General features: G+C 64.5%; 51 protein-coding genes and 1 pseudogene. 27 read left to right on the forward strand and 25 right to left on the reverse strand.

The window, feature by feature from the left end:
• Positions 1–383 precede the first annotated feature (383 nt).
• The 4 genes from C449_RS04060 to C449_RS04075 all read left to right on the forward strand — a co-directional run bounded on the left by C449_RS04060 (position 384) and on the right by C449_RS04075 (position 3,656).
• Positions 384–869 carry a COX15/CtaA family protein gene (locus C449_RS04060; protein ID WP_049913878.1) on the forward strand — a complete coding sequence of 162 codons (486 nt, stop codon included), beginning with the start codon at positions 384–386 and terminating at the stop codon, positions 867–869.
• Positions 870–1,043: 174 nt separating this feature from the next.
• Positions 1,044–2,042: a transporter substrate-binding domain-containing protein gene (locus C449_RS04065; RefSeq protein WP_006076681.1), complete on the forward strand. Its 999-nt coding sequence runs from the start codon at positions 1,044–1,046 to the stop codon at positions 2,040–2,042.
• A gap of 40 nt (positions 2,043–2,082) precedes the next feature.
• The gene (locus C449_RS04070) at positions 2,083–2,913 is read left to right on the forward strand and encodes an amino acid ABC transporter permease (RefSeq protein ID WP_006076682.1); all 831 of its coding nucleotides are present in this window, start codon (positions 2,083–2,085) and stop codon (positions 2,911–2,913) included.
• Positions 2,910–3,656 carry an amino acid ABC transporter ATP-binding protein gene (locus C449_RS04075; RefSeq protein WP_006076683.1) on the forward strand — a complete coding sequence of 249 codons (747 nt, stop codon included), beginning with the start codon at positions 2,910–2,912 and terminating at the stop codon, positions 3,654–3,656. The genes C449_RS04070 and C449_RS04075 overlap by 4 nt, the downstream gene beginning before the upstream one ends.
• Before the next feature lies 1 nt (position 3,657).
• On the opposite strand, the gene C449_RS04080 is transcribed toward C449_RS04075, so the two are convergent.
• The 4 genes from C449_RS04080 to mutS all read right to left on the reverse strand — a co-directional run bounded on the left by C449_RS04080 (position 3,658) and on the right by mutS (position 10,730).
• Positions 3,658–4,719: a zinc-dependent alcohol dehydrogenase family protein gene (locus C449_RS04080; protein WP_006076684.1), complete on the reverse strand. Its 1,062-nt coding sequence runs from the start codon at positions 4,717–4,719 to the stop codon at positions 3,658–3,660.
• 53 nt (positions 4,720–4,772) lie between these two features.
• A complete protein-coding gene (locus tag C449_RS04085; RefSeq protein ID WP_006076685.1) occupies positions 4,773–6,239 on the reverse strand; it encodes a replication factor C large subunit in 1,467 nt (488 codons plus the stop codon).
• Between the two features lie 74 nt (positions 6,240–6,313).
• Entirely contained in the window at positions 6,314–7,978 is a 1,665-nt protein-coding gene (mutL, locus tag C449_RS04090) for a DNA mismatch repair endonuclease MutL (protein ID WP_006076686.1), read from the reverse strand.
• Positions 7,962–10,730, reverse strand: a complete 2,769-nt coding sequence (gene mutS, locus C449_RS04095; RefSeq protein WP_049913879.1) for a DNA mismatch repair protein MutS — start codon at positions 10,728–10,730, stop codon at positions 7,962–7,964. The genes mutL and mutS overlap by 17 nt, the downstream gene beginning before the upstream one ends.
• Before the next feature lie 82 nt (positions 10,731–10,812).
• Between mutS and C449_RS04100 the strand changes: the two genes are divergently transcribed.
• Positions 10,813–11,514, forward strand: coding sequence for a GNAT family N-acetyltransferase (locus C449_RS04100; RefSeq protein WP_006076688.1), 702 nt, complete (start codon positions 10,813–10,815; stop codon positions 11,512–11,514).
• A gap of 9 nt (positions 11,515–11,523) precedes the next feature.
• On the opposite strand, the gene C449_RS04105 is transcribed toward C449_RS04100, so the two are convergent.
• The 5 genes from C449_RS04105 to C449_RS04125 form a co-directional block, all read right to left on the reverse strand.
• Positions 11,524–12,018: a GNAT family N-acetyltransferase gene (locus C449_RS04105; RefSeq protein WP_006076689.1), complete on the reverse strand. Its 495-nt coding sequence runs from the start codon at positions 12,016–12,018 to the stop codon at positions 11,524–11,526.
• 91 nt (positions 12,019–12,109) lie between these two features.
• Positions 12,110–13,183: an NAD(P)-dependent oxidoreductase gene (locus tag C449_RS04110; protein WP_006076690.1), complete on the reverse strand. Its 1,074-nt coding sequence runs from the start codon at positions 13,181–13,183 to the stop codon at positions 12,110–12,112.
• A 94-nt stretch (positions 13,184–13,277) separates the two neighbouring features.
• On the reverse strand, positions 13,278–13,904 hold the full coding sequence (locus C449_RS04115) for a metal-dependent hydrolase (protein ID WP_006076691.1): 627 nt from the start codon (positions 13,902–13,904) through the stop codon (positions 13,278–13,280).
• Positions 13,905–14,549: 645 nt separating this feature from the next.
• A complete protein-coding gene (locus C449_RS04120) occupies positions 14,550–14,906 on the reverse strand; it encodes a PqqD family protein (RefSeq protein WP_006076692.1) in 357 nt (118 codons plus the stop codon).
• A 5-nt stretch (positions 14,907–14,911) separates the two neighbouring features.
• On the reverse strand, positions 14,912–16,852 hold the full coding sequence (locus C449_RS04125; RefSeq protein WP_006076693.1) for an OPT family oligopeptide transporter: 1,941 nt from the start codon (positions 16,850–16,852) through the stop codon (positions 14,912–14,914).
• Positions 16,853–16,993: 141 nt separating this feature from the next.
• On the opposite strand from C449_RS04125, the gene C449_RS04130 reads away from it, so the two are divergent.
• Positions 16,994–17,704, forward strand: a complete 711-nt coding sequence (locus C449_RS04130) for a helix-turn-helix domain-containing protein (protein WP_006076694.1) — start codon at positions 16,994–16,996, stop codon at positions 17,702–17,704.
• A gap of 153 nt (positions 17,705–17,857) precedes the next feature.
• On the opposite strand, the gene C449_RS04135 is transcribed toward C449_RS04130, so the two are convergent.
• On the reverse strand, positions 17,858–18,334 hold the full coding sequence (locus tag C449_RS04135; RefSeq protein ID WP_006076695.1) for an acyltransferase: 477 nt from the start codon (positions 18,332–18,334) through the stop codon (positions 17,858–17,860).
• Between the two features lie 32 nt (positions 18,335–18,366).
• Here C449_RS04135 and C449_RS04140 point away from each other — a divergent pair, with 32 nt between their 5' ends.
• Positions 18,367–19,116 (forward strand): hypothetical protein, encoded by a 750-nt coding sequence (locus tag C449_RS04140; protein WP_006076696.1) that lies wholly within the window; start codon positions 18,367–18,369, stop codon positions 19,114–19,116.
• Between the two features lie 215 nt (positions 19,117–19,331).
• Here C449_RS04140 and C449_RS04145 read toward each other — a convergent pair whose 3' ends face one another.
• Complete coding sequence (locus tag C449_RS04145; RefSeq protein WP_049913881.1) at positions 19,332–20,627, reverse strand: TIGR00341 family protein; 1,296 nt, start codon at positions 20,625–20,627, stop codon at positions 19,332–19,334.
• 371 nt (positions 20,628–20,998) lie between these two features.
• Here C449_RS04145 and C449_RS04150 point away from each other — a divergent pair, with 371 nt between their 5' ends.
• Entirely contained in the window at positions 20,999–21,556 is a 558-nt protein-coding gene (locus tag C449_RS04150; RefSeq protein ID WP_006076698.1) for a sugar O-acetyltransferase, read from the forward strand.
• 42 nt (positions 21,557–21,598) lie between these two features.
• Here C449_RS04150 and hmgB read toward each other — a convergent pair whose 3' ends face one another.
• The 4 genes from hmgB to C449_RS04170 form a co-directional block, all read right to left on the reverse strand.
• Positions 21,599–22,933, reverse strand: coding sequence for a hydroxymethylglutaryl-CoA synthase (gene hmgB, locus C449_RS04155; RefSeq protein ID WP_006076699.1), 1,335 nt, complete (start codon positions 22,931–22,933; stop codon positions 21,599–21,601).
• Between the two features lie 93 nt (positions 22,934–23,026).
• Entirely contained in the window at positions 23,027–23,803 is a 777-nt protein-coding gene (locus C449_RS04160) for a TrmB family transcriptional regulator (RefSeq protein ID WP_006076700.1), read from the reverse strand.
• Positions 23,800–26,247: an efflux RND transporter permease subunit gene (locus C449_RS04165; RefSeq protein ID WP_006076701.1), complete on the reverse strand. Its 2,448-nt coding sequence runs from the start codon at positions 26,245–26,247 to the stop codon at positions 23,800–23,802. The genes C449_RS04160 and C449_RS04165 overlap by 4 nt, the downstream gene beginning before the upstream one ends.
• Before the next feature lie 10 nt (positions 26,248–26,257).
• The gene (locus C449_RS04170; RefSeq protein ID WP_006076702.1) at positions 26,258–29,293 is read right to left on the reverse strand and encodes a COG1361 S-layer family protein; all 3,036 of its coding nucleotides are present in this window, start codon (positions 29,291–29,293) and stop codon (positions 26,258–26,260) included.
• A 210-nt stretch (positions 29,294–29,503) separates the two neighbouring features.
• On the opposite strand from C449_RS04170, the gene C449_RS04175 reads away from it, so the two are divergent.
• Positions 29,504–30,556 carry a hypothetical protein gene (locus tag C449_RS04175; protein ID WP_006076703.1) on the forward strand — a complete coding sequence of 351 codons (1,053 nt, stop codon included), beginning with the start codon at positions 29,504–29,506 and terminating at the stop codon, positions 30,554–30,556.
• 63 nt (positions 30,557–30,619) lie between these two features.
• Complete coding sequence (locus C449_RS04180) at positions 30,620–31,399, forward strand: NAD-dependent epimerase/dehydratase family protein (RefSeq protein ID WP_006076704.1); 780 nt, start codon at positions 30,620–30,622, stop codon at positions 31,397–31,399.
• Between the two features lie 104 nt (positions 31,400–31,503).
• Here the strand turns inward: C449_RS04180 and C449_RS04185 are convergent, their stop codons facing one another.
• On the reverse strand, positions 31,504–31,926 hold the full coding sequence (locus tag C449_RS04185; RefSeq protein ID WP_006076705.1) for a universal stress protein: 423 nt from the start codon (positions 31,924–31,926) through the stop codon (positions 31,504–31,506).
• 155 nt (positions 31,927–32,081) lie between these two features.
• Between C449_RS04185 and C449_RS04190 the strand changes: the two genes are divergently transcribed.
• On the forward strand, positions 32,082–32,507 hold the full coding sequence (locus tag C449_RS04190; protein WP_006076706.1) for a helix-turn-helix domain-containing protein: 426 nt from the start codon (positions 32,082–32,084) through the stop codon (positions 32,505–32,507).
• Positions 32,508–32,686: 179 nt separating this feature from the next.
• The gene (locus C449_RS04195) at positions 32,687–33,100 is read left to right on the forward strand and encodes a hypothetical protein (RefSeq protein ID WP_006076707.1); all 414 of its coding nucleotides are present in this window, start codon (positions 32,687–32,689) and stop codon (positions 33,098–33,100) included.
• A gap of 3 nt (positions 33,101–33,103) precedes the next feature.
• On the opposite strand, the gene gvpO is transcribed toward C449_RS04195, so the two are convergent.
• Both gvpO and gvpA read right to left on the reverse strand, forming a co-directional pair.
• A complete protein-coding gene (gvpO, locus tag C449_RS04200; protein WP_006076708.1) occupies positions 33,104–33,613 on the reverse strand; it encodes a gas vesicle protein GvpO in 510 nt (169 codons plus the stop codon).
• Between the two features lie 125 nt (positions 33,614–33,738).
• On the reverse strand, positions 33,739–34,071 hold the full coding sequence (gene gvpA, locus C449_RS04205; protein ID WP_006076709.1) for a gas vesicle protein GvpA: 333 nt from the start codon (positions 34,069–34,071) through the stop codon (positions 33,739–33,741).
• Positions 34,072–34,226: 155 nt separating this feature from the next.
• Between gvpA and C449_RS04210 the strand changes: the two genes are divergently transcribed.
• From C449_RS04210 to gvpM, 10 genes are read left to right on the forward strand one after another with little or no spacing between them, the layout of a single operon-like run.
• Complete coding sequence (locus C449_RS04210) at positions 34,227–34,856, forward strand: GvpL/GvpF family gas vesicle protein (protein ID WP_006076710.1); 630 nt, start codon at positions 34,227–34,229, stop codon at positions 34,854–34,856.
• 1 nt (position 34,857) lies between these two features.
• Positions 34,858–35,109, forward strand: coding sequence for a gas vesicle protein GvpG (gene gvpG / locus C449_RS04215; protein WP_005043852.1), 252 nt, complete (start codon positions 34,858–34,860; stop codon positions 35,107–35,109).
• The gene (gvpH, locus tag C449_RS04220) at positions 35,106–35,573 is read left to right on the forward strand and encodes a gas vesicle protein GvpH (protein ID WP_006076711.1); all 468 of its coding nucleotides are present in this window, start codon (positions 35,106–35,108) and stop codon (positions 35,571–35,573) included. Before gvpG ends, gvpH begins: the two co-directional genes overlap by 4 nt.
• Positions 35,570–36,187: a hypothetical protein gene (locus C449_RS04225; protein ID WP_006076712.1), complete on the forward strand. Its 618-nt coding sequence runs from the start codon at positions 35,570–35,572 to the stop codon at positions 36,185–36,187. Before gvpH ends, C449_RS04225 begins: the two co-directional genes overlap by 4 nt.
• A 15-nt stretch (positions 36,188–36,202) precedes the next feature.
• Entirely contained in the window at positions 36,203–36,691 is a 489-nt protein-coding gene (locus C449_RS04230) for a hypothetical protein (RefSeq protein ID WP_006076713.1), read from the forward strand.
• A 4-nt stretch (positions 36,692–36,695) separates the two neighbouring features.
• Complete coding sequence (locus tag C449_RS04235; protein ID WP_006076714.1) at positions 36,696–37,664, forward strand: hypothetical protein; 969 nt, start codon at positions 36,696–36,698, stop codon at positions 37,662–37,664.
• Entirely contained in the window at positions 37,657–38,145 is a 489-nt protein-coding gene (gene gvpJ, locus C449_RS18805; RefSeq protein WP_006076715.1) for a gas vesicle protein GvpJ, read from the forward strand. The genes C449_RS04235 and gvpJ overlap by 8 nt, the downstream gene beginning before the upstream one ends.
• Entirely contained in the window at positions 38,132–38,455 is a 324-nt protein-coding gene (locus tag C449_RS04245; RefSeq protein WP_006076716.1) for a gas vesicle protein K, read from the forward strand. The genes gvpJ and C449_RS04245 overlap by 14 nt, the downstream gene beginning before the upstream one ends.
• Positions 38,448–39,275 (forward strand): gas vesicle protein GvpL, encoded by an 828-nt coding sequence (gene gvpL / locus C449_RS04250; RefSeq protein WP_006076717.1) that lies wholly within the window; start codon positions 38,448–38,450, stop codon positions 39,273–39,275. The genes C449_RS04245 and gvpL overlap by 8 nt, the downstream gene beginning before the upstream one ends.
• Positions 39,272–39,589 (forward strand): gas vesicle protein GvpM, encoded by a 318-nt coding sequence (gvpM, locus tag C449_RS04255; RefSeq protein ID WP_006076718.1) that lies wholly within the window; start codon positions 39,272–39,274, stop codon positions 39,587–39,589. Before gvpL ends, gvpM begins: the two co-directional genes overlap by 4 nt.
• A 38-nt stretch (positions 39,590–39,627) precedes the next feature.
• Here gvpM and C449_RS04260 read toward each other — a convergent pair whose 3' ends face one another.
• Entirely contained in the window at positions 39,628–40,032 is a 405-nt protein-coding gene (locus tag C449_RS04260) for a hypothetical protein (RefSeq protein ID WP_006076719.1), read from the reverse strand.
• Positions 40,033–40,138: 106 nt separating this feature from the next.
• Here C449_RS04260 and C449_RS04265 point away from each other — a divergent pair, with 106 nt between their 5' ends.
• From C449_RS04265 to C449_RS04275, 3 genes are all read left to right on the forward strand, one after another.
• The gene (locus tag C449_RS04265) at positions 40,139–40,570 is read left to right on the forward strand and encodes a hypothetical protein (RefSeq protein ID WP_006076720.1); all 432 of its coding nucleotides are present in this window, start codon (positions 40,139–40,141) and stop codon (positions 40,568–40,570) included.
• Between the two features lie 44 nt (positions 40,571–40,614).
• A complete protein-coding gene (locus tag C449_RS04270) occupies positions 40,615–40,872 on the forward strand; it encodes a hypothetical protein (protein ID WP_006076721.1) in 258 nt (85 codons plus the stop codon).
• Between the two features lie 195 nt (positions 40,873–41,067).
• On the forward strand, positions 41,068–41,340 hold the full coding sequence (locus C449_RS04275; protein ID WP_006076722.1) for a hypothetical protein: 273 nt from the start codon (positions 41,068–41,070) through the stop codon (positions 41,338–41,340).
• Between the two features lie 21 nt (positions 41,341–41,361).
• Here the strand turns inward: C449_RS04275 and C449_RS04280 are convergent, their stop codons facing one another.
• The 6 genes from C449_RS04280 to C449_RS04305 all read right to left on the reverse strand — a co-directional run bounded on the left by C449_RS04280 (position 41,362) and on the right by C449_RS04305 (position 48,540).
• Positions 41,362–42,285, reverse strand: a complete 924-nt coding sequence (locus C449_RS04280) for a DMT family transporter (RefSeq protein WP_006076723.1) — start codon at positions 42,283–42,285, stop codon at positions 41,362–41,364.
• Between the two features lie 29 nt (positions 42,286–42,314).
• Complete coding sequence (locus tag C449_RS04285) at positions 42,315–43,469, reverse strand: ABC transporter ATP-binding protein (RefSeq protein ID WP_006076724.1); 1,155 nt, start codon at positions 43,467–43,469, stop codon at positions 42,315–42,317.
• Positions 43,466–44,752 (reverse strand): ABC transporter ATP-binding protein, encoded by a 1,287-nt coding sequence (locus C449_RS04290; RefSeq protein ID WP_006076725.1) that lies wholly within the window; start codon positions 44,750–44,752, stop codon positions 43,466–43,468. Before C449_RS04290 ends, C449_RS04285 begins: the two co-directional genes overlap by 4 nt.
• Positions 44,752–45,768: an ABC transporter permease gene (locus tag C449_RS04295; protein ID WP_006076726.1), complete on the reverse strand. Its 1,017-nt coding sequence runs from the start codon at positions 45,766–45,768 to the stop codon at positions 44,752–44,754. Before C449_RS04295 ends, C449_RS04290 begins: the two co-directional genes overlap by 1 nt.
• Positions 45,765–46,754, reverse strand: a complete 990-nt coding sequence (locus C449_RS04300) for an ABC transporter permease (protein ID WP_006076727.1) — start codon at positions 46,752–46,754, stop codon at positions 45,765–45,767. The genes C449_RS04295 and C449_RS04300 overlap by 4 nt, the downstream gene beginning before the upstream one ends.
• Positions 46,755–46,833: 79 nt before the next feature.
• Positions 46,834–48,540: an ABC transporter substrate-binding protein gene (locus C449_RS04305; protein ID WP_006076728.1), complete on the reverse strand. Its 1,707-nt coding sequence runs from the start codon at positions 48,538–48,540 to the stop codon at positions 46,834–46,836.
• A gap of 317 nt (positions 48,541–48,857) precedes the next feature.
• On the opposite strand from C449_RS04305, the gene C449_RS04310 reads away from it, so the two are divergent.
• Both C449_RS04310 and C449_RS04315 read left to right on the forward strand, forming a co-directional pair.
• The gene (locus tag C449_RS04310; protein ID WP_006076729.1) at positions 48,858–50,081 is read left to right on the forward strand and encodes an endonuclease/exonuclease/phosphatase family protein; all 1,224 of its coding nucleotides are present in this window, start codon (positions 48,858–48,860) and stop codon (positions 50,079–50,081) included.
• Between the two features lie 194 nt (positions 50,082–50,275).
• Positions 50,276–50,605 (forward strand): annotated as a pseudogene (locus C449_RS04315) (ribonuclease H); the annotation flags it as partial.

The following is a 50,605-nucleotide window of genomic DNA, read 5'->3' on the forward strand; positions in this document are numbered from 1 at the left end:
TCGGGATCGGCAGCGATCTCCTCACACGCTGCCGCCACCCCCGGCGAGTACGCCAGCGAGAGGTCCCGTTGGGTGTTCGTGGGTTTGGTGGTCGCGATCTCGATCTTGCCCGGCGGTTCCTGACGGTGGTACTCCAGCGAGTCCTCGTCCAGTCCCATGCCGACCCTCTTCGGGGACGGGGTAAAAAATCTATCCGAAATCGACTTTCGACGATCGACGAACTAACTGATTCGTGTTTCGTAGTGAAGCGACGACGGCACGGTGGCGGTCAGCGAGGATGTGGTTGATCTTCCGACGGGGCAGTCGTCCGGCAAGCCAGTTTCTACGAGGGCTCCGACAAGTGGTTGGACAAGGATAAGTGCGCTCAGGGCGGAGTTCCGTCGATGGGACTCCGATTTCGGCACTTGGCCGCCGTCACCACCGGATTGACGTTCGCGCTCATCCTGCTCGGGGTGTACACCGCCGCAGCGGGCGCGGGACTGTCGTGTGGGGCGCGGTGGCCGCTGTGCAACGGCGCGGTGTTCGGGCTGTTCCCGGCGAACTGGCCGAGCTTCATCGAGTGGTTCCACCGTCTCGTCGCGATGATCACCGGATTCTTCATCCTCGGGACGACCTACGTGGCGTGGCGGGACGGGAAGGACCGCCGGACCCGCATCGCCAGCGCGATCGCGCTCGTCACACTGCCGGTGCAGGTCCTGCTCGGTGGGGCCACCGTGACGATCTACACCGCTCTCGTACAGGTGATTCACCACGCTGCTGCCCTCGTGATTTTCGCCGCGCTGGTCGCCACCACCGTGTGGGCCTACGAAACGCCCGACACCAACCGAACGAGCGCCGGCACTACCACCGGAATGAGCGCCGACGACTGAGACGCTCCCCCGATCCTGTTTCACGCCGTTCGGTCCACGGCACTGAACTGGTATCTCGTTCTACGATCCAGTATCCATGGTCGCTCGTCGATGGGCGTTTTTGGAGACGTTCTCGCCCGGCTCACGGAGTGACGCTGGCGAAAGGTTGAAACGTTCGTTATCCCCACGCAGGGTATGGATCGTAACGATCTGACGACGCGACGCGGGTATCTGAAGGCGACTGGCGCGGGTGTGGCGGCACTATCGCTCGCCGGTTGTGTCGGTGGTGGTGGCGACGGAAACGGCAGCGGGAGTGGAAACGAGAGCGGTGATGGTGGAGGCGGTGCCAACGGTAGTGGCGGCGGTGACGGTGGCAACGGAAGTAGTGACAACGCGAGTGGCGGAAGCGGTGGAAACGACACCGGCGGTAACGAGAGTAGCGGGAACGAGAGCGGTGATTCGGCCGAACAGGAGACCATCGTGATCGGCTCGGACATCCCGTACAAGCCGTTCGAGTACCGCACGAACGACGACGAACTCGTCGGGTTCGACGTCGGGATCGCCGATGCGGTCTTCGGCGAGCAGTTGGGCATGACGCCGAACTTCAAAGCCACCGCGTTCGACACGATCATCCCGTCGCTCAACAACGGCAACTTCCGGGTCATCATGAGCGCGATGACGATCAACGACGAGCGCGCACAGAAGGTCGACTTCTCGGACCCGTACTTCACGGCGTATCAGACAATCGTCGTGCTCCAGAACAGCGATATCTCCGCGAAGGAGGACCTGAAGGGCAAGACCGTCGGCGTCCAGAAGGGGACGACCGGTGAGGGCGCTGCCGAGGCGTTGAAAGAGGAGTTCGACGGCGACCTCACCATCCAGTCGTACGACCAGATCCCCGGCGCGTTCAGCGCACTGAACAACAACCAGGTCGTCGCGGTCATCAACGACAACACCGTCAACGGCCAGTTCGTCGACGAGAACTCGGACATCGCCCGGTTCGTCGAGGGAGAGGGCGAAGCCGCTGCCCAGGGCAAGAACGCCCCGCCGTACCTCACCCTCACCGTCGAGGAGTACGGTATCGCCTTCCGGAAGGACGACGACGACCTCAAAGGGAGGGTGAACGAGGCGCTCGCGACTATCAGGGACAACGGCACCTACGAGGAGATTTACAACGAGTACTTCGACGCCTGAACCACCAACAGCTATCACTGCGTCCTGCCAACTATCATCAATGACCGAGTCATATTCGGACGCGACCACGACGGACGAGACCGGAAACCGGTTGTTCAACGACAGCACGCTGAAGTGGGTCGGTGTCGCCGTCGCCGGCGTGTTCACCCTCGGTGTCGCGGCGTTTCTCGCGTACATCGTGGTCGTGCAGGTCGACTTCGATCTCCTCGTGGAGGTGGTCCATCCACAGTTCACCGACGCGTTCATCACGGTGCTTCGCATCGTCGTCATCAGCAGCGTGCTGTCGGTCATCGCCGGGGTCGCCGTCGGCCTCGGCCGTGTCTCCCAGACGCGTTTCACGCGAACGATCGCGCGCGGATACATCGAGTTCTTCCGCGGGACGCCACTGCTCTTCCAGTTAATGGTCATCTTCCTCGGCGTGCCGACGTTCTGGCCGCCGGGCGCGTTCCCGATCTCGAACTTCGCGGTTCCCGCGGCCATCATCGGGTTGACACTGAACCACGCGGCGTACATCGGCGAGGCGATCCGGGGTGGCATCGAGGCCGTGCCGGACGGTCAGATGGAGGCGGCCCGCTCGCTCGGGCTCTCGTACATCCAGTCGATGCGGGAGGTCGTTCTGCCACAGGCGTGGCGTAACGCCCTGGCGGCCATCGGCAACGATCAAGTCATCCTCGTGAAGGACACCTCGCTTCTGACCGTGATCGCGGTCCCCGAACTCATCAGCGCGTTTCGCAATGTGAACAGCAACAACTTCGATGCGTGGACGCCGATCGTCATCGTCGCGGTCGCGTATCTGCTGATCACCATTCCGCTCGGGAAAGTCGTCAGCTATCTCGAAGCGCGCGCTGACCCCGCGAGTGATCGACGATGAGCCGGACTCACGACGCGCCGCTCGTCGAGTTCGAGGGCGTGGACAAGTACTTCGGTGAAGCACACGTGCTGAAGGACATCGATCTCGCGATCGACGACCGGGAGGTCTGTGTCGTCGTCGGTCCGAGCGGCAGCGGGAAGTCGACGCTGCTGCGGTGTACCAACCGGCTCGAAGAGATCCAGTCGGGCGACATCCGCCTGGCGGGCGAATCGATCTCGGCACCGGGTGCGAACGTCGACCGGCTCCGCCAGCGCATCGGGATGGTGTTCCAGAGCTTCAATCTCTTCCCCCACAAGACCGCACTCGAAAACGTCACGCTCGGGCCGATGAAGGTGCGCGGGCTCTCGAAAGCCGAGGCCACCGACCGCGCCGATCGGCTGCTCGATCGGGTCGGGCTCTCGGGCCAGGACGACTCCTACCCGAACCAGCTTTCGGGGGGCCAACAACAGCGCGTCGCGATCGCCCGTGCGCTCGCGATGGAGCCCGAAGTGATGTTGTTCGACGAGGTGACGAGCGCGCTCGACCCCGAACTCGTCGGCGAGGTGCTCGAAGTGATGCGGGGCCTCGCCGACGAGGGGATGACGATGATGGTCGTGACCCACCAGATGGGGTTCGCCCGCGAGGTCGGTGACCGCGTGGTGTTGATGTCCGAAGGTCGAATCGTCGAAACCAGCGACCCGGAACGGTTCTTCGCCGATCCCGACACCGAACGTGGCCAGCAGTTCCTCTCGCGGCTGCTCTGACCTACAGTTCGGTGACGACCTCGATTCCGTTTGTTTCGTACTCGCTCATCGCGGCGAGGCGCTCGGAAACGTCGTCGAGTCCGACCTCACGCGTGACGAGGCGGCCGGGATCGAGAACGCCGCTCTCGACGAGTCGGAGCACCTCGTCGTAGCCCGTCGGCGACAGCCCTCGCACTCCCAAAAAATCGATCTCTCCTCGGGCGATCGCGTCGGTCGGCAGCGCGATCTCGCCGCGCTCGGCGTCGGTCGTCAGTCCGACCTGGACGTGACGGCCGCGCCGCCGGAGGCTCTCGACCGCATCGTGACATGTCTCCTGCCTGCCGAGCGCGTCCATCGTGACGTGCGCGCCACCGTCGGTGAGCGCCGCGATCGCTCCCGGTACGTCGTCGGTTTCAGCCCCGTTCACCGTCTCAGTCGCACCGACCTTGCTCGCGAGATCGAGGGTTGCGTCGTCGACATCGACCGCGACGACCCGTGCGCCGAGCGCGCTCGCGATCTGCACCGCCGAGAGACCCACCCCGCCACAGCCGAACACCGCGACCCACTCGCCGGCCGCAATGTCGGCGCGGCGGACGAGCGCGTTGAACGCCGTGACGTATCGACAGCCGAGCGCCGCCGCGTCGACTGGCGCGACGCTCTCCCCCAATTTCGTGAGATTGTACGCGGCGTTCGGGACGTGAACCCGCTCGGCGAACGCGCCCGGCGCGTCGGACTCGAATCCGAGCGCGCGGTCGTCGGGGCAAATGTTCCCGTGGCCGGTCACACACTCGTCGCAGACACCACACCCGAGGTTGAACGGGATCGCGACGCGCTCGCTACCCTCGAAGGCGGTGACGTGATCACCGGTCTCGACGATTCGACCGACGGGCTCGTGACCGAGGATCTGCCCACGAGGAACCTTGTCGTCGGCCCACTCGCCGTGGCCCTGCCAGGCGTGCCAGTCGCTCCGGCAGATGCCGCAGGCCTTGACCGAGACCACGACTCCGTGGTTCTCAACGTCGGGCGGTGCGACCGACTCGATCGCGAGCGGTTCGCCGTATTCCTGGAGAACTGCGGCGCGCATGTGTGTCGTTCGCACTGGACTGTGAAAAGCGTCGCCGGCCGCCGCTAGCCGCTTCAGTAGAAATCCCCGAGACCGGACTGGGAGTCGTCAGCCTGGTCGTCTCCAGCATCCGCGCCTTGATCGCCCTCCTCGTCCGTATCGGTCGGATCGTCGCTTGCCTCGTCGTCGTCAGAATCGTCGTTCGTCTCGGGTTCCTCGATCGTTCGCGTCGCGCCCTCGAACGCCCCCTCGGCGTGTGAAACCGCCTCCTTGTCGCGCAATTCGGCGGCGTCGGCGACGATGTCCTGGACCTTGTTGGTGTCCTTCCCGCTACCGGTGATGAAGGCGACGTGTTCTGCGTCGAGATCGTACCGCGCAGCCATCGTCACCGTCAGCTCCCGGTTCTTGCAGTGGTGGGTCATCGCCGACAGGAACGGCATGACGTCGTTACGTGCGCTCGCCATGCTCATCCCACTGCTCTCGGCGATGTGCTGGGCGACGTAGTCGCGTTTCTCGCGGGTGCCCCGCGAGCGGCCGAGTTTCGACCAGTAGCTCGGCGGGCCGTACCGCGTCCAGCCGCCCTTCGGTTCCCGGCGGGCGGCCGCGACGCCAGCAGTCATCGCATCGCCCGCGTAGCGCCAGTAGGAGTAGTCTTGGGTGGCCCGGACCCGCCCGAGCCACCGATCGGCGTTCGCGAGGTTGTCATAGGCGTCGGCGAGTTCCGCTCCGTGGAAATCCTTCGGGACGTTGTCCTCGATCCAGTTGATGAGGTCGTCGGGGGTCTCGTCGACGTCGTAGGAGGACCGGAGCGCGCCTTCGGCGTCCTCCTCTTTGATCAGCGCATCGAGGAAGTCGAAGATCCCAGTGGTTCGGTCGCGGTCACCGGTCACCACGTCCTCGGCGGTGAGTTGCTCGTTCACTTCTGCGAGCGCCTGAAGATCGTTGACAGCTCCCCGGAGATCGCCGCTGTTCGACTCGGCGATCGCCTCCAGGGCTTCGGACTCGTACTCGACCTCCTCCCGTCGACAGATGTCCCGAAGAACGGGGAGGATCGAGCGCGCGGAGACGTCTCGGAACTCGATCGTCTCGCAGGCGTTCCGCAGGGAGTTCGACATGTCGTAGAACTCGTTGGCGATGAGGACCATCGGCTGGCCCGCCTCCTTCACGAGGCTCGTGATCGCCCGCGACCCGCCACGGTCGACGTTACCGTGGAGGTTGTCGGCTTCGTCCAAAACAACGAGCCGCCGGCCCGCGCTCCCGCCGGTAAGCGTGCCGGATTTCGCGGCCTCGCCCGCGACTCGCTCGACGACCGCCTTCGTGCGCTGGTCGGAGGCGTTGAGTTCGATCGTCGGCCAGTCCATGTCGGCCGCGAGCGCGTGGGCCGCCGAGGTCTTGCCGACGCCCGGCGCACCGTGGAGGATCACCGCTTCGCGGTGGTCGTCCCACGTCTCAGCCCACTCGGCGAGCGCGTCCCGGGCTTTGTTGTTGCCACGGACCTCCGAGAGCGTCGACGGACGATACTTCTCCGTCCAATCAACCATTGTCGGCGTTACACGCGAACCGTGGTTAGGTGTTCCGAACGAACTCGAAGCGAGTCGAGAGCGGGATGCGTTCGTCAGTCGAACCGGGTGTTCGGTCGCTCGAACCCACGAGCGAACGTCTCTTCGTCGATCGTCAGCACCGTGGGTCGGCCGTGAGGACACGCAAAGGGCTGTTCACATGTCCCGAGACGTTCGACGAGTCGAGTGGCGTCCTCGCTCGAAAGAGACTCGCCGGCTTTGAGCGAGGGATGACACGCGACATCCTTCAAGAGCTCCTCGCGTGGATTCTCCGGCTCGTCGCCGGCGAGGAACCCATCGAGCACGTCGTGAACGGCCGACGGCTCCGCGACGCGACCGAGCGGCGCGGGCAGGCCTGTCGCTCGATACGCACCCCCGTCGGTTTCGATCCGGAACCCGAGCGCGTCGAGTGCGTCAGCGTTGGCCTCCACGAGCGCCGCCTCGGCGGCCGTCAACGAGAGCGGCGTCGGCTCGATTCCGACCGAGCTGATCCCGTCGTCGAGCGCCTCTCGCAACCGTTCGAAGTTGATCCGTTCGTGGGCGGCGTGCTGATCGACGACGAGGAGGTCGTCGTCGGCCTCGCACAACAGGTAGAGTCCGCGGAACTGACCGATGACCGAGATCGTGTCGAACGCCGACTCGCCCGCGGGTTCGCCGAGTGACGAGTCGAGATCGAGCGCGACCTCCCCTGTCCGCGCGAGGTCCTGGGTCGCGAGCGCGTCGGCGATCGCCTGTTCGACCGCTTCGGCGACTTCATCCGGATCGGCGAACGCGACTTCGTCCTTCGAGGGGTGGACGTTGACGTCGACCCGCTCGGGTGGGAGGGAGACATCGACCACGGCGATGGGGTACCGGTCGTCGGGCAGCAGGGTCCCGTAGCCGTTCGTCACCGCCTTTCTGACGGTCGGATCGTCGAGCGCGCGGCCGTTGATCGCGGTGGTGACGTGTGCCGGCGTCGATCGGGTGATAGAGGGATAAACGACGAGCCCGCTCACGCTGACCCCGTTGGACGGTTGATCGTCGCCGCTCTCCTTCTCGTCTTCCTGGCCGAACTCGGTGCTCTGGCCCGCCACCTCGCGATTGTACACCCCGAGGATCGCGTCGGTGTAGCTCCCCGAGCCTGGCGTCGAGAGCACGGTCCGGCCGTCGTGCGTGAGAGAGAACCGCACGTCTGGATGGGTCAGTGCGTAGTCCGAAACCGTCTCGCTGACCCGGGCGAACTCGCGTTTCGGCGTGGCGAGGGACTTCCGACGCACTGGCGTGTTGGCGAAGAGGTCGGTAACCGAGATTGTGGTGCCGACCGCCCGCCCTGCCGGCCCCGTCGTTTTCTCTCCGCCGTCGACGACGACGCGCGTGCCGGCGGCCCCGCTCTCTGCCGCCTTCGTGGTGAGTTCGAGGCGCGCGACCTGCGCGATGCTCGGCAGCGCCTCGCCACGGAATCCGAGCGTCGCGACGCGTTCGACGTCCTCGACGCCACCGATCTTGCTCGTGGCGTGACGCTCGACGGCGAGGCGAGCGTCGGTTTCGGTCATCCCGTGACCGTCGTCGGCGACCCGGATCAGGTCGAGACCCGCGTTCTCGACGACGACCTCGACACTCGACGTACCGGCGTCGAGGCTGTTCTCGACGAGTTCGGTGACGACGCTCGCGGGGCGCGTGACGACCTCGCCGGCCGCAATGCGTTCGACGGTTTCGGGATCGAGTTCAGTGATTCTCGTCATCGAGTCGGCGTTTGAGCCCGTCGAGCCGGACGAGCGCCTCCACGGGCGTCGTCTCGGCGATCCGCAGGCTCCGTAGTTCGGTTACGATCTCGGCGCGGATAGCGGCTTCGTCCGGGTCGGTCTCGGCTGTCGGATCGATATCGCGGCGATCGTTGCGGTCGGCCGCTTCACCGCTGTGGTCGCCATCATCGTGTCCGCCTTTCCCGTCGTCCTCGCTCAGTGGGTCCTGATCGACGGTCCCCGACACGAGTTCGCGCGAGCGCTCGACGACCGGTTCGGGAACGCCGGCCATCCGTGCGACGTCGACGCCGTAGGAGGCCGAGGCGGCTCCCTCGGCCACCGTGTGGAGGAAAGTCACTTCCCCGTCGGTTCGATCGGCGGCGAACTGTAGGGTCTGGACGCCGTCGCGTTCTTCGGCGAGTTCCGTAAGGTCGTGGTAGTGGGTCGCAAACAGCGTGGTCGCACCGATCTCGTCGTGGATGAACTCCGTCACCGCCCTGGCGATCGCCTCGCCGTCGGTCGTGCTGGTCCCCCGACCTACCTCGTCGAGGAGGACGAGCGATTCGGCGGTCGCGCCGTGGAGAACGTCGGTGACCTCGGCCATCTCGCGCATGAACGTCGATTGGCCGCCCGCGATGTCGTCGCTCGCGCCGACCCGTGTGAACACTCGGTCGACGACCGGGAGGTGTGCCTCTTGGGCCGGCACGAAACTTCCCATCTGGGCGAGGATCGCGATCAACGCGATCTGGCGCATGTACGTCGATTTCCCCGCCATGTTTGGCCCCGTAACGATGGCGAACGGTTCCTCGCACAGATCGGCGTCGTTCGGCACGAACTCGGCGTGGCGTTCGACCACGGGATGACGACCGTCGCGGATCGCGATACCGTCGTTGCCGAATTCGGGCCGGGCGTAGTCGTTCTCGACGGCGACGTGCGCGAGCGTACAGAGCACGTCGAGGCTCGCGAGGTGGTCGGCGAGGCGCTGAACGCGGTCGGTTTCGGCGGCGATCTCGCTTCGGATATCGGTAAAGAGCTGGTGTTCGCGCGAATCGGCGCGTTCGGCCGCGCCGAGGATCTCGTCCTCGTGACGTTCGAGTTCGGGGGTGTAGAACCGCTCGGAGTTTTTGAGTGTTTGCCGACGGGTGTATTCGTCAGGCACCGCATCGAGGTTCGCGTTCGTGACCTCGATGTAGTAGCCGTGGACCTCGGTGTGACCTACCGAGAGTGAGTCGATTCCGGTCCGTTCGCGCTCGCGTTCTTCGAGATTTGCCACCCACTCCCGTCCTTCGCGCGCGGTTGCCCGGAGGTCGTCGAGGTCGTCGTCGAACCCCTGCACGATGACGCCGCCCTCGGTGATCTCGGCGGGAGGTTCGGCCTGAATCGCCCGCCCGATCAGCCCCCGGACATCGTCGAGTCCGTCGAGTCCGTCGCGACACTCCGCGAGCAGATCGGATTCGGCGTCCGATAGCTCCTCTCGAAGCCGGGGAACGACGTCGAGCGTCGTCTTCAGCGCACGGAGGTCGCGGGCGTTCGCCCGATTGCGCGAGACGCGCGCCACGAGCCGCTCGATGTCGTAGACCCCCCGCAGGAGTTCGCGGACCTCCTCGCGGACGAGCGATTCGCGCGTCAACTCCTCGACGGCGTCGAGGCGTGCCTCGATCGTCGCCTGATCGAGCAGCGGACGACGGAGCCACCGGTCGAGTTCCCGCCGCCCGAGTGCACACGCAGTCTCGTCGAGCACCGCCACGAGCGTGTGGTCGTCGTCGCCCGCTCGATTCTCGAAAACGTCGAGGCTCCGGAGCGCGGTCGCGTCGAGACCCATTCGTTCGCGGGGGTCGTATCGGGTGAGTCTGGTGACGTGACCGAGTTCACCGTTGGCGGCCTGGGTGTGCTCCGCGTAGGCGAGCAGCGCGCCTGCGGCCCTGATCTCGCTCTCACACTCGAACACCGCTTCCGGCTGCGGTGCGTACGACGCGACGCGCTCGCGAGCGGTCTCAGTATCGAACGCCGTCTCGTCGTACGGCGTCACCATGCAATCGATATCGAAGTCTCCGCACGAAACCTCCGGCGCAAGTACGACCTCCGCTGGACCGAGCCTGTCGAGTTCGTCCCGAATCGTCCCCCGAGAATCGTCGCTCGTGGCGCGGAACTCACCGGTCGAGACGTCGACGAACGCGACGGCGTAGGTCGTTCCCGACGGTTCCACACCCCCACTCCCGCCCGCTTTCGCGCTGATCCCGCCGTCCGTCTCAGTGGTGGCCGCTTCATCCGTAGTTGCTCCCGGACCAGTGCCGTGTTCCTCACTCGTCTCGATCATCTCCCCTGCGAGACAGGCGACGTAGTTGTTGCCGGGCGCGAGCAGTTCGTCCTCGACGACCGTGCCGGGAGTGACGACCCGAGTGACCGCCCGATCGACGACACCGGTAGCCTCGTCGGCATCCTCGACCTGCTCGGCGATCGCGATCCGGTAGTCCGCATCGAGGAGCGTTTCGACGTACGTCACTGCGTTGTCGATCGGGATTCCCGCCATCGGGTAGGTTCCCGTGCTGTCCTCGCGCTGGGTGAGGGTGATCTCGAGTTCGCGCGCGATCGTCTCCGCCGCCCCGCAGAACGCTTCGTAGAAATCCCCCATCTGAAAGAGGAGCAGTGCGTCGTCGTACGCTTCGCACAGCTCGACGTACTGCGTCATCATCGGCGTGAGGTCCTCGCGACTCGCCGTCATCCCCTCCGGCGGTCCGAGCGCGGCGTCCATACCCGCCCGCGGAACGCCATTGTACAAAGACTTGCGGGTGACCTCGGTGAACGCTTTTGTTCCGGGGTTCACAGTTCGAACCATGTTCCCCGAACGTATCGAAACTGATCGATTGATCCTCGAACGTCTCTGTCACGAGAACATCGACCTTCAGGAGTTCTATCGCGTCTGTTCGGACACCGACGGTAGCGAGGAGCGACGCTCCGCGGACCATTCGAGCGGGCAGCGAGGCGGTTCCACCGCCTCGAAGGAGACGGCGAAGCCGTCTCCCAGCCCGCGAGAAAACAGCGAAGGGATGGACGAGGTCACGCGATACATGCCGTGGGACCCCCACGCGACGATCAACGAATCGAAGGAGTTCATCGACGGGGCGGAAAAGCGGTGGAAAGAGGCCGAAGGTGCGGATTACGCCATCCGCCCCGCTGAGGACGAGGGCGGAGCGGGTGCGTTCGCCGGTGTCGGCTCACTGCATCTCGATTGGGACCGACAAACCGGCAGTCTTGGTATGTGGCTCCGCAAGCGATTCTGGGGCCGTGGGTACTCGGGCGAGCGCGCGGCGGCGCTGATGGAGCTCGCCTTCGAGCGCCTCGATCTCGAAGTGGTCGCCGTCACCCACCACGCCGACAACGAGAAATCCAAACGGGCGATCGAGAAGTACGTCGAGGCCCACGGCGGCCAGTGTGAGGGCTACCTCCGAAACTGGGCTCCGTACGGTGATGAGGTGGCCGACGAGTACCGATATACCGTCACGCAAGCGGAGTACCGCGACGCGACCGGGGACTGAGACCGCGGGCTAATCGAGGTCGCGCGCGACGAGATTGCCCCACGGCTCGAACCCCTCGCGTCGATAGACGCTCGCGGCGCGGCCGTTTTTCGTTCCGACGTCGAGTGCGATCCGGTCGACGGGGAGATCCTGAGCACGGGCACACTCGTACGCCGCTGCGAGGAGGTCGTCGGCGAGCCCCGTTCCCCGGGCTGACTCGTGGACGTAGAGCTCGTTCAACACCGCGGCGTCCCATATCATCGCGAATTTTTCGGGGAGAACGAACACGTAGCCCGCGAGTCCGTCTCCGTCGCTCGATTCGGCGATGGTCACGCAGTCGGCGTCGCGTTCGACGCACCGTTCGACCCACGCGAGGTAGCGCTCGCGGTAGTCCTCGGTGAGCTTTCCGTCGTACGTGTCGGCTTTCTCGCCCTCGCCAAGTTGGCCGAGTTCGTGCTCGAACGCCGCCTTGCACTCCCAGAGTTCCGCTGCATCCCGTTCGGGATCGTACGGCCTGTGGTCCATGCGCGGCGTTCGTCGGTCGAGGAGATACGGGTTCCGGCAGCCCGGTCGCCACAGTCGGTACGGAATTCGGTGTCTGTGTTGGATGGATCAGTCAGTCGCTTTCCTCGTCACCACCTCGCCGACTGAGTCGGTCCCACTCTTCCTGCGGACGATTGAACGCGCGGTAGACCGACGTGATTCGGGAGGGATGGTGCCAGTCCGGATCGTTGAATTCGAGGTTACGATCCAGCACGGCGGCCCCGTAGTTCTCGGCGGCCAGCTGTGTCTGGTGGGCCGCAGTCAGCAGCGGCACGTAGGTGTTCGAGGCGTGGGCGATGGCGAGCGCGTAGCTCGGGTCCTTCGCCCAGTCTGAGCTTCGCATCCTGGTGTGGATTCCCTGTTGGTCGACCCGAAATCCTCGGTCTCCGGTATCGTGTTCGTCGGCGTTGGTGGTGTGCTCGAATCCTTCGGCCGACCGGTACTCGGTACCGAAATACGCCCCAGGGATATTCCATTCGAGCAGGCCGACGACGCGCTCGGGATCGACACCGTTCTGCGTGAGGAACTCGGTCACCTCGGCGGCGATGGCCGCTAGACACGTCGCGCGCAGCACGTTGGCCGCCTTGACGACGTGACCGTTGCCGATCCCCTCGAAGAACTCGTGACGGTGGGACAGAATCTCGATGACGGGGCGCACCTGCTCGTAGTCCTCGGGCGTCCCACCGGCGAACATCGTGTATGCGGGACCGCGATCATCGTCGTACTCGCCCGGTCCTTGATGGGTGATCCCGCAGTCCACGTAACCAGCGCCGCGCTCGTGACAGATCGATTGATAGCGAACGTCCAGACTCGGCGGTGTCGTCCCCGTATCGAGCACGATCTGGTCCGAACCGAGCGTTTCGAGAACGCCGTCTTCCCCTTCCATCGTGATTTCGACGGTCTCTCGACCCGGGAGGGAGAGAACGACGACTTTTGCCCGGTCGGCCACGTCTGCGGGACTTTCCGCAGCGACCGTACCAGACTCGACGGCCGCTGCGACCGCCTCCGGGTCCACGTCGAAGACGACGGGTTCGTAGTCCGCGTCAGCGAGGTTAGTCACGAACCACTGGCCGACACGACCGGCCCCGATCAGCCCGACACTATCGACTCGCGGTTCGTCACGACTGCTGTCGGGATCTGCTGTCATATCCGTGAACGAACGCTCAGATAGCGTGGGCAAAAGTCTGTTGACGACTTCGGCGGAACGATGGACAGTACCGCCCGACGACGATCTCGCTTGCTCACTGCCGCTCCCACAGCCGGGTCGTGAGGACGAACACGCTCGTGACGATCAACAGGAGCTGCCAGCCCGACTGGGCGACCGGGAAGACTCGCTCGACGTTTTCCGGCTCGGCTCCTCGCGTGGGATCGACCCCGGAGTTGATGTGGACCTGCTCGGTCGAGCCACGTGCAGCCTCACTTCCCGGCCCGAACTCTACGAACGTCTGGACGAGCCCGCGGTTGTTCGAGAAAAGCAACTCGCCGGAGAGCGCGTAGAACTGGTCGTGGATCGGATAGAAGAGGTTCACGCCACCACCGACGAGATCGAGACCGATGGCCGCAAACGCGACCGCAGCGACGCTCACCCACGCGATCCGCGCGCCGCGAGCCTGCCACCGCGCTCGGACGAACGACACCTCACGAATGCGGGTGTCGTAGTAGAGCAGCGCCGTCGCCCCGAGGGGGAGCAGGAGAGTGTGGAGCACGGAGCGGTGGCCGCCCGGGATCACGAATCCGGTGAAGGCATCGAGATCGGGAACGATCGTTACCGCGAGCACGATCGCGACCGCGCGAGCGTCGAAGTGATCGGCGAGCAACCCGGCGGCGAGCAGTCCCGCGAGCGCGCAGTGGACGACCGTCGATGGCACGATCGGGGTTCGGCGCACCGGCGAATAGTCCTTCCGCCGGGCTCGTGGGTAGTGTTCAGATAAGTCGGAAGAATCGAGACAGCGACAGCAATCACAACGAACTCGAAAGCCCCGACCGGCTCAGGTCCCGGGACTCGCTGCGATCCTCAGTCGCGTTGCTCCTTGCGGTTCTTACTTCGGCCGGGTTCCCTGAGCCGGTCGCCCCTTTCAGTCCCACCCGACGTGGTTTCCGCGGTCAGCGTCGCTTATCTGAACAGCGTCAAACTGACAGGGAAAGAAAACAAATATCGGCGAATGCAAGCGACACTGTGAGCCGAAATTGGGTACGGGAATCCGATGAGAGAACACGGAGTCAGCATGCTCTCGTAATGGCGGGTGCTTTCCTTGCTTTCTGGACATTCATATGGTTCGTCCTCGGAGATGGGTCGCTGGGAACTGTAAGTCTTGGAGTGATCGCGGCTCTCGGTTTTGGTGGTGTGCACTACATGCTGGATTCTCGTTAGCTGCAATCGACGTGCTCCGGCGCTCGCTCCCGCACCGCAGGGGACCCTCACGGCTCCGAGGGGGCCGGAGGATGGCAGGATGAGGATGAAAGAGCAGACTCCTTTTCATCTAGATCTCTGAATAACAAAACTGTATTGCCAACTACTGATTGTCGTCCGCGTACCGAATCAGATTGAGCTCGGCCAGCTGTGCCAGGAAGTACGACAGGGTATCACCGACGGGTTCGATGCGCTCTTCGGGGACGGTCGCGGCGAGTTCGTCGGCGAGCTCCGCCATCGTGGTGTCCCCGTCGCAGTGACACCAGACGACGCTGCCGACCGCATCGAGTTCGAGTTCGCGCTCGGTCGGCGTATCGAACAGGTCGAAGAGGAACTCGTCGAGCCGGTTCCGTGGTTGGCGCGGCCGCTGGATCGTCACTTTTCGACTGCCGTCGACGCGCTCGCAGTCCCAGTCCTCGGTCGTGCGGATCGGCGTCGCGGTCGAGGGACGCTCGGACACGGTGCTCAGTAGAGCTCCTCGACGTCGCCCGTGTCCTTCGCCCCGCGGAGCGTGCTCGCGGCGATGAACGCGAGCAGTCCGCCGATGGCGACGATCCCGAACCACAGCGAAAGCTGATCGCCGACACCCACGGGGAACGGGATCGTTCCACCACTGCCGACACCGAGGATACGGATCGCGCCCACGACGATCCCCATGATCGCCTCGCCGGCGATCAGGCCTGCGGCCACGATCCGGCCGTTGAGAGTGGCGCGCTCGGTCGCCTCCTCGTCACCCGTCCGTTCGACGTAGCGGGTGACGAGCGCCTTCAGCACGCCGCCGAGGAAGATCGGCGTCGCCAGGCTGATCGGGAGGTACATCCCGACCGCGAACGGCAGCACTGGAATATCCATCATGATGAGGACGATGCCGAAGGTCACGCCGATCAGCACCATCCCCCAGTTCGCGGTCCCGCCGAGGACGCTCTCGGCGATCAGCGCCATCAGCCCGGCCTGTGGTGCGGGCAGGGTCTGACTCCCGAGACCGTAGGCCTGGTTGAAGAACACGAGAATCGCGCCGGCGAACAGCGCCGACAGCCCGATCCCGATGAGCTGGGCGATCTGCTGTTTCCGTGGCGTCGCGCCGAGCAGATAGCCGGTTTTGAGGTCCTGTGAGGTGTCGCCAGCGACCGCGGCGGCGATGGCGACGACCGAGCCGGTGGTCAACACGATGACGGGGTCCGAGACGCCGGTCGAGCGCAGCACGACCGCGGCGACCAGGATCGTCGCGACGGTCATCCCCGAGACCGGGTTCGACGAGCTCCCGACGACGCCGACGAGATACGACGAGACGGCGACGAACAGGAACGCCGCGATCACCGCGATGGCTGCGCCGAGCAGCCCGACCTGGACCTGTGGCACAACGACGAGCAAGATTGCGACGATAGCTGCACCGACGACGACGATCGCCATCGGGAGGTCGCGGGCGGTGCGTTTGCGGTCCGTGTCGCCGTTGAGGCCCTCGCTGAACTCCGCGCCCGCGAGCCGGACGGCGTCGAGGATCGTCGAGCGCATCGACGCGATCGCATACAGTCCGCCGACGATCATCGCGCCCGCCCCGACGTAGCGGACGTAGCTGCTCCAGACCGCGTTCGCCTGCTCGAACAGCGTCCCGCCGGCCGCGTCCGGCGGCACCATCCCGCCGGTGACGAGCAGCGGGATCAGCATCATCCACGACACCAGCCCGCCGCCGAGGATGTACGCCGCGATCCGCGGCCCGATGATGTAGCCGACGCCGACGAGTGCGGGCGTGAAATCCCCGCCGAGTGCGAACCCCCGAGTGTTTGTGACCGCGAACGCGCCCTCGATCGTCGTCCGGATCACACCCCAGATGTCCGCGAGCGCCATGTAGACCGCGCCCACGATGAACCCCAGCGAGACGAACCGGACGCCGCGTCCGCCCTGCTCGCCCGCTTGGAGGACATCAGCGCAGGCGGTCCCCTCGGGGTAGGGAAGCTCCTGATGCTGGTCGACGATGAGGTAGCGCCGCATCGGGATCATGAACAGGACACCGAGAATCCCGCCGAGCAGCGAGACCGTTGCCGTCGTCACGATGTCGATCGACTCGCCGAGGAAGGCGACGCCGGCGAGCGAGAAGATCACTCCCGCAGTCAGCGACGAGCCCGCCGACGTCATCGTTTGGACGATGTTGTTCTCCAGGATCGTCCCCTGGATACCGATGCGCGAGAGGCCGTAAAACAGCCCCATACTGATGACCGCCGCCGGGATGGAGGCGCTGATCGTCAGCCCGGCGCGCAGTCCGAGATACGCGTTCGCCGCCATCAGGAGGACGTTGAGAACGAGCCCGAGTACGACCGCTTTCACCGTGAGTTCGGTCGTGCTGCTGTCGGCCGGAACGTACGGATCGACGTCTGTCGTCTCCGTCGATGTGCCACTCTCCGTTGCCATATAAAACTACGATCGACTATCTTCCGGGATCGGGAAAAGATTACGTAATCCCGCCGCTTGCGGGCGATTACCGTGTTCCAAAACAACGTTCAGCTACCACGGGTTCGATAGATTTTTTTAACTGAACAGACGGTGGACTGTATGACCGAGCCCGGACCGCGCCGCGAGCTCGCCGGAAAGATCGCGGGCGACGTGGTGTTGAGCGACGACCCCGGGGCGACGATCCGCAAGTGGCGGACGGATTTCGACGTCTCTCAGACCGCGCTTGCCGACCAGCTCGACGTCTCGGCGTCGGTGGTCTCCGACTACGAGAGCGGCCGGCGGCAGAGTCCGGGCATCAACATCGTCCGTCGGCTCATCGAGGCGCTGCTCGACATCGACGAGGCCCGCGGTGGCGAGCACCTCCGCCAGTACGCCCGCGTGCTCTCGGCGGGGTTCGAGGGCGACATCGTGCGCGATCTCCGGGAGTACCCCACCGCGGTCGGGCTCGATCGGTTCTACCGCACGATCGACGCGACCGAGGTGGTGGCGGGCACCCACGACACCGTCGCGGGCCACACCGTCATCGACTCGATCGAGGCGATCACCCGACTCTCCTCCGAGGAGTTCTACCGTCTCTACGGCCAGAGCACGAATCGCGCGCTGGTGTTCACCGGCGTCACGCGGGGCGAGTCGCCGCTGGTCGCGCTCCGGGTCGTGACTCCGACCCCGAACGCGGTCGTCCTCCACGGACTTGAGAGGGAGGACCTCTGGGAACACGCCCCCGCGCTCGCCCGTGCCGACGGGTTCTCGCTCGCGGTGTGTGACGGCGATCTCGACGGCATGCTCGATACGCTCGCGGAGTTTCCGTAGCTATCGGGAGAGCGGTGGAGGTCTTCGGTGTTCACACATCGCGGTTTGGCGATTTGTTGGCGTCGGCGTGCAATATCTACGTGCGTACTTTGTACTTATGAATCTGGCAGGTCTAATTTTCTGCCACATTCGGTGGGAGGGCAGGACTGTCAGTTAAACCCAATCCGAGAGATCGATAACCTGCTGAGTCGGTGGTGAGCCGATGACGAGTTTCCGCTCGCCAAGGTCCTCAGTAACGACCGCCCCTGCTGAAACTACGGTATCCCTACCGATTTCGACACCAGGGACAACAACCGCTCCAGCACCGACAAACGCTCCAGTGCGTAAAATCACACGAGCAAACACATCGTTGTGGAGCTCCATCCCCGATTCATCGAGATTATGTGTGACTCCGACGATGCTGCTGTTCGGACCAATCTGGACTTCATCCCCGATTTCAACGTTCTCGATGTAATTTCCTGCATTGATGACGACATCATCGCCAATCCGGCACTTTTTGACGGATGACCGTTCATAAATCTCGCAATCATCGCCGATCGTCGAATCGTGAACGGTAACGAACTCACGAACCATCGACTGACCGACGTTAGAGTCTATGATCTTCGCCGAATCGTCAATTTCATCACTCATACAACAGTCTCAATGTAACTGTACTTCAATCAATGCGTTTTCAAATCATTCAGATAGTCGCTCTTTTCGAGATAATGGTGTTTTTTGAGGGTAAGACCAAGGAAATACGATTGTGGATACGCTCTCTATCCAGCACGCCACTCCTGCCAGAAATTCGGAAGTTCGTACAAACCCTGCTGAATAGAGGGCGCGTATCTTGCATCAACCCTCTTGCTATTACTGACAGAGGGGGTTCGATAGCCAAAACAACAGAGATATTATCTGAAGGAGAGAACCGCCCGTCACTCGATATGACAAGTCGGTCATGGTACTTCCCCATCCTCTACGTGATAAGCTACCTCTACTACCTCATTGGAACGTTAGTCATCCCCTCGCTCCAGATGCCGGTGATATTGGTAACGAAAGTGCTTGCCGCCATCACCGGTTTCATCCTCTTGTTTTCCTTCCCACTGCTCGCTATCTTTCTGTATCGAGACGCGAAAGCGATAAAGACCGCTGATCGAGAGTGGGAACCAAAGCCAATTCACTACGGAATTCTCGGCCTCGCCCCGATTCTGGCGATGATTCCTGCCATCACCTTCTCGAACATCCCACAGGTCGCCACCACTGATTTCTATGCAGTAGCCGTTCCAGCGACGACCATGCCAGTGAACACGCAGGGCATCATAGCGTTTTGCCTCACGCTGGTTCCCTTGGCTGTCTGTATGTGGTATCTTTACCGACGCTGGCAACGAGTAGGACTTACGTCGGCTCTTGCACCCACCGTCGAGTTACAACCGTAAGGACCGCCGAACACCTACGAGAGCTTTAGCTCATGTCATATAAATTTGATAATCTCATGGTGAGAGATAGCGACAGAGACCGGATGCGAGATAGATCCTCTAAGTCTTGTACGGCGATTCTAACAGAACTTTGACAAATAAGATACGACTATGCGAGATACTGGAGAGCACTGCCTCATCGACCACGATTGCCAGGCTGTTCGCAGCAAATGAGTTTAATCGGAGACCTGCTCGTCAAGGAATACAATGCGAACGGTAAGGTTTTCGGCACCCGTTGCCTCGCTCAATCGGTCATCCAACTGCTGTGCGAGATCGGGTGGGACTGTCGCACCCTCCTCGACACCGACGAGAATCTCCATTTCGTAGTTCTCGTTCGTGACGTACCGCACAAAGTCGAATTCGGTGGTCGTCCCCTCGAAATTCAACCCTTCGTACCCCGGTTCATCGAGCATCGCCTGTGCTTCGTTCTGGAGTTCGAGGTCCACGTTACTGGTGAGGAACTCGCCGACGGTGACTGCGCCGAGGACGGCCGAGAGGAGTAGCATACCAGCGATGATGCCGCCCAGTCGTTTGAGAACGTTGCGGCGAATTGACTGTTGATCGTACGTAGGATCCTCGACAGGCCGATAGCCAGCGAGGTAGAACAGCACGAGGGCAGAGAGGTTGATGGCGAGCAGGTTGACCAAGACGAGTGTCCCGGCTGCGATGGCGACCGTTTCGTATCCCCAGGCAAGGCCGAGGCCCGCTGTCGCGGCGGGCGGGATGAGCGCAACGGCGATGGCGACACCGACGAGAGCAGATCCAGCGTTGCGCATCACGCTGATCGCACCGGCGATGCCAGAGCCGAGCGCGAGGAACAACGAGAGGAACGTTGGACTGGTTCGCTCGGCGACCTGCGGGATGGTTCGGATATCGAGTTCTGGCGGGAGCAAGAACGTATCCTTGAGCAGCCAGCCCATGACGGCACCGACGGCGACGGCCAGTGCCAACCCGAATATCTGGAACGCCACGCCTCGGGAGACCAGTCGTTCGTCACCAAGAACGGTCCCGACACTTGCAGTGATAGCTGGTCCCATGAGTGGTGCGACCACCATCGCTCCGATGATAGTTGCCGCTGAGTCTTGGAGGAGGCCTGCGGTGGCGATAATGGTACTCAGTACGAGGAAGGCTATATAGGTCGACCGGGCGGGCGCGAGATCCTCAGCCCGAGCGACCAGCTCCTCACGCGAGATACGGAGGCCATCGTAGCGCTTTTGCAGTTTCGTGAGACGTTCGGAGACGACGGTTTCGGTTGCCAAGACGATGGTGTAGGCGTCCTCACGGATACCTACGGTTTCGAGTTTCTCTAAGACTGGTTCGACACCACTCTCGGGGATAGGAAACGAGAGGAGCGCTTCGAAGTCGCCGCGTCCGGTCTCCTCCCAGACAGCGTAGTCAATGCCTTCCTCGTCAAGGGCAGTAAGCACCGACTCTCGAGTTCCGTTCGGTATCAGGACTTGAACAAGCCTCATGACCGACGTACTCTTCCCGAGAACTTATCTATTTCTTTAAATTTATAGGACGGAAGCTCCGGCTTCGATGGTTCCACGCGCTTAAGGCAGCCAAATCGGACGACTTCGATATCTAGATTGAGAGGGAGCCGACGGCCAGGTAGTGGGGCCGCCAAGTCGGCTCGTCATCCAAATGGGAACCACTTAATGCATGTTCATTGTTAGTTTTTTGCTGAATACACCCTCTCAATCTTGCACGTCGCTTCTGATGGCCGTCGGAGGATACACGAGATAGAGTACGGGTTCTATCGTACTCTCTGTAGCGATCCCGGCGACGGTCGTGGACAGTTCGCCCATCTATTTCCGTGATCGGTGGGAACGAACGACGATCGATGTCCACCGAGAAAGCGAAGATGCTGAACGGGGAACCCTACGACGCGAGCGACCCCGAACTCGTGGCCGAACGGGAACGCGCGCGAGAACTCACCAGGCAGTACAACGTGACCGACGAGACAGCCCACGAACGGCGAGACGAACTCCTCGACGAACTCCTCGGCTCGACGGACAAGAATTGCCACGTCGAACCACCTTTCCGGTGTGATTATGGCTACAACATCCACGTCGGCAAGAACTTCTACGCGAACGTCGACTGTGTGGTGCTCGACGTCTGCCGGGTCGAGATCGGCTGCAACTGCCTCATCGGGCCGGGCGTCCACATCTACACCGCGACCCACCCGATCGACGCGACCGAGCGAGCCGAGGGACTGGAGTCCGGCGAGTCGGTCACGATCGGTGACGACGCTTGGATCGGTGGGCGGGCAGTGATCGATCCCGGTGTCACGGTCGGCGACGGTGCGGTGGTCGGTTCCGGTGCGGTCGTCACCCAGGACGTTCCCGAAAACGTCGTGGTCAAAGGCAACCCGGCAGCAGTCGTGAAAGAGCTCGACTGAATCTACGGCAGTTCGACGGCCGGTCGGCGCGAGACGGGATCGCTATTCGACGTATCGGTAGGTCCGCTCGTTCATCGGCCCTTGGCCGTCGCGGACGAACTCGCCGCTTGGTGTCGTGAGCGCGTCGTACGTACTCTCTTTCGCGTGGTTGTGGACATCGTGGATCTCCTCGTATTCCTCGAAAGAGATGTCGCGCCGGTCGTCGAGCTGGTCTTCGATCGAGAGCGCGGCGAGCTCTGTCTCCCACTCTTCCTGGACGGTTTCGGTGTGGATCTCGGCCTGCGCGCCGCTGCCGTACGATCCCACCAGGAGGCGTTCGCCCGTGGCGTCGAGTCCGTCCTCACGGGCGCGTCGGAGCGCGCTCACGCGGGCGACGTGAACCGAGCCGGTGTACCAGTTGCCGACGTGGCGCGCGATGTCGAGCGTCGGCTCGATGGCGCGATCGTACCACTCACCGTACTGATCGGTCTCCTTGAGCGCGTCCATGTACTCGCGGACGGCGTCGCGATAGCCCGACTCGTCGTCGAACTCGTCGGGAAGGGGCTGTCGGCCGATCGCGGGTTCGAGGTCGTCCTCGATCGCGGTGCCGCGGGTCATGTGGCGGTAGCCGAGCAGCGCGGCCTTCCGGACCATCCCCGGGAACGGGGTGTGGAAGGGGACGTACCGGAAGTCCTCTGAATGGACCCGGCCCGCGACCGACTCGTAGTCCTCCAAAGCCTCGCGCATCCGCGCGAGGTAAACCTGCACCGAGCGCTTGCCGTCCACACTGGGGAACTGCTGGTTCGGCTTGAGGAAGTCGGTCTCGTCGGCGCTGCCGAACCCCTGCTCCTGACTGAGCGCCACGAGATCCGGGTTCTCGTCGATCAGCATCGCGATCGCGCCAGCTCCCTGGGTCGCCTCGCCGGCGTCGCCACGAGCGTAGAGCGCGGTGTCGGTGGCGATCACCAGCGCCGCCCGACCCCGATTCCGGCCGGCGCGGATCCAGTTGTACGCGTCGTCGAGGCTCTGGGTGCCCGAGATACAGGCAAACTTCCGCTCGCCCTTGTTTGCGTGGTGGAAATCTCCATCGAACACCTTTTCGAGACAGCCCGCGACGTACGTCGAGACGGGTTTGGAGTTGTCGAACGCGCTCTCCGTCGCGACGTCGATCCGGCCGATGTCTGCGGGTTCGAGTCCCTTGCGCTCCATCAATCGATGGGCGGCGTTCGCGCCCATCGTGACGATATCCTCGTGGACGTCGGGGAACGAACTCGCGTGGAGCCCGAGGCCTTTGGTGTACTTTCCGGGGTCTTCGTCCATCGCTGGCGCGAACGTCTCCGCGAGGTCGAGTCGGAGCTTGCCCGCGTGGATCTCTACGGCGTCGATACCGACGGTCATGTCCTCCGACTGTGAGGGGTGACTATATGGATTTGTCGACTCTGTTATCGACGACCGTCGATATCTCCAAGTGCTGAGAACGGCCGACGAGGATTATCGATCCGCACCGTCCTCGAGATGCATGTCGAGCCAGACATCGAGCATGCTCACGAGCACTGCGGCGAAGCCGGTTTCGGCGCTCCAGATCGCGGCCTCATGATCTTCGAGATCCCGACCACCGTGGACGCTGAGCAAGAGCGTATCCGCGTCCACGACGAGAACACGCCCGCTGCGCTGGTCCTCGGGGGCGTCGGGTGCTGCACGCACCACCACGTCCCCGGTGTCGGCGATTCGGTCGCGCACGGTTTGGTTCGCGCTCAGTACCGTCACGTCGACGCCGCGATCGGCTGCCGCGAGGAGAGCGTCGAGAACGCCGTTGTCGAGCATCGAGGGGGCACGGATGCCGTGCACCACGCGGTCGTCGGCCCCCGCGACGAGCTGTTTCACTCGATCGGCGATGGTGTCCCGACCGCGCACCGTCCAGATGTCTTCCTGGGTTTCGGCCTCGGCGGTGCGTTCGTTCCGGGCGGTCTCGATGTACTCGAACGCCCGCTCCTCCTCGCGTTCGAGGCGCTCCCTGAGCCGAGTGCGTGCCTCCTCGATCCCGACCGCGCGGTACTGGATCGGGTTCGACTGCTGGATGTCGATGAGACCGCGTTCGGCGAGGTCCTCGGCCGCCCCGTAGACCTGCGAGCGCGGCACCTCGGTGAGCTGGGCGACGTCGCGGACGGTTCCAGAGTCGACCCGCTGGAGTGCGATGAACACCTGAGCCTCGTAGCTCGACAGGCCGAGGCGTTGAAGCGCCGCAACCGCGTCGTCGTGGTCGGTCACGCGTATCGCCCCCAGACCACGATCACCGACGGCGTGACGAGGATCGACGCGATGTACGCGAAGAAGATGGTCAGCGCGAGCACGAGCCCGAACTGGCCGAGGATCGGTGTGATCGCCAGCGCGAGCACTCCAATACCAGTGGTGGTCGTGAGCATGCTCCCCGTGAGCGCGCCGCCAGTCCCCCTGACCGTCTCTTCGAGCGCGGGAAGGACCTCTTCGTCGTACTCGTGGTACTCGTCGGCGAAGCGGTGGACGAAGTGTGCGGAGTAGTCGATCCCGAGTCCGATCGCGATCGAGAGGATCGTCGCGGTCAGCGCGTTGAAGGGGATACCGAAGAGGCGCATCGATCCCGCGAGCAGCGCGACCGAGACCACGATCGGCGCGAGATTGACGAGCCCGAGCGACGGTCGGCCCTCGATGACGTAGTAGATGAGGATCAGGAAGATCGCCGTGACGACGAACGCTGCGATGAGGCTCTGGATCGCCGACGTGAGGATCGTCCCGGAGACTGCCTGGAGCACGATGGTCTGACCGGTCGCGGTCGCACTAAAGCGATACCGATCGGCGAGCGACCGCGCGTCGCTCGCGATCTCGTCCTGGGTGGCGCTCGATTCGGTCGAGTAGACTACCTGTGTGCTCCGGTAGTCCTCGGTGATGTACTGGAGCGCCTGGGCGCGGTACGGCGAGTCGAGCAGTTCGTCGTAGATCGTTTCGAGGTTGTCGTCGGGCACGCCGTCGTCGTCGACGTCGTTCCGGTCGACCAACTGTGCGAACTCGGGTGACTGCTCCGCGTACGTGTCGATCACACCGATGATGCTCTCGGCGTCGGCCTCGCGGTTGCTCGACACGATCGCGTCGGGTGGGTCCTCGTTGGCGCGCTGGATCGCTTCCAAACTGTAATCCTCGCGTAACGGCCCTTCGGCATACACCGTCACCGAACTCCCCTGGGTAGTGCTAAATCGCTCTTCGAGGAAGTTCGTCGTATCGGTCACCGTGTACTCGCCGGGGGCGAACGGTTCGGGCAGTCCCTCGACGTAGTCGGGGATCTCTTCCGGCGGGAGGAAGTCGTCCTGGGAGAAGGAGGTGTCGACGCCGGTGGCGTAGAAGCCCGAGGCCACCGAGATGAGCAGTGTCACGACCAACAGGGCGTAGGGCGCGCGCTTTGCGGCCCCGACACCGACCAGCAGCACGCGTCCCAGCACCGATCCCTCTGACCCGAGCGGCGAGAGGCCGAACTCCGGGATGCCGTACTTCGCTCGGAGCTGGTCGGCCCACACCTTCGCTGCCGGCAGGAAGATACCGAAGATCAGGAAGGTGAACACGATCCCGATCGCGGCGACCAGCCCGAACTGCCGGATCGGCTGGAGATCGCTGATCCCGTTCGCGGCGAAGCCCACCACAGTGGTGCCGGTGACGATGAAGAAGGCCACCAGCAACTGGTCGGTCGCGGTCCGCATCGACGGTTTGATGTCGATCCCCTGGACCCGTTCCTCGCGATACCGGTTGATGGCGTGGATGCCGAAGTCGATCCCGACCGCGAGCAACAACGGCGGCACCGCGATCAGCATCTGGGAGAACGGCAGCCCGGCGAGGCCGGTGAACCCGAACGTCCAGATGACTGCCATCACGAGCGAAAGTACGCCCAACAGCAGATCGATCGGGTCGCGGTAGGCGAACACCAAAAAGATCAGAATGAGAAGGGCGGCAGCGGGTACCACGATGATCAACGAGTCGAAGATGATGTTGGTGAACTCGTCGGCGACGAGCCCGCTGCCGAACACCCGGATGTCACTATCGACGCTCCCGACGACCTCCTGGGAGCGCGTCTGAATCGGCGTCAGCGGACTCTCGCCGCCTGTGCCTGCTGCCGACGACGAGACGCCGCCGAGAACGTCGTGCTGGACGGTCCCGATCGTCGCCGAAGCCGACGCCGACTCCCGATTGAAGTCGTTGCTCACGAGGCCGGTAAATCCGGGGCCTTCGGCGGCAGTTTGAATCGCGTCCTCGATCTCTCCAGTGGTCGCGCCCTCGATCGCGTCGATCTGTGCGCTCGGTGTCGTCGCGGTCGGGTCGATGGTCTGGGCGACGACGCTCGCTGCGCTCGATGACCCGACGACTCGTAACTCCTCGTGCTCGGTGAGGCGCTGCTGGGCTTCGAGCATCGCCAGTAGTTCGTCTTTGGCGAGCACGTTCGATCCCGATTGGATGAGCTGTGTGCTGCCGTTGCTCTCCTCGAACGACGCCGAGAACTCCTGATCGATCTGATCGAGTGCGGTCTGTGCGGGGCTGTCCTCGGTGAACTGGCTGGTACCGGCGTCAGTCGAGATGTTGGCGAGCCCGGCCCCGAAGACGACCGTGAGGAGCACGAACGCGATGATCACCGTGCGCGGCCGCTCGGTGATCCACTCGTCGACCCGGTCGATGTAGCGCTGGTAGTCCACCATCAGTCCCGGCTCACCGTCGTGACCAGACCCAGCCGACCCCGATCACGACGAGCAGCGCAACGAGGCCGATCGTCAGCCCGAGCGACGAGAAGAGCCCGCCACCCTCCGATGCGGTGGTCTCGACCGGCACCTCGTAGGTCTGTGAGAGCTTGGACTCGCCGTCCGCCGTGTCGTACTGGAAGTCGACCGACAGCGGGTACTGACCCTCGCTCGCGTCGCCGCCCGCGCTCACGTCGAAGGCGATCTGTTTCGTCTCACCCGGGCCGAGTCGCGAGATGTACGCCTCGTCGCTGCTGATCGACAGCGGGGCGTCGACGAACGCCTTGGCGTTGACGTTGCGGACCACGCTATCGCGGTTGTTGGTCACGTTGAGCGTCATCGTCTCCGAGGAGCCCGCACCGACGCTCGCGTTCGCGGGCTCGATCGTGAACTCGTCGCGCTGTGGCTCGATCGGGACCTGTGTGTCGAGCGTCCCGCTCCGGCGTGGATCGCCGTTCTGGTTGTCGTACTCCACGACAAAGGAGAACTGGCGTTGGCCCGCCTCGGCGCTGTCAGTCACCTCGACCGGGAACGAGACGTTCGCCGTCTCGCCCGCCGGCAGATTGCCGACCGCGAACTCGGTCTCTTGCGGATTGATGTTCTCGCCCTGCGTGACGAGCTGTACGACCGCGTTCTGCACGTCCTGTGGTCCCTCGTTCGTGATCTGTGCGGTGACGTTGCCCTCGTCACCGACTCGGAGCGTGCTCGCGGCGTTGTCGAGATCGAACGCCTGTTCGGGCTGTGGCGTGACGCCGATCGTGAACGGCCCACCGCGGGCCGTATCGCCATCACCGTCGCTGTAGGACACCGACGCCTGGAACGGGTAGCTCTGTACGTCGGTCGTGTTGCTCGCGGTGGCGTTGAACGTGATCGTCCGCTGTGCGCCCGCCGGCCAGTCGCCGACGAACTGGGTCGCGTTCGCGGTTCTGCCGAAGGTGATGTCGCCGGTGAGCGACTGGAGCGAGACGGTCGCCTCCGAGGCGTTCGCGCCCGTGTTTTCGAGCGTCACCGAGATCGGTCCCTCGTCGCCGACCTGTACATTTGAGGTCGTCTCGACCACGCTGAAGTCATCGACGGACTCGCCGGGCGTGACGCCGAACGCCAGCGGACCGGCTTGTCCTTGATCACCGTCACTATCGTCGTACGAGATCGAGGTCTGGAGCGGATAGGTCGCGCCGGTCGCACCTTCGGCGGCGCGCACGTCGTACTCGAAGGTCCGGGTGTCGCCCGCGTCCCAGTCCTCGACGAACCGGGTGGCGTTCGCCGATTGGCCGAACAGGATGCCGCCCGAAAGCGACTGGGTCGAAACCGTGGCGTCGGTGACGTTCCCGCCGGTGTTGGTGAGTGTGACCGAGAGCGTTCCTTCCTCACCTGCTTCCACCGCGGGTTCGACCGATTCGATCGCGAAATCGTCGCGCTCCTCGTCGATCTCGACTCGTGCGTTGAGAGTTGAACTCTGCATCGGGTTCCCGTCATCGTCGTAGTACTGCACCGTGAGCGGGAGCTGGCGCAGTCCCGGTTCGGCCTCACTGTCGACGATTACTGGGAGTTCGAACCCTTCTGACTCGTCGGGGTCGAGGGTCCCGAGCACGACCTGGGTCTGTCGGGGGATCACGTCGCGGCTGGCGTTCGGACCGACCGTGAGCACCGCGTCGGTCGCGGTCTCGGGTCCCTCGTTCGTGATCGTGCCCGTGATCGTGCCGCTGTCGCCGACCGAGAGATCACCGTCGACGCTGCCAAGCGAGAACGACTGCTCGCCCCCGGGCGTGACGCCAAACGTCAGCGGCGCGGACTGGGCCGCGTTGCCGTCGTCGTCCTCGTAGGAGACCGTCGCCCGCACCGGGTACTCCGCGGTATCGGCCGACGGCGTGGCCTGCATCGTCACCTCGATGGTTCTGGTCTCGCCCTCGTCCCACTCGCCGACGTACCGGCTCGTGGTCGGCGACTGGCCGAACAGGAGATCGCCGCTCGGCGACTGGAAGTCGACGACCGCATCGGTCGCGTCCTCGCCGGTGTTCTCGATGGTGACCGCGACGGTGCCGCTGCCGCCGACCGCCACGCTGTCGTCGACGCCGGTGACGTTGAACTCGGCGTCCGGCGAGGCGGTCTGTGCGCCGTTACCGCCGGCTTGTGCTCCGCCAGCCTGTGTGCCGCCCGCCTGTGCACCTGCGCCAGCCTGCGATCCACCGGTCTGTGCGCCTGTTCCAGCCTGTCCACCGGCCCCGGACGGTGCTGCACCACTCGGTGCTCCTCCAGTCTGTGCACCGCCGGCTTGTGCGCCACCCGCCTGTGCGCTACCGGCCTGTCCGCCGCTGGAACGTTCCGCACCCGCTTGGGCTGCGCTCCCTCCTTGGCTGCCGGCTGTCGACGCCGTTTGGGCGGACGTGCTGTCCGCTCCGGCGGCCGCCTGTCCGGTGGGCTGGCTCTGGGCTCCTCCTGCCTCAGGTGACTGCGATTCCGACTGCCCGGACGGCTGAGTGGCTGCGCCATTGCCTCCCGACTGCCCGTCAGTCGTTGTCGTCGAGGTTTCACCGCCGGTCGTCGACGACTCGCTCTCAGAATCCTCCGTTTGGCGTGTCGAATCCGACGACTCCGTCTCGGTCGGTGTCGTCGTGGTTGTTTCCGTCGTTGTTTCGGACTGTGTCGTGGATTCCGTAGTCGTCTCGGTTGGTGTCGTCGTGGTTGCAGTCTCCGTGGTCGTCGATTCCTCCTCCGTCGTTGTGGTTTCGGAGGCCGTCGTGGTTTCGCTCGTTCCGTTGGAGCTGTTGTCACTCTCGCTTCGTGGCTCCGACGAGTTGTTCGTCGCCGAATTCATGATGGCCTCCATGTCGACCGACCCGTTGTCCTCGGTCGGATGTTCGGTGACCGACGACTCCTCGGTCGTCGCGTTGGTCCCGTTGGCCGAGGCGTTCGCGTCGTTGCCGACGACACCGGCAACGCTCCCTTGGATCACGAGCAATCCGATGAGGAGGGTGAATACTGTCGAACGATTCATCGGTGTCTCCATTGCTGGTCGCACGGAGACGCGGTGTTTACTGGCATCTGTGGTCTGGTGAGGTCGAAATCGCGTATCGGCTGATCTCTACGGAAAGCTTGTACTACTTTGCTACTAACAGGGCGGAGTGATAACGACTTCGGTGTCGGAACGGAGCTCTCGACCGCATCGCTGCCGTTCGAGGGGGTGTACGCTTTTCCCGTCGCGCGATCGATGCGGTGTATGGCGCTGTACGACCGTCTCGGCGACCTCGACGTGACGATCGACGACTGGGACTTCGATCGACGAGTGCGCGACACGTCGAGCGGGTTCGAACGGGTGACGACGGTGCTCTCACTCCACGGCGACGGCGAGGTCGGCCGCGGCGAGGACGTCACCTACGAGACCGACGAACAGGACGCGCTGATCGATACGGCTCCCGATCTCGTACCGACTGGGACGATGCCCCACCGCGAGTTCGCCGCGCGGGTTGGCGAGACCGACCTCTTCTTCGGCCGCGACCTCGACCGCGACGCGTTCCGCGACTACCGCCGCTGGGGGTTCGAGAGCGCGGCACTCGATCTCGCGCTCCGACAGGCCGACACGGACCTCGCCACCGCGCTCGATCGGACGTACGATCCAGTTGAATTCGTCGCGAGCACCCGCCTCGGCGATCCCCCGACGTTCGACCGGATCGACGATTTCCTCGATCACAATCCGGAACTCGAGTTCAAACTCGACCCGGTTTCGGGATGGTCCGCGGATCTGATCGATCGCCTCGCCGACACCGGCCGGGTTCGCGTGCTCGATCTGAAGGGACAGTACCGTGGAACGGAGGTCGATCAGTCGGCTGACCCTGTCCTCTACGAACGGGTGATCGAGGGGTTCCCCGAGGCGACGATCGAGGACCCCGCGCTCACCGAGGACACCCGTCCGCTGTTCGAGGGCCATGAGGATCGTGTCTCGTGGGACGCCCCGATCCACGGCGTCGAGAGCGTTGAATCCCTCCCCTGGGAGCCGAGCGTACTCAACATCAAGCCCTCGCGGTTTGGCTCGGTCGCATCGCTACTCGACACCATCGAGCACTGTCGCGAACACGGGATCACGTGCTACGGCGGCGGTCAGTTCGAACTCGACGTCGGTCGCGAGCATCTCCACGCGCTCGCGTCCTTGTTCTACCCCGACGGCTCCAACGACGTCGCGCCGCGGGCGTACAACGATCCCGATCTCGCGGACGAACTGCCGACGAGCCCGCTCGCCCCGCCGGCCGAACCGTCGGGACTCGGGTGGCGCTGACCGCTATCCGGCCGCAGCGACAGCCGGCCGAACGGTTATGGCCGGCCCGTTCACACGGCGCGCATGGTGAACATCGCGGTGACCGGCGCGGCCGGCAACGTCGGCCGGACGATCACTGATGCGTTCGACGACCACGACGTGACGCCACTGACGTACGAGGACGAGGACGACATCGACGGGATCGTCTGTGACGTCACCGATCGCGAGGCGTTCGTCGACGCCCTTGCGGGCCAAGACGTGCTGATTCACCTCGCGGGCAACCCCTCACCGTACGCCGACTGGGACGCCCTCAGCGAACCGAACATCGAAGGGGCCTACAACGCCTACGAGGCGGCGCTCGCGAACGATCTCGATCGCGTGGTCTACGCCAGCTCGAACCACGCGGTCAACATGGACGACGTTGACGAGCCCGACGAACCCGAGACGATGACCGCTGACGCACCGACGGTCCATCCCGACTCCCCGCCACGGCCGGATTCGTACTACGGGGTCACGAAAGTCGCTGCCGAGGCGCTCGGCAACTACTACGCCGACCGCCACGGGATCGAAGTCGTCAACGTCCGAATCGGCTGGCTCATGACTCCAGACGAACTCGCCGACACCCAGACCGATCCCGACGGTTCGCCACCCGAAGATGCCGCCCGGTTCGCCCGCGCGATGTGGCTCAGCCCACACGACTGCCGGGACGTTCTTCACCGAGCGGCCACAACCGATCTCCCCGAAACGCCCCTCACCGTCCACGCTGTCTCGCGGAACGACGATCGGTATCTCTCGCTGACCCACACCCAGCGGGTGCTCGGCTATCAGCCACGCGACAACGCGACCGAGGCGCTGGATCGCTGACCAACGGTCGTTCGCCACTCCGGCCGCGACTCGGCCAGGTTGCGGTTCGGCCGGGTCGCAGTTCAGGCCGATCGCGGCTCGGCCCCGAGTTACGATTCAGCCACTCAGCCGATGATCGTGACCGGAATCGAGACGCTGCGCGCGACGGTTTCGGCGACGCTCCCGAGGAGGAGCCGTTTCGGTCCCGAGCGGCCGTGACTCCCGATGGCGACGTGATCGACGTCGTGTTCGGCGACGTACTCGGCGATCGTCTCACCCGGTGTGCCGTCCGCGGTGGTCGTCGATACCGTCGCCCCGTGCTCTTCGGCCAGTGCTGTCGCTTCTGCACGCACCTCTTCGCTCTCCTCACGGGCTTCCTCGTACCACCGCTTGCCGAGACCGCTGCCAGTGGAGTTGTAGCCCCATTCCGCCGGGTTCAGGACGTGAATCGCCGTGATCGCTGCCTCGGGGTACTCGGTGAGCGTGTACTCCAGTGCGCGTCGCGACCGTTCCGATCCGTCGAACGGCACCAACATCTCCTTTGCCATGTTGTGGCGTATGAGAGGGAAACGCAAGAAGGTGCTGCCGCGGTCGAAGAACACTCATTTGCATAGGCATCTCGGCCCGCACGACTGTCGAGACGCCGTCCGCAGCCAACGACAAAAGTATATAGAGTTATGTCCGCGTCGGTCGACGCCACCGCATGAACAAACTCGACGGGGTTGACGCCGAGGCGCTGCGTCGCACCCTCGACGAGGTCACGGACGCCAAGGCGGCGAAGCGGCTGATGGTGGCGCTGGCGTACAAGAACGACACCCGCGTCGACACGCTGGCCGAGTGGTATGGAATCCCACGCTCGACGCTGTACTCGTGGCTCGACCGGTTCGAGACCCGCCCGATCGACGAAGCGATCCGGGACGAACACCGACCCGGACGACCCCCGAAGCTCGCCGCCGGTCAGCGTGCAGACCTCGAACGAACCCTCCGGCGCGCACCAGGTGCGTTCGGGTTCGAGGAGTCGTCCTGGACACCCGATCTCCTGCGTCGATACGTCGAGCAGCGATTCGGGGTAGCGTACTCGCTCGGCCACTCGCGACGACTGCTCCGTGAGATCAGGGGTGAAGCCTGATTCCGTCGATCGCAGCGTGGTGAGTCGCGCTGATGGGTCGCTCGACTGTTCGTTGTCCTCTCGTGACCACTGTCCAACTACTTCGATAGCACGACTGAGACGGTTTCGTTGCGGGGTCTGCCGTAGTGGCGTACTATGTCGCCGCCGGGTTTATGCGCTGTCGCTGTGCACGAACTACTATGAGTGATCGAGAGGCAAGCAGCGAGGCGCTCGGGCGACAGGCCGGCGCAGCGATCGGACAGCATTTCGGCGGTCTCGCGGGACGGGCCGTCGGCGAACTGCTCGCGACCGGACTCGCCGGTGTCGGTGTAGCGACCGGCTCCACCGGTGGCGCTGCGGCCGACACGACGACCGACGATCGCGACGACACCACCCAGGGTGATGTGGACGAGGAAGGAAGCGAGACGACCGAAGAGCGCAACGAGGGCGATGAGAGCGACGCGGAGTCTGGACGACCATCCTCGCGTGAGGACCTCGATGCGATGTCCTATCGGGAGCTCCAGCAGCTCGCGAAGGAGGTCGACGTGACCGCGAATCTCGCGCGCGAAGAGATGGAAAACCGACTCGTCGAAACGCTGGATCTCGACGAGTAAGCGCTATTCGAGCGTTTCGTCGTTGGTGTCTCCACGTCGGTACCGTCGGAGCCGGCGGTATCCTCTCACGTTGCCGTCGGCGTCGAGGTCGATCTCGTACCGCCCGAGGATGTCTTGGGTGTCCGGGATCGAGTTCCGTTCGATCACCTCGACTGTGGAGTACCAGCCGTCGTCGTCGGCCCGGACTTCGGTGATCCCGTCGAGCGGGCGGCCGATCAGGTCCGCGGCCACATCTCGGACCTGGTTGCGGATGTCGATAATGCCGAGCCCGTTCCCGCTCGTTCCATCGTCGCTCGATCCGGCGTCCGTGTCGTTTCCGCTCTCGTCACTGCTATCTGCACCGTCGTCCGTGACGCTGTTGAGCCGCTCGTCGATCGCATCGAGGGCTCCGGTGCGGTCCTCGCCGTCGGTTTCGGCATCGCGGATCTCCTGGAGTGTCTCCGGGTCGTCGATCTCGTCGAGCTGGGCTTCGAGTTCGTCGATGGTGTGATCGCTGGGGTCGAGGTCGGCCATTGCTGTATGTGTCTCAGGGGTCGGTAATCAATCCCCGGCCCAGCACCGGCCGGCAGGACGGATCTCGATCCGGAGTGGTGCGGGAGGGATGACGGTCAGTTGGGAAGGCTGGCGGTCGGCGAGCGTTACTGCTCGGCCTCTTGTTCTTGCTCTTCGCCCGTCTCCTCGATCCGGACTTCGGGTTCGTCGGGTTCGGGCTGGACCATCGGGGACGTGCCGAGCTCGAGGTCTTTCAGGTCCTCGAGCTCGCCGGACTGGCTCGCCATTTCGAGCTTTGATATCTCCTTGCTGTAGTGGAGGAAGGTGTCCACCGACGCGACGACCACCCGTGCCTCGACGGTCAGGATCTCGATCCCGACGACCGACACCCGTGCCCAGATGTCGATGACGATCCCCTTATCGAGGATGCGGTCGACTACTTCTGCGAGGCTCGCCGTACTCGGTCGTTCACTTGCCATGCCTCGACCCTTTGCCGGCTCCCCTTATGGGTGTTGGGGCTGCACCTGCCGTTGTCCCTCGGTTCTAGCCGCGAACTGCCTTCCAGCGCAGGCACCCATCTTTTAACGACTGGCGAACCAACCCTTTTGTACGGACGAACGCGTCCAGGTACGCCATGGCGAGCACACACCTCTACACGTACGGGATCACCGACGACGAAGTCGAGTTCGAGACCGAAGGCGTCGGCGACGCGACCCGCGTGTACGCGGTCGAGCACGGTAGCCTCGCGGCGATCGTGAGCGACAGCGAGACGATGGAACCCGACCGAAGCGACGAGAACCTCCGAGCGCACGACGACGTGCTCCAGGAGCTCCTGTACCGCGACGGTGGCCGGACCGTGGTCCCGATGCAGTTCGGGATGGTGTTCAAGAACGCCCGCGCACTGAAAGGCGTCCTGCGCGGCGGTCGACGGGCGTTCCGGAAGGCGCTGAACGATGTCGAAGGCCGGGTCGAGCTGGGACTCAAGATCCTCGCCGACGAGGGCGCGACGGTCGACCGTGAAGCGATCGCCGCATCGGTCGAGGAACGGCTCGGTCCGGTGAACGACGGTGAGGCCGATAACGGGCTGTTCAGCGACCGACTCGTACTCAATCGGTCGTACCTCGTCGAGCGGGACGACCGGGCGGCGTTCGACGAGGCCGTCGACGAGATCATCGACGAGTACGGCGAGGAGTTCACCGTGCAGTACACCGGCCCGTGGGCACCGTACAGCTTCGTCGACATCGAGATCGGGGCTAAACGGTGAGATGTTCGTCGTCGACGACCTCCTCGTGCGGCCGTTCGTCTCGCTGCTCAACGTGGTCCACGCGATGGCGATCGAAGAGCTGTACGATACCGAGGCGATCCGCGACGACATCAAGGAGAACCGACTGCTGTTCGAGATCGGCGAGCGCTCCCGTGAGGAGTACGAGGAGCGCCGAACCCGACTCGAACGACAGCTCGATGTGGCCGAACAGGCACGCGAGAACCTCCAAGGGAAAGTCGAGATCAAACGATGAGTGAGAAATCCATCGGCGGACTGATCCGAACAGCACTCCGCGACGCGCTCGAAGCGGCCGCCGACGCGGACGAGGACGGGCGCGCGCGGAGAACCGGCAGCGTCACCGACGGCAAGCGGCGTGCGGAGTACGGGATCACGGTCGGGACCATCAGGCCCGGCGAAGTCCCGAGCACCACCGAGGAATCCCGGACGGCCGCCCTCGAAACGACCGACACCGAGTACGCCACCAGCGTCCGACGCGCCGAGGACGGTCTCGTGGTCACAGCCGACCTGCCGGAGATCGATCCGGAGGGTCTCGCCGCCGGCGTCACCGACGACTCGCGGACGCTCCTGATCGCCGACGACGACCGACTGCTCACCAGAGTCGACCTGCCCGAGGGCGAGTTCGCCGTCGACGGCGCGTCGTACAACAACGCGGTGCTCGAAGTGTATCTCCGCCCAACCGAGGACACGAAACAATGACAGACGACTCCGACGCCACGGCCGGTCGATCGACGGACGAACGCACCGACGTCTCGGCCGATAGGATACCGACGGAGCCGCCGATCGTGCTGCCCGACGGCGGGGAGGAAGAATCCGAAAGCGGGGGAACCGAGGGGGACGAGGAAAGCGAAAACGGGGACACTCCGGAAAAAAGCGCACAGGGCGAACGCGACGCCGACGGGGAGGGGACGAGTCTGCTGTATCTCGACCTGAGCGGGCTGTTCGTCGACCTGCTCGGGGTCGAGATCGAACTGAACCGGGTCGAACTCGACCTCTCGGCCGTTCCGGGTCCGGGGAACCTCCTCGGAAACCTGCTGTCGCAGGTCGTGGGGCTCCTTGACGACGTCGCGGGAGCGATCGGCGACCTCGTTCCCGAAGGTGGGCTCAGCCCCGGCAACCTGCTGCCGGAGATCGAGATTCCATCGACGTCCGACGTGCTCTTCGGTGCGGTCAACGTCGTCCTCGATGCACTCCTCGACGCGCTCGGCGACGACGAAACAGCCGCAGACGACGATGATGGAACCGACGGCGACGAGAACGGAGAAGCGGACGACGAACGCGAGGCGAACGAAGACGACACCGAGGACGACTGACAGCCACGATCACCCATGAGCCAACGAGACGAAACCGCGGAAAAGATCTCGGAACTGAAAGCACAGCTCGGCTCCGACGGGGGCATGAGCGGGCTCCTCGACAGCGGTACCGACGACACTGCCGAGAGCGACACCGCTGAAGACGAATCGGACGCCCCGGATACCACGACGTCGGGCAGTGCCGATCTCCCCGAAATCGGCGAATCGGTCGGCCGAACGCTCGGTGGGCTGATCGGTCGTCGACTGGGCGAGGCGATCGGTCGGGAGTTCGAACTCGACGAACGGATGGTCACGATGGCGATGAGCTATCTCGACACGATGGAGGACGGAGAGGGGATCGAGCGTCTCGTCGGGAGTTCGGCCGACGAGACCGACGAGGAAACCGAAGCGGACACCGATTCCTCGGAGCTGTCCGACGACTTCGACGAACTGTCGACCCAGGAGCTCCAGTCGCTGGCCGATCAGCTGATGGACGAACTCGAAGCACGCTCGGAGGACGGATGAGGCCGTGAGCGATCAGTCGACTGCCGACAGCGAGGCGTCCGAGGGCGTCGAGGAGACGCTCGACGAGCTGTCCGAGACAGTCGAAAAAACGGACGAAGGCGACAGCAAGGGTAAGGACGCGGGAGACGAAATCGCCAATATCGACGCCTTGATCGATCGGGCGATGGACGACATCGAGGCGCTACTCACCGCTCACGAAAGCGACGATCCTTTCGAGGAGGTCCGCGAGGACCTTGACGATCTCATCGCGGTCATCGAGGAGATCGAGGAGCTCCTCGAAACGATCGATCTCACCGATCTCCCCGAGGCCGTCGATGTCTCGGAGTTGCCGGCCGCAATCGAGGCGGGCGAGGTTCCCAATGCGATCGCCGAGGGCGATCCCGGCGAGGCTGTCAAGTATCGCAAGCTCCTCCAGATCGTCGAACTCGGCGAACTCTGGAACGCAGTCGATGTCCGTGAGTTCTGGCGGAACAAACGCGAACTCGACGATGCCGCCGCCGACGTGACCGATAGCGGGGACGACGAGAACGGTCCGATCGAGAAGCTCCGTTCCCTCGGTGGTGACGATAGGGACGACAGCGATACCGACGCCGGTGGTGAGAGTAGCGAAAGCGTGGCCGGCACCGAAGGCGGTATGGAACGTGACGACATCGAAGTGCCGTCCGAGACGATCCAGCAGCGGGTCCAATCGAAGCTCAGCGACGCCGTCGGGGAGTTCAGAGAGAGCTTGCTCGACAGCAGAGAACGGATCGAAGCGCTCAAAGAGGAAAACGAGGCCCGAACCGGGGACGTCGAACAGCCCGACTCGCGGAACCCGACGGCTTATTCCTCGATCCCGAGTACACGAACCGACATGAGTGGCACGACGGCGTTTTCGACGGTGCCCGAGGAGACCCGGTACTCGTCGGCCCCGAACCGGCCGCGGCTCTACGGATCGCGCCTCGACCGGGCGGCGGAGGAGCACGATGAGTGAGCGTGGCGGTCCGACACGGCGAAGCGACAGTCTCGCGGACGTCGTCGAGATGTTGCTCGACAAGGGCGTCGTGATCAACGCCGACATCGCGGTTTCGGTCGGTGATACCGAACTCCTCGGCGTCCAGCTCCGAGCGGCACTCGCCTCCTTCGAGACCGCCGCGGAATATGGACTAGAGTTCCCCGACGGAACGGACATGCGCCGGGTCGAGGCGGCCTCGGACCGGACGCCGGTCGAGGAACTCGACGACGAGCGTGACGAGCCGGTAATCAACGAGAGCGGGTCGTGGCTCTCCGAACCGCCGATCACGAGCGACGAGAGCGAATCCGACGACCACGCGAAGCCACCCTCACAGCCCGGCGTCGGTGCGAGACCGCGGGTCGGCGAACGCTCCGATGTCGAGACCGACGAGAACGAGGACGGCGACGATGGCGATGACGAACCGGACGAAACCGGCGAGGGCAGCGATGACGAAGATTGATCTCGACGGCGACGACGCCGCCGACGGGCTGATGACGCTGGTGCTCGCTGTCATCGAGATCCTCGTCGACGCGCTCGAACGCGAAGCGATCCGCCGGATGGAGTCTGGCGAGCTGACCGACGAGGAGGTCGAACGCCTCGGCACACAGCTCGCGGCGGTCGAAGAAGAGATCGACCGACTCGAAGCCGAGGCGGAGGTATCCGAACCGGTCGACGACCTCCGCGGCGAACTCGACGAGCTCGTCACCGATCTCGTCCATCGGGCGCACGAGTCCGACCGGGCCGAGCAGGGCGTGATTCGGGATGAGTGAGTCGGCGAACGAGTTCGAGACCGGACGGTATCTCTACTGTGTCGTGACCGTCGACGACGAGACGACTACCGGCGAGGAACTCGCACGGACGGGTGTCGACGACGAACCAGTGTATCTCGTCGTCGAGGACGATCTCGGTGCGGTGGTCCACGCCTGCGACGCACTCTACGACGCTGCCGACCCCGACGTGGTCCGAAAGTGGCTCCTCGATCACCAGGCAACGATCGATGCGGCGGGCGAGCGCTTCGGGACGCCGTTGCCGTTCCAGTTCGACACTATACTGACCGGCGACGACGACCGCGTGCGCGAGTGGCTCACCGAGGAATCGGCAACGCTCACGCCCCATCTCGATGCGCTCGCGGACCACTGGGAGTACCGAGTCGAAGTCAGTCGAGACGACGCGGTTCTCGACGAGGACCTCACGGCCGACGACGATCGTCTCGCAGAGCTCGCCGATCGGATCGAGTCGGCGGGCGAGGGGACTGCCCATCTCCTCGAAACTCAGTACGAACAGCGCCTCGACGAACTCCGTCACGAGCGCCAGGCCGAGCGAACGCGGGAACTGGCCGAACGACTCGAACCGCACGCCAGCGAGGTTCGAGAACTCTCACCCGAGCGTTCGACGACGCTCGACGACGATACGAACGATGACGATGCTGGGGGGGCGACTACCCAGGCACGTGCCTCGGTGCTGGCTCACGAGTCAGACGAGGAGGTGATCGGTGACGTGCTCGACGAGGTGGCGGCCGAGTCAGGTGTCGAGGTGCGCTTCACTGGGCCGTGGCCACCGTACACGTTCGCCCCGACGTTCGACGAATGAAGCCATCGAAACCAGAGAACGGCGCGGTGGTCGACCTCGTGGACGCGATCCTCCGTGACGGGGTCGTGCTCCAGGCCGACGTCATCATCTCGGTCGCCGACGTCCCGCTGATCGGGTTGAAACTCCGCGCCGCACTCGCGGGGATGGATACGATGACCGAGTACGGCATCTTCGAGGAGTGGGACGTGACGCACCGTCGTCGGGCGCGCGACGACACACGACAGTCCTCGTTCGCCGCATCCGAGCGCACCCCGATCGACGCCGAGCAGGCGAACACGGACAGCCAGGACACGAACGCGGAAACCGACGAATAACGGAGATACACGGTCGATACCGTCGCCGAACGACCGCTCTATTCGCTCGTCTCGTTCGGGGCCTGGCCGGTTTCGAGTCCCTCGTCTGCGGGGACTGTCGGCGTGTTCTCGAACGGTGTCCCGGTCTCCTCGGGTGGTTTCTGGCCAGTTCCGAGCGCCTCGTCGTCCGGCGCGCTGGGGGCGTCTCCGCTGGTCGTGGTGGCGGCGCTCTCTCCAGTGCTCGCGCCGCCGGCGCTTTCGCCAGCAGTATCGGTTGTGTCGTCGCTGCCGGTGGCGTCGCTGCCATCGCCGTTTTCGCCACCGCCGGCGTCACCGCTTTCGCCGCTGCCGCCGTCGGTGTCACTGCTTTCGTTGCTACTCCCGCTACCGAGCTGTGAACAGCCGGCGAGCAACACGAACCCAGTCGCGCTCCCTACGCCGACGAGATACTGCCGTCGATCCATTATCACACCGATCGGATCATGCAACGAAAACGTTCGGATATGCCGGCCGGGACGGCTCCGTCACCCGGCGTATCGTTTAGGGGCGTCGACCGACAACCCTGCTCTGATGTCCGCGAGCGCCTACCGCGACGTCCGCTCGATCGCGGTCCACGTCGAGGACGTGGTGGCCGCGATCGAGGCGAACCGGAGCGACGGTCCCCGGACGGTGCTCCGGGTGACGCCGCCGTTCGACGGCCGAATGCGGGCCCGACTCCACGTCGAACACGCCGGCGAGTACGCCGAGCGCGACGATCCGGACCCGATCCACGTTGCACCCTCGCGGCTCGTCGCGGACCCGCCCGCTCGCCCGACGCCGGACGGGACCGCCGACCGTCTCCGCGCCGATCCCGACGCGACGTACACCGTCGAGACTCATCACGAGCGCCACGCGGCGGCGATGACGGCGTGGCGCGAGGCGCTCGCCGGATCGATCGTCGACTCGATCACGCTCGATGGGCTGGATGGTCCTCACGGCGTCGACGTGGTCGTCCTCGGCTGAGTCATCTCGTCCGGTTTATCCGATGGCCGAGGCTATCGTGCGCCATGAGCGACGACACGCCGTCGATCCTGAGTCACGAAGAGGAAGCGATCGCTGCCGCGCTCGCCGAAGGGACCGATCCCGTCACCATCGCCGACGACCTCGACAGCTCGGTCGCGGCGGTCGAAGCGTCGATCGACCGCATCCGCGAGAAGACCGAGCGGGCGTTCGCCACTCTCGAAGCCAGCCCGTTTGCCGCCGACCTCGCGCACGACCTCGACCCCGAGCGTCGCGCCGCACTCCGAACCGCGCTCGGTGAGTGAACAGTCTCTATCCCGCCCAAAACTCGCTGTCCGTGAAACGTCGAAAACCGTCCAAGGACGTCGGAACGGTCGTCTCGGCTGCGTTTGCTGCTATCGAAACGAGCCGTTACCATCACGACAGTTGCTACGAACGTGCGTCAACGCTCACCATAGTATAAGTCACTCCAGTACGATAGATCGTTTGGGGCCGTCAGTATGTCACGGAGGACCGAACGAGTGCTCGCCCGTGGGACCGGCGAGACGAACGGGGTCGGCGCAACGCTCGCGTCGCTGTACGCGAACTACCGGGACGATCCCCGGACACAACCGATCCAGGCGATCGCGTTCTGGCTGGCAGTCGGACTGCCCGTCGTCACTCTCTCACTGTTCGCAACCGGGCTCTCGAACGGAGCGGAAGTGACGCTGTTCGTTGGGTTGTTGGGTCTGAACGCCGTCGCAGTCGTCGCCGGCCACGCCCACCGCGCCTGAGGCGTGGCCGACTCGCCCGTTTCACTCGCCCGAGAGCGCCGCCCGAAGTCGGGGCCACTCCGCGGCGATGGTCCGGCGCTTGAGCAACACGAATCCCGTGAAGATCAACACGAATCCGGCGACCGTCGCCGCATCGATCGATTCGCCGAGAACGAGTGCGCCCGAGATCGCGGCGAACACCGGCGCGACGTACGAGACGAGGTTGATCTCGATCGGACCGAGTCGATCGAGCAGATCGAAGTAGATCAGGAAGCCGACCGCGCTCGCCCCGATCGAGAGGTACGCGAGCGCGGCGAGCGCACTCGGCGTCACTGCGACCCCCGCGATCGACTCGCCGAGGACGACGCTCACACCGTGTAACAGGAGTGCGCCGCCGACCATCGACCACGCTTCCATCGTTTCGATCGGAAGATCGGCGGGGATCCGACGGGTCAGGACGCTCCCGAGCGCGAACGCGACCGCCGCAGCGAAGACGAGTCCTTCCGCGAGCAGATCACCATTGAGGAGGTTCGACGGGTCCGGACTGGTCAACACCGCTACGCCGACGAGTCCGAGCAGGATACCGGCGGTTCCAGCGGTGGTGAGGCGTTCATTGGGGAGGAACACCCGCGCGAACGCACTCGTCAGCACGGGCGAGAGGCTCACGACGACCGCCGCGGCCGCGCTGGTGGTCCCCTGCTCGCCGACGAACAGGAAGGCGTGGTACGCGGCGATCAGAAAGACCGCGCCGACTCCGACGAGCGCCCACTCGTTTCGGCCCCGTGGCCGCCACCGATCGGTCGCGTAGACCGCGTAGCCGAGCATCAAGAGGCCGGCGACGTCGTACCGAAACGCCGCGAAAAGGACGGGCGGAAAGTATGCGAGACCCGCCTTGATCGCCATAAACGCGGTCCCCCACAGGCCGGCGAGGACGAGAAAGGCGAGGAGGTTGCGGTAGCGCACCACCGACGATCGGCGGGGCCGAGACCTGAACGTTACGCACTCGGTTCGTCCGCCGCCCGTTCGTCTCGCTCCTCCAGATCGGATTCCGTGGCCTGTGCTCGTTCCTCGGGAGGATCGAGTGGCGTGCTCTGCCAGTAGGGATGATCGTCGACCGCCCGAAAACACGCCGTCTCGTGGTCCGGTCCGGCGTCGAACCGTCCCGGATCGTCCTCACGGCACGCCTCACGGGCGTGAGGACACCGGGTGTGGAACCGACAGCCGGCGGGAGGATCGCGCGGCGAGGGCACGTCGCCGGCGAGTGCCTCGACGTCGCGGTCGCGCTCTTCGGTGTTCGCCCGCGGGACGCTTTCGAGCAGCGCCTCGGTGTAGGGATGGCTCGGGCGCTCGAAAATGTCGTCGACGGGGCCGATCTCCACGATCTCGCCGAGATACATCACCGCGACGCGGTCCGAGATGTGCCGTACCACCGAGAGGTCGTGGGCGATGAACAGGTAGGTCAGGTCGAACTCGTCTTGGAGATCCCCCAGCAGATTCAGGATCTGGGCCTGGACCGAGACATCGAGCGCGCTCACGGGTTCGTCGAGCACCACGAACTCGGGATCGAGCGCGAGTGCGCGGGCGATCCCGACGCGCTGGCGCTGGCCGCCCGAGAACTCGTGGGGGTAGCGCTCGCGCTGGGCCGCCGAGAGGCCGACCCGTTCGAGGAGGTCGGCGACGCGCTCGTCGCGTTCTTCGCGCGTGTCGATCCCGTGGACGTCGAGCGGTTCGCGCACGATCTCACCGACGGTCTGGCGGGGATCGAGGCTCGAAAACGGGTCCTGGAAGACGATCCCCGCACGCTGACGGAACGCCGTCTCCTCGTCACCGGACAGCTCACCGACCGCCTCACCGTCGAAGCGCACGGTCCCGGCGGTCGCTTCGCGGAGCCCGAGCAGGGTCTCGCCGGTGGTCGACTTCCCACAGCCCGACTCGCCGACCAGTCCGAGTGTCTCGCCGCGCTCGACCCCGAACTCCACGCCGTCGACCGCCCTGACGGCCGTCGGGTCCCGTCCCAGCAGCCGGTCGAGCAGCGAGTCGTTCTCGTAGTAGTGCTTTTCGAGGCCATCGACGCTCACCAGCGGTTCGTCCGGCTCTCTAGCCTGCCGTTCGTCCACGTCGACCCCGTCGTGATCGAGTCGTTCGCTCATGTGTCACTTCCTCCGTCGGATTCGTCGAAGTACCCCTCCGGCAGCGCGCGCGCCTCGTCGAACTCGTGATCGGCGAGATAGCACTTCGCGGTGTGGGAGGTCGCGTCGCCTGGCACGCCGTCGCTCCCTGTAGCCGACCCTGCCGCATCCGCTCCCGTCCCGTCCGCCTCCTCAGCGACGCCCGCACCGTCGACCGCAAACGCGGGCGGCTTGTCGAGACACTCCTCCATCGCCTTCGGACACCGATCGGCGAAGTAACACCGATCGTCCATCTCTGCGGCGACCAGGCTCGGGACGTTGCCCTCGATCGGATCGAGGCGTGGAGCGGGATCGTCGAGGTCCGGGATCGACCCCAAGAGTCCCTGCGTGTAGGGATGCACAGGGCTATCGAACACGTCTTCAAGACTGCCGTGCTCGACGATCTCGCCGGCGTACATCACCCCGAGCCGATCGCACGTTCTGGCGATCACCCCGAGGTCGTGGGTGATCAGCACGATCGCCATGTCGAGTTCGTCCTGGAGGTCGGCCAGCAGATTGAGAATCTGGGCCTCGATGGTAACGTCGAGCGCGGTGGTTGGCTCGTCGGCGATCAGGAGATCGGGTTCGCCCGCGAGCGCCTGCGCGACCATCGCGCGCTGGAGCATTCCGCCCGAGTACTGGTGTGGGTACTCCCCGGCGCGCGCTTCGGGGTCGGGGATTCCCACCTGTCCGAGCAGCTCGATCGCGCGCTCGTGGCTCTCCTCGCCGACGTAATCCCGCGTCGGAATGACCGTGCTCGCCAGCATCGACCCGAGTCCAAAGCCCTGGGTGCGCGAGCGGGTCGAGCGCGGGTTCGTGCTCGCGCGGCGCTGCACTTCTACTGCTTCGGCGATCTGCTCGCCCACGGTGATCGAGGGGTTGAAGCTGCTCATCGGATCCTGAAAGATCATGCTCACCGAGGAGCCTCGAAGCGAGCGCCGGACTTCGGGGGGCACGCGCCGGAGATCGACCGCATCACCGTCGACGGCGTCGGGATGCGACGCTGCCATCTCGCTGGCGAGGTCGGCGTCGCGATACCACACCTCTCCTGCGACGATCTCGCCGGGTGACTCGACGAGATCGATGAGCGACAACGCCGTGACCGACTTCCCGGAGCCGGACTCGCCGACGACACCGAACACCTCGCCGTCGTGGACGGTCAAATCGACCGACTCGACCGCGTTGACCTGCCCTTCCTCGGTGAAGAAACGAGTCGTGAGGTCGCGAACGTCGAGCAGGGGCTCGGAACTCTCTCCGCCAGCCATCACGCCCCACCCCCTTCGCCTTCGATACCGGGATCGAGGGCGTCGCGGAGCCAGTCGCCGATCAGGTTGACGCCGATCACGGTCAGTACGATCGCGATGCCTGGCATCGTCGAGATCCACCACGCGGTGGCGAGGTAGTCACGGCCCTGTGCGATGTCGAAGCCCCACGAGAGGTTCGCGCCCGAGAACCCGAGATACGACAGCGAGCTCTCGAGGAGGATGATCGCCGCGATCTGGATGGTCGCGAGCACCAGAATGGGGGTGATGCTGTTCGGCAGCACGTGTTTCCGGAGGATGAACCCGTCGCTCGCGCCGACCGACCGTGCGGCCTTGACGTACTCGGCGTCGGTGATCGAGAGCGCCTCACCCCTAGCCACCCGGGCGAACCACACCCAGTTGACCAGCGCCACCACGATGATCACCGTTCCAGGCAGCGCGAACGAGGGTGGCATCTCGGAGGCGAACCCGAGCGCGACGATCGGATCGGGCACCCTGACCGTCGCACCACCGAACAGTCCCACGAGCGCGACTGCGAGCACCAGCGAGGGGAACGCGAGCATGATGTCTGCGCCCCGCATCAGCGCGTCATCGACCTTCCCACCGTAGTAGCCCGCCGACAATCCCACGGTCACGCCGAGCACGGCGGCGATCGCGGTTCCGAGAACCCCAACGAGCAACGAGGTCCGTGCGCCGTAGATCACCCGCGAGAGCATGTCGCGACCGAGCGAGTCAGTACCGAGAGGGTGGGCGGCGCTCGCGCTGATGTTCGTAGTCTCGTTCACGATCTGGATCTCGCCGTCGACCATCTGTGATGTGGTCTCGTTGGTCTGTGTGCTGAATCCGAGAGGCGGCAGCGACGAGTTGTTGAGATCCTGTTCGAAGGGGTTCTGCGGGGCGAGCACGGGTGCGAACACCGCCACTAGTACGACCGCGACCACGAGCACGATCCCGACTTTCGCCAGCGCATTGCCGCGGAGTTCGCGCCGGAGGTTCCGCAGGGTGCGTGGCCGGATCATTCGTTCGCCACCTGCGGGTTGAGCGAGGCGTAGAGTGCGTCCACGAGGAGGTTGACGATCACGAACCCGGCCCCGATCACGATCAGCGAGCCCTGGATCATCGGCCAGTCGCGCGCGTTGATCGCGTTGATCACCAGGGTACCCAGTCCGGGCCACGCGAACACCGCCTCGGTGATGACCGCGCCGCCGATCAGCGTCCCCAGTTGGAGGCCGACCACCGTGATGACGGGAATCAGCGTGTTCCGGAGGGCGTGTTTGTATCGCACCAGCGTCTCGGGCAGCCCCTTTGCGCGCAAGGCCCGAATGTAGGTCTTGCCGAGCTCGTCCAACATACCGCTCCTGGTGAGGCGGGTGATGAGCGCGGTGAAGTACGTTCCCAATGTAATTGCCGGGAGCGTGATGTGGGCGAGCCACGTCACCAGGCCGTCGAAGCTGCCCTCGGTGAACAGCATCTCTACCGCGGGAAGGAACCCGACGAGCCGCCGACTCGTGGGGAACAGCCCGAACTGGACGGAGAGCACGAGTACCAGCATGATGCCGAGCCAGAAGTTGGGCGTGCTGATTCCCACCAGCGAGAACCCCGTCGCGCCGTAGTCGGCGGGCTGGTGGCGATGCGTCGCGCTGATCACGCCGAGCGGGATCGACAGGATGACGGCAACGATGGTCGCGGCGATCGCGAGTTCGAGCGTCGCGGGCAGTCGGTTGAAGATGCGAGTGCTCGCCGCGGTGCCCGAGATGTACGAGTAGCCCATATCGCCCTGGAGGAGATTGAGGAGGTAGTCGACGTACTGGACGTAGATCGGACGATTCAGCCCGAGTTCGGCGGCGATCTGGTCACGGAGCGCCTGGCTTGCATCCAGCGGCGCGACGAACGTGATCGGGTTGCCCGGCGTGACGAAGCGCAGGAGGAAGACCACGGTCACGACCCCCCAGATCACGAACACGCCCTGGAGCGTGCGCTTGAGGAGGAACCGACCGGTCGTCATCGCCTCGGTCCTCCCGCCGTCGACACCGCCCGATCGCCGACCATGCAGGGTTGCTGGCGAGCTGGCTCCATTCGGACGGTCAGCTCGTCGAGCTCATCGCGTAGGCGTTGATGCGCTCGTCGCGGCGTGCACTCCACTCCACCCGATTGCTCACGCCGTAGACGCTGTACTGGCGATTCAGGAAGATCCACGGGGCTTGCTCGCGACAGAGCGCGTTCGCTTCCTTGAGGAGCGACGCGCGCCGCTCCTGGTCGCTCGTGGACTGAGCTTCCGAGATGAGCGAGTCGAGCTCGTCGTTGCTGTAGGAGGTGAGCGCACCGTCGCTCGTCAACAGCGGGATGATGGTCTGGCTCGCGTCGAACGTGGCGTTACCCCACCCGATCAGGTAGAAGTTCGGGCCGGTCGTGATGTCGCCGTCGGTGAGTTCACCCGCAAGCGAGGTGAACTCGCGCTGGCTGATCCCACACGAGACGTTCGACAGCGAGTCGATCTGGCTCACGACCGCCTGGGCGATCTCGACGTCCTTGAGATAGCGCCCGACCGGCGTGTGAAGCGTGATCTCCGCGCCTGCAAAGCCGCTCTCCTCGACCAGCGACTCGGCCCGCTCCTGATCCTGTGGGTAGGGTTCGACGTTACCGTTGTATCCGACGAACCCCTCCAGCGTCGGCTGTCCCGTCGGATCAGCGAACCCCGAGAGCACGTTCTCGATGATCCCTTGGAGGTTCACCGCGTAGTTCATCGCCTGGCGGAACTGCGGGCTCGAAAACGGCTCGACGTCGTACCGCATCGCGTTGTAAATAATCCGTGTGCTCGGGACCGCGCTCAGCCCCGCGCTGTTGCTGGAACGGACCCGCTGGGCGTCCTGTGGTGGGACGTTGACCGCGACGTCGGTTTCGCCCTCCAGCAGCTGGTTGACCCGGGTGCTCGACTCCTCCGCGGCGTTGAACGTGAGCTGTGAGATGTCCGCCGGCTCGCGCCAGTAGTCCTCGTACCGCGAGAGCACCACCCGGACGCCCTGTTCGTAGGTATCGAGCTGGAACGGCCCGGTGCCGTTCATGTTCTGGGCGATCTCCTCCCCGGAGCGCTCCTCGACCCACGACTGCTGCATGATATCACAGTACGTGGCAAAGGAGGCGAACACGATCGGATTGAACCCGTCGGACATGACGTCGACCGCGCGCTCGCCGTCGACGACTTCCGCGCCGGTCACGCCAGCGAGCTGGTCGGCCTGCGGGCTGGCGAAGCCGACGTCCTCCTGAACGATCCGGTTGATGCTGAAGGCGACGTCTTCGGGGGTGAGGTCGTCGCCGTTGTGGAAGGTGACGCCCTCTTGGATCGTAAAGCGCACTCGGCCCTCCTCGACCCGCTCGTAGTTGGTGGCGAGCTTCTGGATGATCTTCCCCTCCGCATCGCGTGCGAGCACGCCCTCGTAGGCGTGGAGCACCACGTTGTCAGTTGGCGTCTCGCGGTGGTTCTGCGGGTCGAGCGTCGACGGTGGCTGGCCCTGCGTGATCGTCACCGAGAACTCGCCGGTGCCCGATCCGCCTCCGCTCTCGTTGCCACCACCGCTTTCGTTGCCTGCGGTACTGTCGCTGCCTTCCGTTCCACCGCTGGTGGGCTGGCCCCCTGCGGTGTCGGCCCCGCCGCTGGCGTTGCCGCCGCCAGAACCGTTGTCGCCACCGTTGCCACCACCGGAACAGCCGGCGAGCGCGGTCGTCGCCGCCGCACTCCCGGCGAGCGCGAGAAAGCGCCGCCGGCTCGTCGAACGATCATCCGGGTCGGTCATGTTCCGCACATTGGCGCATCGTGGTATATATGCTGCGGTAGAAGTTAACAGCCCTACTGATCCATGTTCTATCTCCTCACTGGCATCTCAAACGATACGCCGATCGAAAGTCCGTTCCGACATTCATCGGTATGATATGTTCGCGATCTCGTACTGATCTCGGGTCGAGTGCATTCCAGACGGGATTCATCGTTCGTTGACAGGCAATTACCCGACACACGGGAAACTCACATATCGAACCTACAGTTCAGGAATAGCGCCCCTGTCGTTTACCGCAACCCCAGTCATTATTTGTTGGGGATTGCAGACTCGGGAGTATGTCCCGAGATACCGATCGACGAGAGTTTCTGAAAGTCACGGGTTCGGTCGTCGCGTCGTCGGCCTTCATCGGAACAGCGAGCGCAGCGGGCCGTGGAAGTGGCACTCGATACGCGGCGTTCAACGTCGTGGACCTGAACACGGAGCAGGTACAACAGAAGGGCGACGAACAAGCTGCTGCTGCCGCTCGCGTGATTCAAGAGATCGACCCGGATATCCTCGTCGTAAATGAGCTCGCCAACAACATTCAAAGGGCGCGGGTCGAAGACGGCGTCCCCACGGAGAAGACGAACATCCAGGCGTTCGTCGACAACTATCTCAGTGAACCACAGCACCGAACCCTCGACGGTATCGAGTATCAGTATACCCTCCAACCGACCAGCAACACGGGCGTCCTTCCGGAGGAGCCCTACGATTTCAACAAGGACGGCGTCGCTGGCGAACGTCCGGGGGACGCGTTCGGGTTCGGCGTCTTCCCTGGCCAGTACGCGTTCGGGATCGCGAGCAAACATCCGATCGAGGAGGCTGGCATCCGGGCGTTCCAGAAGTTCCGCTGGACCGATATGCCCGGCAACCTGATTCCGATCGAAGGAGAGTCCGGGGTCGATCCAGAGGGAATCTACCTGACGGAGGCCGAGACGGCTGTCTATCGACTCTCCTCGAAAACCCACATCGATGTCCCGTTCGAGGTGGACGGTGGGACGGTCCACGGACTGTTCAGCCATCCGACCCCACCCGTCTTCGACGGTCCGAACAACTTCAATGGGCGGTGGAATCACGACGAGGTGCGGTTCTTCGCGGACTACGTCGCCGGGGCGGACTACATCTACGACGACAGTGGGATGAGGGGTGGACTCGCGGATGACGCCTCGTACGTCCTGATGGGCGATATGAACGCCGGACCGGGAGACGAACCACTCGATCCGGCGACGAAGTACTTCATCGAGAACGATGATTTCACCACCCGACGCCTGCCGACGAGTCCGGGTGGCGCACAACGAGGCAACCCCTACGCAACCGCCACCTTTGAGAACAGACCGAAAGTCGATTGGGTTCTTCCGTCACCGGACCTCTCGTTACGGTCGTCCTCTGTCGTCTGGCCGAGCAAGAACGCTTCCAAACGCGGACTCGGCGAGGCCGTCGACACTGCGTCGGACCACCGACTGGTCTGGGCAGATATTGACAACCGGCAGCGAGGGGCCTCCGGACGGTCATCACGATGATCGACTCGCCCAGCGACTCATCGTCCTCCACCGAAACGATTCTGTAGTGCGTTCGGTGGATATCCGCTGAAGCGCGTCGGTTGCTCCGGTACTTCTCTTCGCGACAGCTCCGGTGAGTCACCGATGTCCGTGAGGAAGTCGTCGACCGGCCCAGCAGCCCGTACTGTTAAGTTTGCGTGTGTGATAGCGTTGGCATGGCCGCCTACGGCCGGCCGACCCTCCGGGATCTGTTCGACGACTCGCCCACACCCCACATCGCCCACCCGCCGCGGACCCATCACCGGGAGTTCTACGTCGCCACCGACGGGTCTTTTCGCGTCGCGGGTGGCGGGCTCGGTGTCGTGATCGAAACCCGCGACGGCGAGCGCGTCGCGCGGCTCTCGATCCCCGACGACCCACCGGACAACAACGTCGCCGAGTACCGCGCGCTCCATCTCGGTCTCGACGTGCAGCGTGGCGAATCGCCGGCGAGCGTAGATCAGCCAGAGGCAGCGGCTCCGATCGAACGAACGACTGCCGCGAAA

The organism is Halococcus saccharolyticus DSM 5350 (assembly GCF_000336915.1).
Taxonomy (GTDB): domain Archaea; phylum Halobacteriota; class Halobacteria; order Halobacteriales; family Halococcaceae; genus Halococcus; species Halococcus saccharolyticus.

Excerpts from the sequence above, each read along its gene's own strand:
- C449_RS04060 (WP_049913878.1), top strand. The coding sequence starts at position 384 with ATGGGACTCCGATTTCGGCACTTGGCCGCCGTCACCACCGGATTGACG.
- C449_RS04065 (WP_006076681.1), top strand. The coding sequence starts at position 1,044 with ATGGATCGTAACGATCTGACGACGCGACGCGGGTATCTGAAGGCGACT.
- C449_RS04070 (WP_006076682.1), top strand. The coding sequence starts at position 2,083 with ATGACCGAGTCATATTCGGACGCGACCACGACGGACGAGACCGGAAAC.
- C449_RS04075 (WP_006076683.1), top strand. The coding sequence starts at position 2,910 with ATGAGCCGGACTCACGACGCGCCGCTCGTCGAGTTCGAGGGCGTGGAC.
- C449_RS04080 (WP_006076684.1), bottom strand. The coding sequence starts at position 4,719 with ATGCGCGCCGCAGTTCTCCAGGAATACGGCGAACCGCTCGCGATCGAG.
- C449_RS04085 (WP_006076685.1), bottom strand. The coding sequence starts at position 6,239 with ATGGTTGATTGGACGGAGAAGTATCGTCCGTCGACGCTCTCGGAGGTC.
- mutL (WP_006076686.1), bottom strand. The coding sequence starts at position 7,978 with ATGACGAGAATCACTGAACTCGATCCCGAAACCGTCGAACGCATTGCG.
- mutS (WP_049913879.1), bottom strand. The coding sequence starts at position 10,730 with ATGGACGCCGCGCTCGGACCGCCGGAGGGGATGACGGCGAGTCGCGAG.
- C449_RS04100 (WP_006076688.1), top strand. The coding sequence starts at position 10,813 with ATGTTCCCCGAACGTATCGAAACTGATCGATTGATCCTCGAACGTCTC.
- C449_RS04105 (WP_006076689.1), bottom strand. The coding sequence starts at position 12,018 with ATGGACCACAGGCCGTACGATCCCGAACGGGATGCAGCGGAACTCTGG.
- C449_RS04110 (WP_006076690.1), bottom strand. The coding sequence starts at position 13,183 with ATGACAGCAGATCCCGACAGCAGTCGTGACGAACCGCGAGTCGATAGT.
- C449_RS04125 (WP_006076693.1), bottom strand. The coding sequence starts at position 16,852 with ATGGCAACGGAGAGTGGCACATCGACGGAGACGACAGACGTCGATCCG.
- C449_RS04130 (WP_006076694.1), top strand. The coding sequence starts at position 16,994 with ATGACCGAGCCCGGACCGCGCCGCGAGCTCGCCGGAAAGATCGCGGGC.
- C449_RS04135 (WP_006076695.1), bottom strand. The coding sequence starts at position 18,334 with ATGAGTGATGAAATTGACGATTCGGCGAAGATCATAGACTCTAACGTC.
- C449_RS04140 (WP_006076696.1), top strand. The coding sequence starts at position 18,367 with ATGCGTTTTCAAATCATTCAGATAGTCGCTCTTTTCGAGATAATGGTG.
- C449_RS04145 (WP_049913881.1), bottom strand. The coding sequence starts at position 20,627 with ATGAGGCTTGTTCAAGTCCTGATACCGAACGGAACTCGAGAGTCGGTG.
- C449_RS04150 (WP_006076698.1), top strand. The coding sequence starts at position 20,999 with ATGTCCACCGAGAAAGCGAAGATGCTGAACGGGGAACCCTACGACGCG.
- hmgB (WP_006076699.1), bottom strand. The coding sequence starts at position 22,933 with ATGACCGTCGGTATCGACGCCGTAGAGATCCACGCGGGCAAGCTCCGA.
- C449_RS04165 (WP_006076701.1), bottom strand. The coding sequence starts at position 26,247 with ATGGTGGACTACCAGCGCTACATCGACCGGGTCGACGAGTGGATCACC.
- C449_RS04170 (WP_006076702.1), bottom strand. The coding sequence starts at position 29,293 with ATGGAGACACCGATGAATCGTTCGACAGTATTCACCCTCCTCATCGGA.
- C449_RS04175 (WP_006076703.1), top strand. The coding sequence starts at position 29,504 with ATGGCGCTGTACGACCGTCTCGGCGACCTCGACGTGACGATCGACGAC.
- C449_RS04180 (WP_006076704.1), top strand. The coding sequence starts at position 30,620 with ATGGTGAACATCGCGGTGACCGGCGCGGCCGGCAACGTCGGCCGGACG.
- C449_RS04185 (WP_006076705.1), bottom strand. The coding sequence starts at position 31,926 with ATGGCAAAGGAGATGTTGGTGCCGTTCGACGGATCGGAACGGTCGCGA.
- C449_RS04190 (WP_006076706.1), top strand. The coding sequence starts at position 32,082 with ATGAACAAACTCGACGGGGTTGACGCCGAGGCGCTGCGTCGCACCCTC.
- C449_RS04195 (WP_006076707.1), top strand. The coding sequence starts at position 32,687 with ATGAGTGATCGAGAGGCAAGCAGCGAGGCGCTCGGGCGACAGGCCGGC.
- gvpO (WP_006076708.1), bottom strand. The coding sequence starts at position 33,613 with ATGGCCGACCTCGACCCCAGCGATCACACCATCGACGAACTCGAAGCC.
- gvpA (WP_006076709.1), bottom strand. The coding sequence starts at position 34,071 with ATGGCAAGTGAACGACCGAGTACGGCGAGCCTCGCAGAAGTAGTCGAC.
- C449_RS04210 (WP_006076710.1), top strand. The coding sequence starts at position 34,227 with ATGGCGAGCACACACCTCTACACGTACGGGATCACCGACGACGAAGTC.
- gvpG (WP_005043852.1), top strand. The coding sequence starts at position 34,858 with ATGTTCGTCGTCGACGACCTCCTCGTGCGGCCGTTCGTCTCGCTGCTC.
- gvpH (WP_006076711.1), top strand. The coding sequence starts at position 35,106 with ATGAGTGAGAAATCCATCGGCGGACTGATCCGAACAGCACTCCGCGAC.
- C449_RS04225 (WP_006076712.1), top strand. The coding sequence starts at position 35,570 with ATGACAGACGACTCCGACGCCACGGCCGGTCGATCGACGGACGAACGC.
- C449_RS04230 (WP_006076713.1), top strand. The coding sequence starts at position 36,203 with ATGAGCCAACGAGACGAAACCGCGGAAAAGATCTCGGAACTGAAAGCA.
- gvpJ (WP_006076715.1), top strand. The coding sequence starts at position 37,657 with ATGAGTGAGCGTGGCGGTCCGACACGGCGAAGCGACAGTCTCGCGGAC.
- C449_RS04245 (WP_006076716.1), top strand. The coding sequence starts at position 38,132 with ATGACGAAGATTGATCTCGACGGCGACGACGCCGCCGACGGGCTGATG.
- gvpL (WP_006076717.1), top strand. The coding sequence starts at position 38,448 with ATGAGTGAGTCGGCGAACGAGTTCGAGACCGGACGGTATCTCTACTGT.
- gvpM (WP_006076718.1), top strand. The coding sequence starts at position 39,272 with ATGAAGCCATCGAAACCAGAGAACGGCGCGGTGGTCGACCTCGTGGAC.
- C449_RS04260 (WP_006076719.1), bottom strand. The coding sequence starts at position 40,032 with ATGGATCGACGGCAGTATCTCGTCGGCGTAGGGAGCGCGACTGGGTTC.
- C449_RS04265 (WP_006076720.1), top strand. The coding sequence starts at position 40,139 with ATGTCCGCGAGCGCCTACCGCGACGTCCGCTCGATCGCGGTCCACGTC.
- C449_RS04270 (WP_006076721.1), top strand. The coding sequence starts at position 40,615 with ATGAGCGACGACACGCCGTCGATCCTGAGTCACGAAGAGGAAGCGATC.
- C449_RS04275 (WP_006076722.1), top strand. The coding sequence starts at position 41,068 with ATGTCACGGAGGACCGAACGAGTGCTCGCCCGTGGGACCGGCGAGACG.
- C449_RS04285 (WP_006076724.1), bottom strand. The coding sequence starts at position 43,469 with ATGAGCGAACGACTCGATCACGACGGGGTCGACGTGGACGAACGGCAG.
- C449_RS04290 (WP_006076725.1), bottom strand. The coding sequence starts at position 44,752 with ATGGCTGGCGGAGAGAGTTCCGAGCCCCTGCTCGACGTTCGCGACCTC.
- C449_RS04295 (WP_006076726.1), bottom strand. The coding sequence starts at position 45,768 with ATGATCCGGCCACGCACCCTGCGGAACCTCCGGCGCGAACTCCGCGGC.
- C449_RS04300 (WP_006076727.1), bottom strand. The coding sequence starts at position 46,754 with ATGACGACCGGTCGGTTCCTCCTCAAGCGCACGCTCCAGGGCGTGTTC.
- C449_RS04305 (WP_006076728.1), bottom strand. The coding sequence starts at position 48,540 with ATGACCGACCCGGATGATCGTTCGACGAGCCGGCGGCGCTTTCTCGCG.
- C449_RS04310 (WP_006076729.1), top strand. The coding sequence starts at position 48,858 with ATGTCCCGAGATACCGATCGACGAGAGTTTCTGAAAGTCACGGGTTCG.